The 56,775-nt window shown below is 52.0% G+C and carries 49 protein-coding genes, 1 tRNA gene, 5 pseudogenes and 2 other annotated features (1 of these 57 only partly in view); of the genes and pseudogenes, 14 read left to right on the top strand and 41 right to left on the bottom strand.

All coding sequences use genetic code 11. The annotated features are described in order from the left end of the window. Both FYJ62_RS03360 and FYJ62_RS03355 read right to left on the bottom strand, forming a co-directional pair. On the bottom strand, positions 1-1,206 hold the 5' portion of the coding sequence (locus tag FYJ62_RS03360) for a hypothetical protein (protein WP_154547726.1). The gene continues 609 nt to the left of window position 1, outside the view; the window shows 1,206 of its 1,815 coding nt (coding positions 1-1,206); the start codon lies at positions 1,204-1,206; its stop codon lies beyond the left edge, outside the window. Positions 1,207-1,368: 162 nt separating this feature from the next. Continuing rightward, a complete protein-coding gene (locus tag FYJ62_RS03355) occupies positions 1,369-3,507 on the bottom strand; it encodes a type IA DNA topoisomerase (protein ID WP_154547724.1) in 2,139 nt (712 codons plus the stop codon). Positions 3,508-3,690: 183 nt separating this feature from the next. Between FYJ62_RS03355 and FYJ62_RS03350 the strand changes: the two genes are divergently transcribed. From FYJ62_RS03350 to cysK, 5 genes are all read left to right on the top strand, one after another. Then, positions 3,691-3,764: transfer RNA gene (locus FYJ62_RS03350), tRNA-Arg, on the top strand. Between the two features lie 143 nt (positions 3,765-3,907). Further along, positions 3,908-6,283, top strand: coding sequence for a Xaa-Pro dipeptidyl-peptidase (locus FYJ62_RS03345; RefSeq protein ID WP_154547722.1), 2,376 nt, complete (start codon positions 3,908-3,910; stop codon positions 6,281-6,283). Between the two features lie 182 nt (positions 6,284-6,465). Beyond that, the gene (locus FYJ62_RS03340; RefSeq protein ID WP_154547720.1) at positions 6,466-7,851 is read left to right on the top strand and encodes an MFS transporter; all 1,386 of its coding nucleotides are present in this window, start codon (positions 6,466-6,468) and stop codon (positions 7,849-7,851) included. Positions 7,852-8,193: 342 nt separating this feature from the next. Further along, on the top strand, positions 8,194-9,051 hold the full coding sequence (locus tag FYJ62_RS03335; protein ID WP_154547718.1) for a homoserine O-acetyltransferase/O-succinyltransferase family protein: 858 nt from the start codon (positions 8,194-8,196) through the stop codon (positions 9,049-9,051). 28 nt (positions 9,052-9,079) lie between these two features. Next, positions 9,080-10,009, top strand: coding sequence for a cysteine synthase A (cysK, locus tag FYJ62_RS03330; RefSeq protein WP_154547716.1), 930 nt, complete (start codon positions 9,080-9,082; stop codon positions 10,007-10,009). A gap of 375 nt (positions 10,010-10,384) precedes the next feature. Here the strand turns inward: cysK and FYJ62_RS03325 are convergent, their stop codons facing one another. The 3 genes from FYJ62_RS03325 to FYJ62_RS03315 all read right to left on the bottom strand — a co-directional run bounded on the left by FYJ62_RS03325 (position 10,385) and on the right by FYJ62_RS03315 (position 12,008). Then, on the bottom strand, positions 10,385-10,711 hold the full coding sequence (locus FYJ62_RS03325; protein WP_154547714.1) for an HIRAN domain-containing protein: 327 nt from the start codon (positions 10,709-10,711) through the stop codon (positions 10,385-10,387). A 185-nt stretch (positions 10,712-10,896) separates the two neighbouring features. Beyond that, the gene (locus FYJ62_RS03320; RefSeq protein WP_154547712.1) at positions 10,897-11,178 is read right to left on the bottom strand and encodes a hypothetical protein; all 282 of its coding nucleotides are present in this window, start codon (positions 11,176-11,178) and stop codon (positions 10,897-10,899) included. Between the two features lie 113 nt (positions 11,179-11,291). Then, complete coding sequence (locus FYJ62_RS03315) at positions 11,292-12,008, bottom strand: DUF975 family protein (protein ID WP_154547710.1); 717 nt, start codon at positions 12,006-12,008, stop codon at positions 11,292-11,294. A gap of 145 nt (positions 12,009-12,153) precedes the next feature. On the opposite strand from FYJ62_RS03315, the pseudogene FYJ62_RS03310 reads away from it, so the two are divergent. Further along, positions 12,154-13,083, top strand: a pseudogene (locus FYJ62_RS03310) (DegV family protein). 85 nt (positions 13,084-13,168) lie between these two features. On the opposite strand, the gene FYJ62_RS03305 reads toward FYJ62_RS03310, so the two are convergent. Further along, entirely contained in the window at positions 13,169-14,281 is a 1,113-nt protein-coding gene (locus tag FYJ62_RS03305; RefSeq protein WP_154547708.1) for a vitamin B12 independent methionine synthase, read from the bottom strand. Positions 14,282-14,952: 671 nt separating this feature from the next. Here FYJ62_RS03305 and FYJ62_RS03300 point away from each other — a divergent pair. Continuing rightward, positions 14,953-16,725, top strand: a complete 1,773-nt coding sequence (locus FYJ62_RS03300) for an oleate hydratase (RefSeq protein ID WP_154547706.1) — start codon at positions 14,953-14,955, stop codon at positions 16,723-16,725. Positions 16,726-16,803: 78 nt separating this feature from the next. Here the strand turns inward: FYJ62_RS03300 and FYJ62_RS03295 are convergent, their stop codons facing one another. The 16 genes from FYJ62_RS03295 to FYJ62_RS03220 form a co-directional block, all read right to left on the bottom strand. Further along, positions 16,804-18,258, bottom strand: a complete 1,455-nt coding sequence (locus FYJ62_RS03295; RefSeq protein ID WP_154547704.1) for an APC family permease — start codon at positions 18,256-18,258, stop codon at positions 16,804-16,806. Positions 18,259-18,406: 148 nt separating this feature from the next. Continuing rightward, entirely contained in the window at positions 18,407-19,357 is a 951-nt protein-coding gene (locus FYJ62_RS03290; protein ID WP_154547702.1) for a M48 family metallopeptidase, read from the bottom strand. 39 nt (positions 19,358-19,396) lie between these two features. Then, a complete protein-coding gene (locus FYJ62_RS03285; protein ID WP_154547700.1) occupies positions 19,397-20,590 on the bottom strand; it encodes an MFS transporter in 1,194 nt (397 codons plus the stop codon). Between the two features lie 143 nt (positions 20,591-20,733). After that, positions 20,734-21,105 (bottom strand): hypothetical protein, encoded by a 372-nt coding sequence (locus FYJ62_RS03280; protein WP_154547698.1) that lies wholly within the window; start codon positions 21,103-21,105, stop codon positions 20,734-20,736. After that, the gene (locus FYJ62_RS03275) at positions 21,105-21,509 is read right to left on the bottom strand and encodes an arsenate reductase ArsC (RefSeq protein ID WP_154547696.1); all 405 of its coding nucleotides are present in this window, start codon (positions 21,507-21,509) and stop codon (positions 21,105-21,107) included. Before FYJ62_RS03275 ends, FYJ62_RS03280 begins: the two co-directional genes overlap by 1 nt. A 154-nt stretch (positions 21,510-21,663) precedes the next feature. Continuing rightward, complete coding sequence (locus tag FYJ62_RS03270; RefSeq protein ID WP_154547793.1) at positions 21,664-22,842, bottom strand: MFS transporter; 1,179 nt, start codon at positions 22,840-22,842, stop codon at positions 21,664-21,666. Between the two features lie 277 nt (positions 22,843-23,119). After that, positions 23,120-24,538, bottom strand: coding sequence for a DHA2 family efflux MFS transporter permease subunit (locus FYJ62_RS03265; RefSeq protein ID WP_154547694.1), 1,419 nt, complete (start codon positions 24,536-24,538; stop codon positions 23,120-23,122). A 267-nt stretch (positions 24,539-24,805) separates the two neighbouring features. Then, complete coding sequence (glnA, locus tag FYJ62_RS03260) at positions 24,806-26,143, bottom strand: type I glutamate--ammonia ligase (RefSeq protein WP_154547692.1); 1,338 nt, start codon at positions 26,141-26,143, stop codon at positions 24,806-24,808. Between the two features lie 142 nt (positions 26,144-26,285). Beyond that, positions 26,286-27,530 (bottom strand): methionine gamma-lyase family protein, encoded by a 1,245-nt coding sequence (locus FYJ62_RS03255; RefSeq protein WP_154547690.1) that lies wholly within the window; start codon positions 27,528-27,530, stop codon positions 26,286-26,288. A gap of 2 nt (positions 27,531-27,532) precedes the next feature. Continuing rightward, positions 27,533-28,456, bottom strand: a complete 924-nt coding sequence (miaA, locus tag FYJ62_RS03250) for a tRNA (adenosine(37)-N6)-dimethylallyltransferase MiaA (protein WP_154547688.1) — start codon at positions 28,454-28,456, stop codon at positions 27,533-27,535. A 106-nt stretch (positions 28,457-28,562) separates the two neighbouring features. Next, positions 28,563-28,964: a rhodanese-like domain-containing protein gene (locus FYJ62_RS03245; RefSeq protein WP_154547686.1), complete on the bottom strand. Its 402-nt coding sequence runs from the start codon at positions 28,962-28,964 to the stop codon at positions 28,563-28,565. Between the two features lie 64 nt (positions 28,965-29,028). Continuing rightward, positions 29,029-29,253, bottom strand: coding sequence for a YqgQ family protein (locus tag FYJ62_RS03240; protein WP_154547791.1), 225 nt, complete (start codon positions 29,251-29,253; stop codon positions 29,029-29,031). 11 nt (positions 29,254-29,264) lie between these two features. Next, positions 29,265-29,936 (bottom strand): rhomboid family intramembrane serine protease, encoded by a 672-nt coding sequence (locus FYJ62_RS03235; RefSeq protein WP_154547684.1) that lies wholly within the window; start codon positions 29,934-29,936, stop codon positions 29,265-29,267. A 4-nt stretch (positions 29,937-29,940) separates the two neighbouring features. After that, on the bottom strand, positions 29,941-30,513 hold the full coding sequence (locus FYJ62_RS03230) for a 5-formyltetrahydrofolate cyclo-ligase (protein WP_154547682.1): 573 nt from the start codon (positions 30,511-30,513) through the stop codon (positions 29,941-29,943). Between the two features lie 59 nt (positions 30,514-30,572). Next, positions 30,573-30,722, bottom strand: a complete 150-nt coding sequence (gene rpmG / locus FYJ62_RS03225) for a 50S ribosomal protein L33 (RefSeq protein ID WP_008461198.1) — start codon at positions 30,720-30,722, stop codon at positions 30,573-30,575. A 78-nt stretch (positions 30,723-30,800) separates the two neighbouring features. Next, entirely contained in the window at positions 30,801-32,909 is a 2,109-nt protein-coding gene (locus tag FYJ62_RS03220; protein ID WP_326831983.1) for a penicillin-binding protein 2, read from the bottom strand. Positions 32,910-32,996: 87 nt separating this feature from the next. On the opposite strand from FYJ62_RS03220, the gene FYJ62_RS03215 reads away from it, so the two are divergent. Continuing rightward, positions 32,997-35,660 carry a YfhO family protein gene (locus tag FYJ62_RS03215; protein WP_154547680.1) on the top strand — a complete coding sequence of 888 codons (2,664 nt, stop codon included), beginning with the start codon at positions 32,997-32,999 and terminating at the stop codon, positions 35,658-35,660. A gap of 73 nt (positions 35,661-35,733) precedes the next feature. On the opposite strand, the pseudogene greA reads toward FYJ62_RS03215, so the two are convergent. The 5 genes and pseudogenes from greA to FYJ62_RS03190 form a co-directional block, all read right to left on the bottom strand. Further along, a pseudogene (greA, locus tag FYJ62_RS03210) lies at positions 35,734-36,239 on the bottom strand (transcription elongation factor GreA). A 72-nt stretch (positions 36,240-36,311) separates the two neighbouring features. Next, positions 36,312-38,723, bottom strand: a complete 2,412-nt coding sequence (gene pheT / locus FYJ62_RS03205) for a phenylalanine--tRNA ligase subunit beta (protein ID WP_154547678.1) — start codon at positions 38,721-38,723, stop codon at positions 36,312-36,314. Further along, entirely contained in the window at positions 38,723-39,772 is a 1,050-nt protein-coding gene (gene pheS / locus FYJ62_RS03200; protein WP_154547676.1) for a phenylalanine--tRNA ligase subunit alpha, read from the bottom strand. The genes pheT and pheS overlap by 1 nt, the downstream gene beginning before the upstream one ends. Before the next feature lie 39 nt (positions 39,773-39,811). Continuing rightward, positions 39,812-40,017: a binding site (T-box leader), on the bottom strand. 41 nt (positions 40,018-40,058) lie between these two features. Continuing rightward, positions 40,059-40,415 (bottom strand): winged helix-turn-helix transcriptional regulator, encoded by a 357-nt coding sequence (locus tag FYJ62_RS03195; RefSeq protein WP_154547674.1) that lies wholly within the window; start codon positions 40,413-40,415, stop codon positions 40,059-40,061. Between the two features lie 99 nt (positions 40,416-40,514). Further along, positions 40,515-41,270 carry a TrmH family RNA methyltransferase gene (locus FYJ62_RS03190; RefSeq protein ID WP_154547672.1) on the bottom strand — a complete coding sequence of 252 codons (756 nt, stop codon included), beginning with the start codon at positions 41,268-41,270 and terminating at the stop codon, positions 40,515-40,517. A 77-nt stretch (positions 41,271-41,347) separates the two neighbouring features. Between FYJ62_RS03190 and FYJ62_RS03185 the strand changes: the two genes are divergently transcribed. After that, the gene (locus tag FYJ62_RS03185) at positions 41,348-41,620 is read left to right on the top strand and encodes an acylphosphatase (RefSeq protein WP_154547670.1); all 273 of its coding nucleotides are present in this window, start codon (positions 41,348-41,350) and stop codon (positions 41,618-41,620) included. A gap of 32 nt (positions 41,621-41,652) precedes the next feature. Next, positions 41,653-42,633 carry a membrane protein insertase YidC gene (yidC, locus tag FYJ62_RS03180; protein WP_154547668.1) on the top strand — a complete coding sequence of 327 codons (981 nt, stop codon included), beginning with the start codon at positions 41,653-41,655 and terminating at the stop codon, positions 42,631-42,633. 84 nt (positions 42,634-42,717) lie between these two features. Here the strand turns inward: yidC and FYJ62_RS03175 are convergent, their stop codons facing one another. The 13 genes and pseudogenes from FYJ62_RS03175 to FYJ62_RS03115 form a co-directional block, all read right to left on the bottom strand. After that, the gene (locus FYJ62_RS03175) at positions 42,718-44,337 is read right to left on the bottom strand and encodes a HAMP domain-containing sensor histidine kinase (protein ID WP_206988462.1); all 1,620 of its coding nucleotides are present in this window, start codon (positions 44,335-44,337) and stop codon (positions 42,718-42,720) included. Further along, a complete protein-coding gene (locus FYJ62_RS03170) occupies positions 44,327-45,043 on the bottom strand; it encodes a response regulator transcription factor (RefSeq protein ID WP_154547664.1) in 717 nt (238 codons plus the stop codon). The genes FYJ62_RS03175 and FYJ62_RS03170 overlap by 11 nt, the downstream gene beginning before the upstream one ends. Positions 45,044-45,245: 202 nt before the next feature. After that, the gene (locus FYJ62_RS03165; RefSeq protein WP_154547662.1) at positions 45,246-45,845 is read right to left on the bottom strand and encodes a DUF177 domain-containing protein; all 600 of its coding nucleotides are present in this window, start codon (positions 45,843-45,845) and stop codon (positions 45,246-45,248) included. After that, on the bottom strand, positions 45,845-46,999 hold the full coding sequence (locus tag FYJ62_RS03160; RefSeq protein WP_154547660.1) for a nucleotidyltransferase: 1,155 nt from the start codon (positions 46,997-46,999) through the stop codon (positions 45,845-45,847). Before FYJ62_RS03160 ends, FYJ62_RS03165 begins: the two co-directional genes overlap by 1 nt. A gap of 3 nt (positions 47,000-47,002) precedes the next feature. After that, positions 47,003-47,350 carry a ribosome silencing factor gene (rsfS, locus tag FYJ62_RS03155; protein ID WP_154547658.1) on the bottom strand — a complete coding sequence of 116 codons (348 nt, stop codon included), beginning with the start codon at positions 47,348-47,350 and terminating at the stop codon, positions 47,003-47,005. Between the two features lie 90 nt (positions 47,351-47,440). Beyond that, positions 47,441-48,025 (bottom strand): annotated as a pseudogene (gene yqeK / locus FYJ62_RS03150) (bis(5'-nucleosyl)-tetraphosphatase (symmetrical) YqeK); the annotation flags it as partial. Beyond that, entirely contained in the window at positions 48,018-48,659 is a 642-nt protein-coding gene (locus FYJ62_RS03145; protein WP_154547654.1) for a nicotinate-nucleotide adenylyltransferase, read from the bottom strand. The gene FYJ62_RS03145 and the pseudogene yqeK, both read right to left, overlap by 8 nt. 22 nt (positions 48,660-48,681) lie before the next feature. Beyond that, positions 48,682-49,791, bottom strand: a complete 1,110-nt coding sequence (gene yqeH / locus FYJ62_RS03140; protein ID WP_154547652.1) for a ribosome biogenesis GTPase YqeH — start codon at positions 49,789-49,791, stop codon at positions 48,682-48,684. Between the two features lie 124 nt (positions 49,792-49,915). Then, positions 49,916-50,272: a 50S ribosomal protein L20 gene (rplT, locus tag FYJ62_RS03135; RefSeq protein ID WP_002879237.1), complete on the bottom strand. Its 357-nt coding sequence runs from the start codon at positions 50,270-50,272 to the stop codon at positions 49,916-49,918. Positions 50,273-50,318: 46 nt separating this feature from the next. After that, positions 50,319-50,519 (bottom strand): 50S ribosomal protein L35, encoded by a 201-nt coding sequence (gene rpmI, locus FYJ62_RS03130; RefSeq protein WP_154547650.1) that lies wholly within the window; start codon positions 50,517-50,519, stop codon positions 50,319-50,321. 20 nt (positions 50,520-50,539) lie between these two features. Beyond that, positions 50,540-51,061: a translation initiation factor IF-3 gene (gene infC, locus FYJ62_RS03125; protein ID WP_154547648.1), complete on the bottom strand. Its 522-nt coding sequence runs from the start codon at positions 51,059-51,061 to the stop codon at positions 50,540-50,542. A 47-nt stretch (positions 51,062-51,108) separates the two neighbouring features. Next, positions 51,109-51,220: a sequence feature (ribosomal protein L20 leader region), on the bottom strand. A gap of 173 nt (positions 51,221-51,393) precedes the next feature. After that, positions 51,394-52,155, bottom strand: coding sequence for an ABC-2 family transporter protein (locus FYJ62_RS03120; protein ID WP_154547646.1), 762 nt, complete (start codon positions 52,153-52,155; stop codon positions 51,394-51,396). Then, the gene (locus FYJ62_RS03115; RefSeq protein ID WP_154547644.1) at positions 52,152-52,898 is read right to left on the bottom strand and encodes an ABC-2 family transporter protein; all 747 of its coding nucleotides are present in this window, start codon (positions 52,896-52,898) and stop codon (positions 52,152-52,154) included. Before FYJ62_RS03115 ends, FYJ62_RS03120 begins: the two co-directional genes overlap by 4 nt. Before the next feature lie 148 nt (positions 52,899-53,046). Between FYJ62_RS03115 and FYJ62_RS03110 the strand changes: the two are divergent. From FYJ62_RS03110 to tnpC, 4 genes and pseudogenes are all read left to right on the top strand, one after another. Beyond that, positions 53,047-53,271 (top strand): annotated as a pseudogene (locus tag FYJ62_RS03110) (helix-turn-helix domain-containing protein); the annotation flags it as partial. Between the two features lie 162 nt (positions 53,272-53,433). Then, a complete protein-coding gene (gene tnpB, locus FYJ62_RS03105) occupies positions 53,434-53,661 on the top strand; it encodes an IS66 family insertion sequence element accessory protein TnpB (RefSeq protein ID WP_229771822.1) in 228 nt (75 codons plus the stop codon). A gap of 58 nt (positions 53,662-53,719) precedes the next feature. Beyond that, positions 53,720-53,956, top strand: a complete 237-nt coding sequence (locus FYJ62_RS03100; RefSeq protein WP_154547642.1) for an IS66 family transposase — start codon at positions 53,720-53,722, stop codon at positions 53,954-53,956. Continuing rightward, positions 53,913-55,241: pseudogene (tnpC, locus tag FYJ62_RS03095) on the top strand (IS66 family transposase). Before FYJ62_RS03100 ends, tnpC begins: the two are co-directional and overlap by 44 nt. 131 nt (positions 55,242-55,372) lie before the next feature. On the opposite strand, the gene FYJ62_RS03090 reads toward tnpC, so the two are convergent. Further along, positions 55,373-56,775: LPXTG cell wall anchor domain-containing protein (locus FYJ62_RS03090; protein WP_154547640.1), on the bottom strand; the 1,403-nt coding region annotated here is incomplete at its 5' end.

The following is a 56,775-nucleotide window of genomic DNA, read 5'->3' as shown; positions in this document are numbered from 1 at the left end:
GTAATCCAGCCAGACGTCAAAGTCCAGCGTCGTGCTTGGCAGCTGCTGGTAGTCGTATTTGCGGCGATTTTTGGCGCTGATATTGGTCAGATCATAGCTGACCATGTGTCCCCGGGCTTCCTGGCTGTCAGCCTGCCCCAAGTCCAGGTTGCTGGTCACCAGGGTCTGGCCATAGACGTCAATCCCCTGTACGGCACTGCTTACCTTGTCCCCCAAGTTGCTTGAGCCTGGAGCGCTAAGGACGGCAGGATGATAGAAGATGGTGTAAATGTTGGCCGCCCGGTTCGTGCCATTCATGCTGCTTGCCCAGTAGCTGTGGCTGCTGGTGGCAGTTCTGGAAGAAGATGCTGCTGACGAGGATGACGAAGCTGCCCCGTCGCTGGCTGACCAAGTCGTCAAGTTTGGCAAATCCGCGGCCGCTGGCTTGGCGTTGGCCGCGCTGACCCCTTCATTGGCATCCCTGCGCACCGTCAGCTTGCTGGTCCCCTTGGCCTTGCCATATTTGAAGGTCAAAGTGGCCGTTCCGGCCTTCTTGCTGGAAATGTAGCCCATATCAGAGATCTTCAGCTTGGCAGACTTGCAGCTGATCGCGACCCGATCATTGTCCACCAGGCTCCCGTGCTTGTCAGTCACGTAGTTGATCGCATCCGCCGCATTAAAGCCGACCGTGTCAACTGGATTGTTGACCAGGCTGATCTGGGGCACGATCTTGGCCTTAGAAAGCGCGAAAGCTTTCTCATTGACATAGCCCACTGGCCGGCCATCGACGTAAATGAAGTAGTAGCGCTTGCCGTTTTTGACCTTGTATGAATTCGACTGAACATGCGCGTATTTGAAGTCAGCCGACATGGTCAGCGGCTTACCAAACTTCCACTCTTTCTTCTTGACATTCTGATAAGCAGTCTTGGTCACCCACTTGTACTTGACTTGCTTGACCGTTTTATGCTTGGTCTTGCCCCGCTTCTTGTAAGCGACCCGCTTTTTGACCGTGTACTTTTGCTTCTTTCTGGTCTTTTTCTCAACTTTCTTGTTTACTTCTTTCAGCGTGAGCGACGAATAGACCCGATAATTCTTGTCGCCAATAATCTTGGTGGTCAGGTCCGTCTTCATGCTCTGGCTGAAATCCTTGCTGCTTGCTTGTGCCTGACTAGCCAGGCCGCCAACTAAGGCTGCGCTGGTCAGCAGTCCCAAGGCAAAACGTTTCATCAAATCCTCCCTTTCGTTTTAAATACAGTATGTAATTTAATTATCCCTAAACCATCCGGCTTCAGCCGCCAGTCTTGGCAAACAGGCGTCTTTTTTACTTTACCACAATTTAGATTTATTATTTGCATTGTAACAAAAATGTTAAGACTGCCTTAATGCTTTTCAGTCAAAGGCCAAAGCCAGCTTGTCCCCCTCCAGCTGCAATTTGGCCGAATAGCGCTGGCCGGTCTTCTTGGAGACAAAGCCATCCAGCTTGTCGGTCTTGCCCTTGCTGGCCAAAGTCCGCACGATCCGCTTGCCCAGGCTCTTGCCCGCGAACTTCTTGGGCAAAGTGAAGCGACAGCCGGACTTGTAGTTGGAGCAGCCATAGAACTTGCCCTTGTCCATGATTTGCCCGGCCTTGCAGACCGGACAGACCGCAATGCCTTCAGCGGCCTGTTTTTCTGCCTTAGCCCGGTCAGCCAGCTGGGGATCAATGGCCAGCTTGTCCGGGACCTGCTGGATCATCTGGCTGATAAAGCGCTTGATCTGCTCCAGGAAGTTGTCCTGGCTCCGCTGGCCCTGGCCGATCTGCTTTAAGGCCTTTTCCCACTGGGCGGTCATCTGGGCACTGACCAACAATGGCTCTGCCTCAGCCGCCTTTGCCAGGATCTGCCCGCTTGGCGTGACGGTCAGCTGGTTCTTCTTCGCTTCCAAATAGCCCCGCTTTTTCAGGATGTCAATCGTTGAGGCTCTAGTCGCTTCTGTCCCGATCCCCTCCACGTCCTTCAGAATGGCCTGGGCCTCTTCATCATCCAAGGTCTTCCCCGCCGTCTTCATGGCCGTGATCAAAGTCCCTTCGGTAAACTTGGCCGGCGGCTTGGTCTCCTTCTGCTCTTCGCTTAAGCGAGCCGAAAGGGCCTGCCCTTCAGCCAGCTGCGGCAAGCCGCCTGCCTTTTCCTTCCGCGTTTCCAAGACCTTCCAGCCCCGGTTGACGGTCACGTTGCCCGTAGCCTTAAAAAGGAGCTTGTCGACCCGGATCAGGGCCGTCGTCTTCTCGTATTCATAAGGCTTTAAAAACATTCCCAAAGTCCGGCGGACCACCAGGTCGTAGACCTGCTGGTCCAGGCGGGACATCTTGGCCAGGCGGGCCGGGGCCGGCGTGGTCCGGGTCGGAATGATGGCGTGGTGCTCTTGAACCTTGGCCGAGTTGACATAGCGCTTGTCCGGGCCAACTGGCTTCAGCTGGTCTTTAGCTTCGCCATTATCCAGCATGGCCAGGTACTTGTCCAGGTTCTGGGCCAAATAAGCGTACTCTTTGTCCGTAATATAGTTGCAGTCCGTGCGCGGATAGCTTAAAAACTTGTTTTCATACAGGTTCTGCACGGCCTTCAAGGTCTGGCTGGCACTGGCACGAAAGCGCCGGTTGGCCTCGCTTTGCAGGCTGGACAAAGAGAACAGGCTGGGACTGGCCACCTGCTTGACTTCCTTCTTCAGCTTCTCAACGACCCCTTCCTGCTTGCCCAGTCCCATCCCCTTTTGCTCTAAGAATTGGTAGAGGCTGGCCGGCGTTTCAAAGCGCTGGTAGGGCTCCAGCTTGCCGGAAAACTTGTGCCGGCTGGCCCAAAAGTCTGCCGTCAGTTCGGTATAAGGCACCGGCTTAAAGTGGTCAATCTCCTCGTCGCGCTGGTAGACCATGTAAAGGGTTGGCGTCTGCACCCGGCCAATGGAATAAACGCCCTTGATTCCTTGCTTGCGCAGCTGCAGGGTAAACAAGGGGCTGCCGTTCATCCCGACCAGCCAGTCGCTGATTTGGCGGGTTTGGGCTTCCTTGTAGCGGGTAAAGAAGTCCCAGCCGTTTCTAAGATTCTGGAAGCCTTCCCGAATAGCGCTCTTTTCCAAAGAGTTGATCCACAGGCGGTAAAGGCGTTTTTTCCGGGGATCGATCCCGCTTTGACGCATGATGGACCAGGCAATATTCTCCCCCTCCCGGTCGCTGTCAGTCGCCACGACGATCGTGTCAGCCTTTTTCAGCAGGGAAGAAACGATCTTGAACTGCTTCTGCTTGTCCCGGGGGACGAAATATTTGTAGCTGTCAGGAAAAATTGGCAGGTACTTCATGGCCCAGCGCTTGTATTTCGGGTCATAGACCTCGGGCATGGCCAATTCCACCAAGTGGCCAAAGCCATAAGTAATAACCGTGTCGCGCGGCAAGATCGGGTCTGCCACGTAGATCAGCCCTTCACCCTTTTTGGATTGGGCAAAGGCTTCGGCATACGCGCGGGCCTGGCTGGGCTTTTCCGCCAAAATCACTGTCGTCATCAACTTTCCTCCCTTGATCGAATCGCAAAACCACCTTAATATTCTAATCTTCGCCTGGTCATTTTCAAAGCCTTTAGTTCCGGATGCGGTCCGTTTTTTGAATTTTTTCGCAAAAAATTTCCAAAAAAGTTTGACAGTCCGCGCTAGTTCACATATACTTAATATGTTGCGTCAGAGCATGACGGTTCGGTAGCTCAGCTGGATAGAGCAACGGTCTTCTAAACCGTGGGTCGTGAGTTCGAATCTCACCCGAATCATACCAAGACGCTTTAGGCCAGCAGGCATTTGCCTGCTGGCCTTTTTTCTGTCTTTACCGCTCCATTTTCGCTGCTTGACAAAGGCGATCCTATTTGCTTGCATTTATAGGGTAAGTACATTAATTTTTGATGAGGTTAAGCTAATGAGATACAACCAATATGCTTATGTGGAAACCGCTCCGGCCAAGCAGGTCGAAGAGCTGCTTTCCATCAACTTTTTGCCTGCTAATTACCAAGACTTGTCTTTCAGCAGTCTGCTGGCCGTCTTGACCGGCAACGTCCTGGCTGAAGCCACGACCCGCCAAGCCAAGGAAGCCAAGTTCATCGAATATGCCGTCAGCCCAAGTGAGACTTTGGCCCAATTCCTGGCAAAGCAGCCAGCAGCCATGACGGCAGCCGAATTTTACGACGTGGCCCTCCAGCTGCTGGGCTACCACCCAGGCTACGACTACAGCCTGACCGACCCAATTGCCGTCGTCAAAAAGCAGGCCCTGCCAAGCAGCAAGGATTTGGAAAACAAGGACGACCTGATCAGCGCCTTCTACCGCCTGCTCAACACCAGAGCCAAGAACGGCCAGACCTTGCTTGACGTCATGGCCGGCAAGGGCTACTTCACCCAGTTCTGGGGAGAAGGCCAGTTCAAGTTCTTTAACGGCAAGTCCCTGCCCGTCTTTGACACCAGCAAGGTCATCCGGGAAGTCGTTTACGTGGAAAGTGACCTGGACACTGACGAAGACGGCCAAAACGACCTCTTGCCAGTCACGGTCTTCCGGCCAGCCGAAAGTCAGGACCAGCTCAAGGTTCCAGCCCTCTATACCGCTTCTCCATACTTTGGCGGAATCATCGACAACGCCGCCCAAAACCACAGCGTCGACGAAAATCTGACTGATGCCACCACCTGGACCAATCCAAAGTACGTGGCCAAGCCAATGAAGCCTGCCCCAAAGCCGACTGATGAGGACGTGCCGGCAACTGAAGTTGCCTTGGGCAAGTCCTCCTACGCCTTGAACGAATACCTCCTGGCCCGCGGTTTTGCCTCCGTCTTCTCCGGCGCGATCGGCAACCGCCACGGCGACGGCCTGCGGATTACTGGCGCTCCAGAAGAAACCATCTCCCAAAAGGAAGTCATCGAATGGCTGACTGGCGACCGAGTGGCCTACACCGACCGGACCCGCCGCTTTGAAACCAAGGCCAGCTGGTGCACCGGCAACATCGGCATGACTGGCCGCTCTTACCTGGGGACCTTGCAGATTGCCATCGCCACGACTGGCGTCAAAGGCCTGAAGACCGTCGTTTCCGAAGCCGCTATCTCCTCCTGGTATGACTACTACCGTGAGCACGGGCTGGTCGTTGCCCCAGGCGAGTGCCAGGGCGAAGACCTGGACAAGCTGGCCGAAGTCTGCCAGTCCAACCTGTGGGACGGAGGCAACTTTACCGCTAAAACGGCTTATGAAAAGGAGCAAAAGTACCTGGAAGAGGCCCAGGACCGGGCAACTGGCCAGTACTCCGACTTCTGGGAGGCCAGAAACTACCGCCACCACGCGGATGGCATCAAGTGCTCCTGGATCTCCGTGCACGGCTTGAACGACTGGAACGTCAAGCCAAAAAACGTCTACAAGATCTGGCAGAAGGTCAAGGAGCTGCCGGTTGAATCCCACCTCTTCCTTCATCAAGGTCCTCACTACAACATGAACAACCTAGTCTCAATTGACTTCACTGACTTGATGAACCTGTGGTTCGTGCATGAGCTGCTGGGCATTGAAAACAACGCCCGAAAGCAGTGGCCAAAGGTCTTGATCCAGGACAACCTGGAAGCCGACAAATGGCATGAAGAAAAGGACTGGGCCAACATGGGCCAAGAGACGGTCTACGGTCTGACCGATGATCACGAGCTTTCCACCTTAAGCCAGGGGAGCAAGCAGGAAACCTTTACCGACCTTGGCGGCAAAGAATTCAAGGAAGCCGGCATCAGCGAGACGGCCTGGGAATACCAGTTCATCTCAGGAGAAGAGAAGTGGGCCAAGGCCAGCCTGCGCTTCACCAGCGATGAATTTGCCCACCCGGTAACCATCGTTGGCCGGCCAAAGGTCCACATCAAAGTAGCCGCCAGCAAGCCGGTTGGCCAGCTGTCCGTGGCCTTGGTCGAACTGGGCGAGCGCAAGCGGCTGACCCCTACGCCAAAGGTGCTCGAGCGCTCCTGTCAGGAATTCGGCTTCCGCTTTGGCGCCGGTCCTTTGCAGGAATTCGTGCCAGACAAGGCAACTAAGGCCAAACTGATCACCAAGGCCCACATGAACCTGCAAAACTACCAGGACATGCACCGGCCAAGCAAGCTGGAAGCCGGCCAATTCGTTGACCTGGTCTTTGAGCTTCAGCCAACCTACTACACCATGCCTGCCGGCTCAAAGCTGGTCTTGATCATTTACTCAACTGACCAAGGCATGACTAAGCGGCCGCTTGTCGCAGAAGACTACACCATCGATCTGGCTGACTCAGAGCTGCTCTTCTACAAGAAGTAGCGGCTTGGGCAAAAATTGTGTTAAAATAAGGTATACGACAAAACAAAAAAGGCTGTTGCGGAGCTACCGCTGACAGCCTTTTTTGTTTTGTCTGATCATTATCTATTTGTTTTAGCTAGATGCTAGTTATTTTGCGGCAATAGCACTATTTGAGTATAAAGAAAGCGAGTTATTTAGAATCAATGTCAAAAGCAAGCAACAAACGCGTCTATTGGGCAATTGCCAGCGCGGCGCTGCTGACCTTCATTGGGATCTTAAATGAAACTTCCATGAACGTCGTTTACCCGCAGCTGGTCAAGCAATTCGGAGTTCCCTTGTCCACGGTCCAGTGGATCACGACCGGCTACCTCTTGACGGTCACCATCATCATGGGCACGACCGCCTACCTTTTGCGCCAGTTTCCGGCCCGCTGGCTGCACTTGGCCGCTGCCTTGGCCTTTATTGCCGGAAACCTTATGGGAACAACGGCAGAAAGCTTTGGCGTCCTGCTGGCTGGCCGGGTGATCCAAGGGATCGCGACCGGCTTGTCCACGCCGATCATGTTCCAGCTGATCTTCACGGATATTCCCCGGGAAAAATTGGGCTTCATGACTGGAATTGCCGCCATGGTCATCTCCTTTGCCCCGGCCCTGGGACCAACTTATGGCGGGTTGGTCGCGGCCAGCGCAAGTTGGCGGGAGATCTACTGGTTCCTCTTGCCACTGGCCTGCTTGGCCTTAATTGGCGGCCAGCTCTTTATCCGCAACCAGCCATTCGGCAACTCTGCCCCGTTCAGCAGCGGAGCTTTGGTCTTGCTGGCTTTGGCCCTGTCGGCCTTGATCTATGCCATCTCCCTGATCGGCAAAGGCGGTTTTTCAGTTTCATTCTTTTTGATGGCGGCCCTGGGCATCCTCTTGTTCTTGGCCTTCATCTACGTCAACAACCACGGCAAGACCCAACTGGTCAACCTGGGAATTTTTCAGAGCAAGTCCATCTGGCTGGCCGCCTTGACCTATTTCGGCCTGCAGTTCGTCAATATCGGCCTGTCCGTAGCCGTGCCGGTCTATGCCCAATACGTCTTGGGCTCCTCCAGCCTGATCGCCGGCTTGATCTTGCTGCCTGGCTCCATTGTCGGTGCCATCTTAGCCCCGATTTCAGGGACTCTGGCCGACCATTTTGGCTATAAAAAGCCCCTGATTTTCGGAGCCAGCCTTTTTGTGGCCGGCTTGATCTTGCTCACCTTGATCCAGCCCCTGCTGACCCCCCTGCTCTTTGTCTTAGTTCACATCCTTATCCGGGCCGGCTTCAACTTGACCTTCTCCAACACGATTTCCAACGCCACCACCCTGGTGACCCGCAAGCAGTCGGCGGATGTCAACTCCGTCTTCAACATGGTCCAGCAGTTTGCCGGCTCTTTAGGCGTTGGCCTGGCCACCGCCTTGATCGCGATTTTCCAAAAGACCGGCAGCGGCAGTCTGGCCGTTAGAACCTGCCAGGGCGGACGCCTGGATTTCATTGTTTTCCTTTTGACCGGAATTTTGGTTTTGCTGATGATCATTGGCAACTTCAAATTGCAGGAAGAAAAATAATTTTTGGGGGGCATATATAGAAGCAAATTAGAAAAGTGAGTTTTTCCTGAAATTTTCTCTTGGCAAAAGCCGGCGCATGTGTTTTACTGTAATTAACTTATCAAGGAGGTACGCGAAAATGTTCAACAATGCTTTACAAAACATGAACTTTGTAAACACTTGTTGTTGTGGATTGTGTCTTAAACAATCCACTGTTTGGCGTACAATTAATTCCAATTAGCTACTGATTAATTGCAGCTCAAAGAGTAACACGCAGATTGTTTAAGACGCGAAAGCCATTTTGGTTTCGCGTCTTTTTTGTTGCAAAAAGTCATCAACTTCAAGAAAGCGAGCAGAACGATTATGCAGGTCAAGATTGGCATCTTAAACATCATGCATGACAAAGTGGATACCCAGAAGCGCTTCCGTCATGTCCTGGCGGACGCGGACCTCACCTTCTTTTATCCCAAGCCCCATTACCAAAAGCGCCAGCTTCCAGCCGCTTTTGCCAAAATCGCGGAGCCCCTGGACTTGGTCAAAGTGGGAACAATGGACGCCTTCATCATCACCGGCGCCCCGATTGAAAAGATTCCCTTTGACCAAGTAGACTACTGGGATGAATTGCGGCAGCTCTTTGCTTTTCTGGATGAAAAGCAGATTCCCCAGCTTTATGTCTGTTGGGGAGCCATGGCCGCTCTAAACCATTTCTACGGCATCGGCAAGGACGCCTTGGCTGGCAAGCTCTTCGGCATCTACCGCCAGCAGATTCTGCAGCCCACTCCCCTGCTAGCGGGTTTAGCTTCAGGCTTTAAAGCGCCACACGCCCGCTACGCGGAGATGAGCCACCAGGACCTGGCCAAGCAGCCAGAGCTGACTGTCAACGCCATTTCCGAAACTGGCCATCTTTGCCTGGTTACGGCCAAGACACGCCCGCAGGTCTTTCTCTTCTCCCACCTTGAATACGGCCCCAGCGCCTTCATCAAGGAATACGACCGCGAGCTTGCCGCCAGAGGAGGTGATGACCGCGGCTTGTCCAAACCGCAGCAATACTTCGCCGATGAAGAGCACATGGCAGATCCCCAGTTCACCTGGGAAGAGACCCAGAAGCATTTCTTCGCCAACTGGCTGGCCAGCATTCAGCCGGCGAGCAGTTGCAAGACATGCAGCTGGATCGCCAAGATCCAAGAATTCAAACAAGTAGGAAATTTGCAGAATAACTAAGCAATAATTTTTTCAGGAGGAAACAACTATGTCAGACAAGATTTACAACTCAATTTTGGACACTATCGGCCACACCCCAATTCTCAAGCTCAACCGCGTCGTCCCAGAAGATTCCGCCGACGTCTACGTCAAGCTGGAATTCTTCAACCCAGGCGGCTCCATTAAGGACCGGATCGCCCTGGCCATGGTTGAAAAGGCGGAAAAAGAAGGCAAGCTCAAGGCCGGCGACACCATCATCGAACCAACTTCCGGCAACACCGGGATTGGCTTGGCGGCCGTAGCCAGCGCCAAGGGCTACCACTTGATCATCACCATGCCGGAAACGATGAGCGATGAACGCAAGAAGCTGATGCGCGCCTACGGGGCGGAATTGATCCTGACCCCGGGCAGCAAGGGGATGCCCGGGTCAATTGCCAAGGCGGAGGAACTGGTCAAGGAACACGGCTACTTCATGCCAATGCAGTTCGAAAACCCAGCCAACCCGGAAATCCACGAATTGACCACTGGCCAGGAAATCGTCAATGCCTTTGGGGCTGACGACTTGCCAGATGCCTTCGTTGCCGGCGTTGGGACTGGCGGCACCTTGACTGGGATTGGCCGCGCCTTGAAGAAGGCTGACAGTGCGGTCAAGGTCTACGCCTTGGAGCCAGCTGAATCACCGCTTCTTAAGGAGGGCAAGAAGGGCCAGCACAAGATCCAAGGGATCTCAGCCGGCTTCATTCCAAAGACCCTGGACCGCGAAATCTATGATGGCATCGTTGAAGTCTCAAGCGCTGAAGCCTTCGAGACTGCCCGCGAAGTCGCCCGCAGTGAAGGCTTCCTGCCAGGCATCTCCGGCGGGGCCAACATCCACGGCGCGATCGAGCTGGCCAAGAAGCTGGGTAAGGGCCACAAGGTCATTACGGTTGCGCCTGACAACGGCGAACGCTACCTGTCTACTCCGCTCTACCAGCTCTAAGGCTGCCAAGAGCAGCAAAGCGGACGCTTCGCTGATTTTTACCCAATTTACTAAGATAATTTGACTTTCAATTACTAGCTGACAAGCAATCAGCAATAACCTACACAAATCGACACATAGCAAACCTAGACACATTAACGCTTAAAACCTGAAAAAACGGGCTCGATCGCTTTGATCGAACCCGTTTTCTTTAGTTTATGGCAGTTCCGCTCCTTTGAGATAATCGCTTTAAATAAATTGTTCTAATTCTAACACGAATCGGCAAAAAAGAAAGGGCGATTTTGCCCGAGACATCCCAAAAGCAAAAAAAGCCAGGAAACCAATGTTGGTCTTCCTGGATCCAAAAAATATTTAAATTTTTATGGAAATTTTCTCCTAGTCTTCATTTTCCGTATCATTCAACAAAGACTTGCTCTTGAGAGAGCACACGACTCCCCCTTGCAAAACATAGCGGACGATCCCGACCGTGCCATCGCTGATCTTGTCAAAGAGCCGGCCAGCGCTCCAACTCTCGCCAATTCTCGTATTGACGCTGTTGGCCACGTAGCCGACCTTGCCCAGACCGGGCAACTCAACCCGGATGGCTTCTGAATCAAAGGGGTTCTCAGGCTCTTTGTACAGATAGACTTTCTGGCCCCGGGCAAAAGGCTCGTTGCCATAGTAGTGGCCGGTACCAGGGATCGTAAAGTAAATTCTCTCCATTTGACTTTACCTCCCGTCCTGCTAAGTTCTCTTTTACCATCATCACGCTTCGTATTATACATTATTTAAGCGCTTACTTCCAGCTCTTTTCGTTAGATTTAAGCAAAAGAATTGACACTTTTTCAGAAACTTTTGCCCAAAAAAGAAAAAACTGATCACTTGCCCAGCAAATGATCAGTAACTGCTTATTCTTGCTTCTTTTGCTTGATTTTCAGACTCTCCCTCCTGCTGCAGGCCAACAGAGCCATGGCCAGCAAGGCGCTGGGAATGGCCAGCAGGGAAAAGACTGCTGGCGAAAACAGGAAGAGGATGGCCAACAGGACCGTCAAGATCCCAATCACGTTCGCGTAGTTCAAGCCGCCCTGGCGGCTCTGCTTTTCCTGCCACTGCTTGTAAGCCGGGGATGCGATCCAGGCCAGCAGGACCAGTAAAATCAAGACACCGTAATACATTTTGCTATCCATCATGATTTCCTCCGTTTGCAATTATTGAATGTTCAGTTATATATCTATCCATTCACAATTATAGTCTATCTTGAGACTGGCAAACAGGAAAATCTGCCTGAAAAGCTTAAGATTTGCTAACGGTCAAAAATGTGCTCGTCTTCCAGAATTTGGCTGTAAAATTCCGCGCAGGCCAAGGCCAGGTATGGCTGCACGAAGAAGCTGGCCAGCCCGCCCGTCACGTTCTGCAGGATAATCCAGCCCAAAAAGGACAGGTTCAAGAAGAAAAACGACCAGCAGCGGCCCTTCATTAGCCGCCAGCTTTCGTTGACCTCGTCAAAAAAGCCGTTACGGTTGCCTTCCAGCAAGTCGTCATCAATCAGGTATGGCACTTGCGACAGCCGCATTAAGAACCAAATCAAAATTATGGCCAGCAAAGTCGTGATTGAAAAGCGCAGGCCGGAGGTCATTTTGTCATCAGTCATCACCCGCATGGACACCACGTCGACGCTCTGAGTCAACACGCTCTGCAACACGGCATATTCCAAAAGGCGCGGAATCCGCTTGCTGGAGAGGACTTCCCAAAAGGTTGGCTTGACCGCGCCAATTTTGACATGGGCGCGCCAACGCTTCAAATAGAGCATGAAGGCCGCTTGGTAGAGATAAGCCAGCAAGGCCAAGGCAAAAGCCAGGATGGTCAGTCCCCAATTGACATCCCCGGCAGAGGCGTAAATGCCAATCACATTGGGAATGGCCGTCAAATAGCAGGCCAACAGGCCCAGCGGGGCGTAAACCTTTGCCGGTATTTTCTTCAAGTCTTCCCGGGCCGCTGCCCGGCAATCAGCTGCTTTCATTATTATTCCTTCATCGCTTTCTATTGTTGGATCTTCCTTTTAATTATAGCATTTGCCCACCCGCTCCTTTTCTGCCTTTTTTCACTGATTGGCAAGCTTTCCTTTTTCAACTACAATATAGTTAGCATGATTGGAGGGAAAAAATATGAAAATTGCCGTTCTTACCGACAGTTCTGCCTACCTGAGCAAGGAGCAGCAGGACAAGTACCAGATCGATGTCGTGCCGATTCCCTTGATTTGGGGCGACAAGACCTACTATGACCTGGTCGACATCACTTCTGACGAGTTTTATGAAAAAATCGAACATACCGAAACCCTGCCGACGACCTCACAGCCTTCTTTTGGCCAGATTGAGGAATTCATCGACCGCTACGTGGCTGAAGGCTACACGGACGTCATCATCCTGACCTTGTCCAGCGGGATTTCCAGCTTCTACAGCAACTTGGTCGGCTACGCGGCTGAGGAAAAACGCCTCAAGATCCACCCATTCGACAGCCATATCACCTGCGCGGGCTTGGCCGACTGCGCCATCTTGGCTGCCCGCCTAGTCAAGGCCGGGGCTGACGCGGACTTGATCATGAAAGACCTGGAAGACTTGCGCCAAACCATTGGCGTCCGCTTCCTGGTCGACAATTTGGCCCACTTGAAGCGGACCGGGCGCCTTTCTAACGCCGCCACCTTCATTGGGTCCCTGCTGCACATCACCCCGATTCTGTCTCTGGACGTTCAGGAGACCGGCCATATCTCGGCCATTGCCAAAGAACGCCAATACAAGCGGGCCTACAAGCATGTCCAAAAGGACTTCGCGGACCTGACTGCGGGCAAGTCCTACCCGATCCAGGCCACGATCTTTGACGCTGCCGACCCTGACCGAGGGGCGGCCTGGCTCAAGGACTACCAGGAACAGTTTCCAAAGGACGCTTTCGACCGGTCGATCATTGGCCCCGTCGTTGGCGTCCACTGCGGCAAGCATACTGTAGCCATCATCTGATGCCGAAAGCTGGATTCCTACTTTGATGAGCAGGGGCGGCCGCTGGCTGACGTGCATTCTGAAGCCGTTGGCGAAAAATTTTAAGCAATGCGGAATCAAGCGCAAAAGCCGCGTGGAATTGCTCCACGCGGCTTTTTTGTACCTATATCTATGCCTTTATTTCTGCAAATCAACCCCAGACTTCGTCCGCGATCTCCTTGATCAGGTCCAGCTTGCGCCACTCTTCTGCTTCAGTCAGGACGTTCCCTTCTTCAGTTGAAGCGAAGCCGCATTGCGGGCTCAGGCACAGGTTGGCCAGCGGCACGTGCGTTGCCGCCTCCTTGATCCGCTTGATGACGGCATCCTTGGCTTCCAGCTCCCCGAACTTGGAAGTCACCAGACCAAGAATGATCTTCACGTCCTCGCGGCCATTCCAGATGGTGGCCAGAGGACTGAAATCCCCGTCCCTGTCTGAGTCGTATTCCAGGAAGAAGCCATCGTAGTTCAGCTGGGCCAGGTACTTGGCTACTGGCTCATAGCCGCCTGAGAACAAGAAGGTTGACTTGAAGTTTCCGCGGCAGATGTGGGTCGTGACCGTCAAGTCGCTCGGCAGGCCTTCCAAAGTCCAGTTGATGACCTTAACGGCACTTTCAGCCAAGTGCACGTACTTAGCATGTTCTTCTGGCTTGTCCTGGCTTTCGTTGAGCTTGGAGATCAAAAATGCCCAAGTCGTGTCGTCTATCTGCAAGTAGCGGCAGCCAAGCTCATAGAAGTGCTTGATGGTCTCGTTGTAGGCCTTGGCCAAGTCTTGCAGGTATTCATCCCAAGTATCGTAGAATTTTGGCCAGTTGTCGGAGCGGTTGTCGCGAAAGAGCATGGTTGGAGAAGGAATGGTTTGCTTGGCTTCAGCGCCTTCGCCCGCGTGTTCCTTGACAAAAAGGAAGTGCTTAAAGAAGGGGTGGTCCGGGTTGTAAGCTACCTTGCCGCCCAATTCCGCGTTGTCAGTTCTGGTCTTGGCCCCGTGGAACTTGTAGCTTTGCTGGTAGTCGTACTTGATGACGCCTTTAAGGCCCCACAAGAAGTCTAGGTGCCACCAGCTGCGGCGGAATTCCCCGTCAGTCACTGCTTTAAGACCCGCCTGCTTTTCCTTGGCAATCAAGTCGATAATCCACTTGTCTTCAACCTTGGTCAATTCTTCCTGGCTCAATTCCCCGGCCTTAAACTTGGCGCGGGCCTCCTTCAGTTCTGCTGGCCGCAGAAAGCTGCCGACGATGTCATTGCGATATGGTGCTTGTTTGGTCATGATGTTCAAAGTCCTTTCTCAAAATACGAAAATAATCAATAGTCACGATAATCAACTAAAAATAAGATAATCAACGGCCAGAGCAAAAAAGCGCGCCGCCTGGCCATGCTGGCCAAGGGACGCGCTTGCGTGTTACCACCCTAAATTTCAATCCACCCTCACGGTTGGATCCTCTACAGGTTCCTGTTGAAACCCAGGCACAATAACGGGCGCCACTCGTCGAAGGCTTGCCGTGCTCACCTCCGGATCTTGCTCCAAGACCATCTTCGCTACCTGCGGCTATGCCGGCTCTCACCTGCCCCGGTTCTCTTTAATAGCCTTCAATAACTACTCATCTTTTCTCAGCAATCATTAATCTAATTGCCATAATCCTACAATTATTTGGACAAAAAGTCAAGACAAGACCGGCAATTGCCAAAAAACTAAAAAAGTTAAGCGATTAGTCAAAAATCTGCGGCTGTTTTTCCAGAATTCCTTGCTAAAAGCCTTATGGCTTAATCCATGGCAGCTGGTTTGAAAACGAGAAGACCAATTTGCTTTTGGAAAGTTATTAAGAATCTCAAAAGAAATATTTTTTCTCCCCCCATGATTGAAAGCGCTTCATTTAGGTGTTACAATGCACTTGAAATCGAAAGTTAATCTGTTAACAAGTAATTTATGAGGTAAAAACCATGCATTACACTAACGGTAACTATGAAGCTTTTACTGACGCACGCGCGCCAAAGGAAAATGCCGAAAAGAATGCTTATATTATCGGTGGCGGCTTGGCCGGCCTGGCTGCGGCCGTCTTTATGGTTCGCGATGCCCACATGACAGGCAGCAAGATCCACATCTTGGAAGAAGAAGCCCTGGCTGGGGGGTCTCTGGACGGGATCAAGCGGCCGGAATACGGCTATATCATCCGGGGCGGCCGGGAGATGGAAAACCACTTTGAATGTCTGTGGGACATGTACCGGTCCATTCCTTCCCTGGAAATTCCAGGTGCTTCCTATTTGGACGAGTATGCCTGGCTTGACCGCGACGACCCGAACTCATCAAACTGCCGCCTGATCCACCACCGCGGCGACCGGGTTCCAACCGACGGGCAATATGGCCTGGGCAAGTGTGCGAGCGAAATCGTCAAGCTGATCATGACCCCGGAAGACAAGCTGGAAGGCATCACGATCGAAGACTGGTTCTCTGACGAATTCTTTGAAACCAACTTCTGGGCTTACTGGGCAACCATGTTTGCCTTTGAAAAGTGGCACTCAGTGATTGAAATGCGCCGTTACGCGATGCGCTTCATCCACCACATTGACGGCTTGCCAGACCTGTCAGCCTTGAAGTTCAACAAGTACAACCAATATGAGTCCATGACCAAGCCGCTTTTGGCCTACCTCAAGGACCACGGAGTTGAAATCTGGTACGACACCCAGGTTGAAAACGTCATCGTTGACTGTGCCAATGGTGAAAAGCTGGCCAAGAAGCTGCTTTACACCCGTGAAGGTGAGAAGCACGAGCTTGACCTGACGGAAAACGACATCGTCCTGGTTACCAACGGGTCCATCGTTGAAAGCTCAACCTACGGCACCCATCACGCGCCAGCCCCAATCACCCACAGGCTGGGCGGCTCCTGGACCTTGTGGAAGAACCTGGCCAAGCAGTCGCCTGACTTTGGCCACCCAGAAGTCTTCTGCGAAAACATTCCAGAACGGGCCTGGTACATTTCCGCGACCATGACCATGAAGGACGCCACCCTTGAGCCATACTTTGAGCGCCTGACCAAGCGCGACATCCACCAGCACCGCGTCAACACGGGTGGGATCATTACGGTAACTGACTCCAACTGGATGCTCTCCTTCACCATCCACCGGCAACCGCACTTCAAGGACCAGAAGGAAAACGAGACCGTTGTCTGGATCTATGCCCTCTACTCTGACACCCCAGGCAACTACATCAAGAAGCGGGTCGTTGACTGCACGGGTGAAGAAATTACTGAAGAGCTCCTTTACCACCTGGGCGTTCCAGACGACTTGATCAAGAAGTATGCCGGCGAAGACTACGTCAACACGATCCCAGTCTACATGCCTTACGTAACGGCCTACTTCCAGTTGCGCAAGAAAGGCGACCGGCCAGACGTCGTTCCAGCTGGTTCACGGAACCTGGGCTTCATCGGCAACTTTGCCGAATCCCCGACCCGCGACACGGTCTTCACGACTGAATACTCAGTCCGGACCGCCATGGAAGCCGTCTACAGCCTGCTCAACGTTGATCGCGGGGTTCCGGAAGTCTTTGACTCCGTCTACGACATCCGGGAACTTTTGAAGGCTACCTACTACTTAAACGACAAGAAGCCAATCGACCAGATGGACTTGCCGCTGCCGAAGATTGCCGTTAAGGGCGCTTTGAAGAAAGTTCAAGGCACTTGGCTGGAAGAACTGCTGAAAGAAGCCAAGCTGATGTAAACCATAGCTAGCTGATTCAATAACACGCAAAAAGTCCTGCACGAATTTCGTGCAGGGCTTTTTGAATTGGCTTATTAACTAATCGCTGCCCTCTCCGTCGCGTTTTCTCTGCCACTTGGCAATGATTGGCAAGATCACGCCCAAGCCGATCATAAACAATGGCTCAACGATGTTCAAGACCAGCATGTGGACCCACTTGGCCGTGCCGTATTTGGCGTCAATTGGCACGATCCCGAAGGTAGCCCCGGTCAAGGTGATGATCAGGCACCACCAGCCGACAAAGATGGCAAACTTGCGGTTCTTGATGTAGACGTAGGCTGACGGGTAGTCCTCTTCATGAACCCGCACCTTGATGAAGGCCCAGAAAAGCAGGCCGGTCACATATGGCGAAACGATCCCGTTCAAGTTCAAGAGCTGGTTGAAGATGTCGTTGACCGTTGGCAGGGTCGCGCTCAAGAAGAGCAGGACTGAGCAGATGAAGGTCGTCAGCCAGTAGCCATTGATTGGCAGGCCGTTTTTGTCAACCTTGGTCAACTGCTTGGGCAAATACTGCTTGGCAGTGTCTGACAGGAAGATCCGGGCCCCACCATCGACCAGGACTGCCAGCTGGGCCAGCATGTACAGGGCTTGGGTGATGATAAAGGCATACAGGAAAAAGTTGCCCATCCCGAACTTGTCCCCCATTGCCTTAAAGGCATAGTAGGATCCGTTCATCTTCAAGTCATCCGGCAGTTTGTGGGCATTAAAGAAGACGCCCAGGGCAAAGGAGCCGAAGATGGTCAAAAAGCCCGTCATTGCCGCCAGCATGTACATGGCCTTTGGGAAGTCATGCGGGCCGTCTTTCATTTCGTTGACGTATGGCGCGACGAATTCACTGCCGTTCATGGCAAAAATCAGCAAGCCCAGGCTCATCAGGAATTTCATGTTAAAGGTCGGCAGGAAGTTCTTGAAGTGGAAGGGCTGGGTAGCGATTGGCCGCCCCTGGCCCAAGTAGGCAAAAGTCATGATGACGAAGAGGATGGTCATGATGAACATGGCTCCCCCGCCAATGACTGACAGCCACTGCAAGGAGTTGGCAAACTTATGCTGGAAGAAAATAAAGAGCACGAAGATTACCGCCGTAAACAGGGCAAAGGCCCAGTTGGACATTTCCCGGTCATTGAGGGCCCGGCCTTTAAAGAGCCAGGCAAAAGAAATTACCGTCGAGTTGGCAACGTCAACCAGGTATGGGAGGGAAACGACCCAGTAGCACCAAGCCGCGATGTAGCCCATCCGATCGCCGGACGTGTGCCGGATCCATGATGACAATCCGCCGCCCTCTTTCGCAAAGACGCTCCCCAAGTGGCCAACCATCATTTCATACGGAATAACGAACAGAACCAGCAGCATGACCCAGTCGGAGACCACGGCCAAGCCTTGGTTCTGGAAGTTGTAAATAATATCGTCAAAGCCGATGACGGTGACAAAGTCCATCAGGGCAATGACAGGCCAGGAAATATATTTTCTTTTTCCTGTCTCATCTAAAGAATCCATCTTTTTCCTCCTTCATATTTTAACACCTGCCCTAATTATAGTCGCATGGGCAGCGGAGGAAACCTGCTAAAGCAATGTAAGCCCTTCCTAGTTGAATTTTTGCAAAAAAATCAGCAGCAGTCTGAAAACTGTTGCTGATTTTTAATAACTATTTCATGCTTTCTTGCAAGCGGGCAATCCGCCGGTCCAAGGTCGGGTGGTCGGAAAAGAGGTTGGCCCAAAAATGCTTGCCCTTGAAGACGTTGAAGGCCAAGGCCCTGACCATTGGGTCGGCATCCCGGCGGGCGGCAGCGAAATCAGCGGCCTGGTCTTCTTTGGCCGTTTTTTCCTCTTCCACTGCAAACTCTTCCAGCTTTTCCAAGGCTGAGATGATGCACGAGGGATCGCGGGTCAAGTCAACTGAGCCCACGTCTGCCAAGTACTCTCTTTGCCGGGAGGTCGCCAAGTTCAGCAAGTAGGCCAGCGGCAAAGCCACCAGCAAGAGGGCCAGACCCACGGCCAAGAAGAAGGCGCCAAAGCACCAGAGGATGATGGCGGAAATGCATCCCCGCACCTTAGTCGTAAAGCAGCCCAAGCCCAAAGTGGTTAAGCCCAAGGCCGCCAGCAGGATAAAAGTATACAGACCAGAAGAAATCGTGGTCACCCGCATGTCATAATTGCGGATGTGCGACATCTCGTGACCAATGACGCCCAGGAGCTCTTTCTTGTTCATTAGCCGCAAGAGCCCCGAGGTCACGGCCAAGCTGGCATGTTCCGGATCCCGGCCCGTGGCGAAAGCATTCGGCTCAGTCAGCGGAACGACATAAACCTTGGGCATCGGCAGGCCAGCTGCCAGGCTCATCTCCTCTACCAGTTCATAGAGCTCTGGCGCCTCTTCCCGGCTGACCTCAACGCCGCCGGTAATCTTCATCAAATGCCGGGTTGCGTCAAAATAGATGTAGGCCAGATAGATCAAGCCGGCACCCAGGAAGAAGCAGCTAAGGGCGATAGTATCGGTCAGGTAGTCAATAAACCATGCCGCTGCACCCAAAATGAGCACATAGCCGCCTATTGCCAGCCAAGTATTGCGCTTGTTCTGCTCAATTTGCTTATACAGCATCTGCATTTCCTTCTTTCATTTTTCTTAAACTGCTTTTGGCTAGATTTTCGGCATTTTAATGACAATCAAGCTGGAAAGCAGACACAAGGCAATCATCAGCACGTAGGCGATGGTCTGTCCTATTCCCAGCGGATTGGCCTTGTAAGCTGCCCCATAGAGCATTGGACCAAAAGCCGCGATGAAGTAGCCGCCGCTTTGGGTCAGCCCGGACAATTGGGCCGTCTTTTGGGGCGTAGTGGTCTTCAGCGGGAACAAGGTCAGGGCCATGATGAAGAAGACGGCGGTCAAGGCGCCGGCCGTGATTGACAGGTAGTACCAAAAGGCCAGCGGCATCTGGCTCTGCCAGAACATCAAGATCGCGCCGGCCAGGGCAATCAGGCTGATGGTCCAGGAAATCGCGGCTTGGGTCCGCTCTTTGGCTCCATCCAGAAACCTAGGCAAAAAGAGCGATACCGGCAAGCCAGCAAAGGAATAGCAGGACAAGACGACGCTGATCTGCCCTTGGGCAAAGCCATGGTACTTCATCAGGACTGGCAGCCAGGCAATCAAAGTATAGTTGATGATGGACTGACTGCCGAACATGATCAAAAAGGCCCAAGTATAGCGGCTCTTCAGCAGATCGGTCAGCTTGCCTTTCTTGACGCTTGGCGACTTTTCCGCCCGCTTTGACAGCCGGAGCTCATAGTCAGACTTTGGAGCAAACAGCCACAAGACAAAGGGAATGGCGCAGACGATCATCAGTGACCATAATACCGACTGCCAGCCAAAATGCTCATTGAGGGGCCCGGCCAGCAGACTCATAATGGCCGTGCCCAGGCAAATGGCAGTCGAATATGAAGTCGTATATGAGGCCACCCGCTGTGGCTCATAGCTTGAAACGACTGATGGCGTCAGCACGTTCACGTGGGTGATCCCCAAGCCAACCAGCACCGTGCCAAGCAAGATCGTCGGCCAGGAAATCCATAAGCGCAGGCAAGCCCCGGCTAGCAAGGCGGCCAGGCCGAAATTCAAGGCCTTGCGCAAGCCAAATCTGGTCATTTCCTTTGCGGCCACGACCGAAAAGCTCAAGAACATGACTAACGGGATCGTGGTCAATATCCCCAAATTGCTGACCGAAGCGTGCAAGCCCCGGGCCAGCTGGTCAATGATCAAGGGGACGACGGTGATTGGCGCCCGCATGGCAAAGCCAAAGGCAACCACAATTATCAAAATTAAGCGATCTCTTGCCTTCATTAGTTGTTTATGCTTCTTTCTTTATTATTGTTTTATTGCCCAGGCCGTTTGCTGGCATCTGCTCTCCCGATTTTTTAGACAAGAAACGGGCTCTTGCCTCCCCTCTCAGGGATAAGAGCCCGCCTATTTCCCAGGAAATCGTCCTAGGCAATGTATGACATCATAATTTCCAGCTGCATCAAGCCGTTGATGGCCGCCGGCAAGGCCGCCTGGCTTACCTCGCGGGAAATCACCCCGTGTTCCTGGTCAAAGTCAAAGCCGGCATCAATGACCATTCCTGCCGCGTATTCATTCAAGTCGTCATTGTCTTCCAAAGGGTTGTACTTGAACAGCAAGTAGCCGTCATCAGTCACCGTGTAGCGGCCGCCCCCTTCTTCCACCAGAACGAAGGGCTTGCGGCCATAGGCATCAACCAGGTCATTTTCGACTTCAAAAACCGTCTCGCTCCATGGGTAAAAAACCGTGTGCTTAGCTTCCCAGTCGAGATAGTCCTGCTTTAGCTGCTTCAAATCCATTATTTTCGCTCCTTTAGCACCTGCTGTCGCAGGTCCAATACCTTCTGCCTGATTTCTTCCATTGTCTTGAGATAAGTGGCATCCGCCTGTCCCGTCGGGTCGTCCAGGCCCCAGTCGACCCGCCATTTGCAGGGCAAAAATGGGCACTCAACCCCGCAGCCCATGGTCACGACTCCGTCTACCGACGGCAATTCAGCCAAGGTTTTATTGTGCTGGCCGTTTTTGATCATATCAATGCCATAGCGCTCTTTCATGATTCTAACCGCGTCGGGATTGATCTGGTCCTTGATTTCCGTACCCGCCGACCAGCTTTCAAAAGCATCGCTGGCCAAAGCCTTGCCGAAGGCTTCCGCGATCTGGCTGCGGCAGGAGTTGTGAGTACAAATAAAAGCAATCTTTTCCATTTTTGCTCCTTAAAATGCAACTGCAGTCTGCCTGCTTCTTCCAACAAGTTAATTATAGGGGTTCTTGGCCAAATAGCAAAGCTTGCCAGAAAAAAGACGGCCTGATCTGCCCGATCAAGCCGCCTTCGTGCTTTTCATCTGTTAGTCATCTTGACTAGTGGTGGTCAATTGCCCCATTCAATCGCTTGCGCCAGATCAAGTAGACCACGAGCGCGATTGGCATCAACGCCAGCTGCACCAGGTAGAACTCCCGGCCAGGCAGGTTCTTGGCGATCACCCCGGCTAGCATTGGGCCAAAGGCCATAGCTACGTCCAGGCCCAGGTAGAAGGTGCTTGAGCCCAACCCCTGCTCATCAGCCGGCGACAAAAGCAAGGCCGTTGACTGCAGGACTGAGTAGATGACCCCATAGCCAAAGGCCATGCCAGCGGCAGCCAGGGCCATCATGAAGTTGTTGCTCATGTAAGTCAAAAGCAACAGGTAAATGATGGTCGAAACAAAGCTGATCCAGAACCAGGTGCCAAAGCGCACCGTATCAAAGTAGTTCTTCAGGAAGGTCCGGATCAACAGCAAGACGACGGCATAAATCAGGAAGTAGCTCCCAACCGCCACGTTCATGTGCATTCTGTTGACATAGGTGACGATATCCGCCTGGGTGATAAAGTAAGAAATGCCAAAGCAAGTCGTCAAGATCGCCACCGGCAGGGCATTGACAGAAATGATCTTGAACTTCTTCTTGCTGCTTGCCGGCTTTGGCTTTGGCACGGCGTGGTTGGACACGAACTGGATGGAAACCAGCATGATCAAAGTGGCAATTGCCGGAATGATCATCGTCTGCCGGTAGCCGATCTTGTCGTACAAGTTGATTGAGATAGCCGGCGCCACGGACATAGCCAAGGCATTCATCAAGCCGTAGAGGCCCATCGCTGCCCCAACGTGCTGGCGCGGCACCAGAAAGGCAATCCAAGTGGTCATGCAGACGGTGCAAAGGACGTAGCCAGTACCGTTGATGATTCTGAAGAGCAGGAGCAGCTCCCCATTAGGAGCGAAAATATAGCCCACGATCCCCAGGAAGATCAGAATGCCCCCAATAAAGGACAGCTGAAATTTGGAGAACTTATCCGTCAAGTTGCCGGCAATTGGCCGCAAGAACATGGCGGCAAAGCTCATGATCCCGACGATAACCCCGGCCAGAACCGAATTGGCTCCCAGGCTTTCAGCGTAGCCGTTGATCAAAGGATTGTTGAACATGGTCCCGAACATAAAGCAGAATGAAGCGGCCATGACCAAGATCACGTCCTTGGAATAGATGGACTTGCTCTTTTCCTGGTGCATTCTCCCCGTGGCATTGGGCTTATGAGTTGATAAAGTTTGGGCTTTGGTACTCACGATTTGATTCCTCTTATCCTAATTAAGCTAAATAAAGAAGCTAACTAAATTTTGTTTGGAATTTGATCCTTAAAATCATATTAAAGGTTACCATCTTTTGGCCTAAAAGAGGGCAAAAAAAGCGTTCATTTTGCTTTTTCTCGTGGAAAAGCAAGCTGAACGCTTACAAGGAAAGACAGTGCTTAATTAATTAAACTAAAATTGCTAATCAGACTAGTAATATCTAGTCAGGCCAGCCATCATCCGTCACCTTGAATGAGACCAGCAGGCCCAAAAGGATCAAGACGATGGTGAAATAAAGGCTAAAGTGTACGCCGCCAGTAAACTTGGCGGTCATTGAGCCAGCGGTCAGTCCCTTGCCCAAAGTCAGGAAACTGGTGGACAAGGCCGTGGCCAAGGCCCCGATGATCTGCTGCATGGTGTTCAAGATGGTTGAGCCATCAGCTGATTCAGCTCCTTCCAAAGAGTTCAGGGCTGAGGTTTGGGCTGGCGACATGGCCAAAGGCGTCCCGATCATCAAGACGATGTGCGCCGTGATCACGTACCAGACCGCACTGCGGCTGCTCCCCAGGGCCAGCATTGCGGCGCCAAGCAAGGCGATCATGAAGCCGATTCGGCTTGGCCACTTGGCCCCCAGGGCGTCATACATTCTGCCGGCCAAGGCGCTGGTCAAGGCATTGACCAAGCCGCCTGGCAGCATGATCAGCCCCGTCAAGGCTACCTTGACGCCCAAACTGTTTTGCAGGTATTGGGGCAAAATGTACATCGCTGACAGGATTACGGCGAAGTCAAGCATCATCAAGATCCCGCCCAAGGCAAAGTTCTTGTGGCGGAAAACGCGCAGGTTAAGAATTGGCGTCTTCATGGCCAGCTGCCGGCGGCTGTAGAAGAAGAGGCAAACGATGCCGACCAGCAAAGTGACCAGGACCTGCACTGACAGCCAGCCGAATTCAGAAGCAAAGCTGGCCCCGGCAATCAGGCCGGAAAAAGCCAAAGCTGACAGCAGCACTGATGGCAGGTCCATTTTTGGCTTGGTCAAGCGGCCAACGTTCTTTAATGAAGTAAAGGCAAACAGCAAGCCAACAGCCAAAATAATGGCAAAAGAAAAGAACACGAAGCGCCAGGATGAAACGGCTAGAATCAGGCCAGTCAAGGTTGGCCCAATGGCTGGAGCAAACATGATGACCAAAGCCAGGACCCCGTTGACGGAGCCCAGCTTTTGCATTGGGAAGATCATCATCGCCACCGTGAACATCAAAGGCAGGATGATCCCGGTCCCAATCCCCTGCACCATCCGGCCCAGCAGGACGATCCCAAAATTGCTTCCAAGTCCAGAAACGATTGACCCACAAATAAAGGCCAGCAAGGCAAAAATCGTCAATTGCCGGGTGCTGAACCATTTGGTCAAGAAGCTGGAAAGCGGCAGGACGATCCCGATCACCAGCATATAGCCGGTAACGAGCCATTGGATTTGCCCCTGCCCGACCTTTAAGGCCGCCATTAATTGCGGCAAAGCGATGTTCAATGAAGTTTCACTGAACATGCCGACGAAGGCGCCGATCATCAAGGGCAGCATGGCCAGCCATGGATGAGCCGTCGGCACGACCGCCTTCATTGCAACATTATTTTCAGTATTTTTCAAAGATTACCTCCTGTTTTCAATCATGACAATTGATTACTTTATCAGTTTGTAGAATCTTTCGTAAGCAATTTTTGCTAAAAATACAGGGCTTTGCCCGTTTTTTTGCTTTTTTAGCTATTAAGCTTAAAATTATTAAGTCTAATTCAAAAATCAAGGATGTTTCCAGAAGATCTTATTAAATATTGAAAATCTTAAAGCAGCAAAAAAGAGGAAGTCACTGAGACTTCCTCTTTCCTGCTTAGTAAATTTCTTAGCTGAGAGCTGATTTTAGTAGTTGAAGTAACGCTTTACTTCCCATTGTGAAACAGATTGCGTGTAAAGTGACCATTCAGTTTCCTTCATTTCCAGGAAGCTGTCAACGATGTGTTCGCTAAAGGCTGACTTAACGACGTCGTCTTCCTTGAAGGCCTTGATCGCATTGTGCAGAGTTGATGGCAATGGCTTGATGCCAAGGTCAGCGCGTTCTTCATCGCTCATTTCGAACAAGTTTGAAGTTACTGGCGCCATTGGCAGCTTGCCTTCCTTGATCCCGGTCAAACCAGCCTTCAGGCAGGCTGACAGGAGCAGGTATGGGTTGGCAGTTGGGTCTGCTGAACGCATTTCCAAACGAGTGCCGATTTCGTTGGCGTTTGGAATCCGGACCATTGGTGAACGGTTGCGGCTAGCCCATGAAATGTAGACAGGAGCTTCAAAGCCTGGAATCAAACGCTTGTATGAGTTGACAGTTGGGTTGGCAACGCAGGTAATCGCGCGGGCGTGTTCCAAGATGCCGTTCAAGAAGGTCAAGGCAGTCGTTGACAGGTGGTATTGGCCATCCTTGTCGTAGAAGGCGTTCTTGCCATCCTTGAACAAGGACATGTTGGTGTGCATCCCGTTGCCGGCCAGGCCTTCAACTGGCTTAGCCATGAAGCAGGCGTACAGGTGGTACTTGCGGGCAATGGTCTTGACAACCATCTTGAAGGTTTGCAGCTTGTCGGCAGTTGCCAAGGCGTCGTCGAAGCGGAAGTCGATTTCTTGTTGGCCGTCACCAACTTCGTGGTGGGCAGCTTCAACGCGGAAGCCAAGCTTTTCCAAAGTTTCAACGATTTCACGGCGGCAACGGGCGCCTTCGTCTTCAGAAGCCATGTCGAAGTATGAGCTGCTGTCGCATGGCTTGATGGTTGCTTCCCCATCCTTGCCTTCCTTGAAGAGGAAGAATTCAGCTTCAAAGCCAATGTCGAATTCGCTGAAGCCCATGTCGTTCATTTCCTTTACGACCCGCTTCAGGTTGTTTCTTGGGTCCCCTTCAAATGGAGTGCCGTCAACGTTGTGAACTGAGCAGATCATCCGGCCAATGGTCCCTTCTTCTGGAGTAGTCCATGGCAAAACGGTCCAAGTTGACAAGTCTGGGTACAAGATCATGTCGGATTCTTCCAAGCGAACGAAACCGTCGATTGAAGAACCGTCAAAGCGGGTTTGGTTGCCCAGAACGTCATCCAGTTGGCTGACTGGAACTTCCAGGTTCTTCAAAGTCCCGTTGATGTCAGTGAACGCCAAGCGCAAAAAGCGAACGTTCTTTTCTTCTACTTCTTTACGGATTTCTTCTTCAGTAATAACTTTGCTCATTGTTTCACCTTTAAAAAAGAATAATTTACTATCAATTACTCAATTGGCTCTGTGTCAATCGATGTATTAACAGTAACACTCAGCCGGCCTCAGGTCAAATTGGTCTAATGAACTTTTTAATTAAAAAGGGATTTTCCCGATTTTACTTAAAAAAAGTATTTTTTACAGCATTTGTAACCGCAATCTTATCATGGGCGTAAGTCAGTCCGCCTTGCATGTACAGCGCGTATGGCGGGCGAATTGGTCCATCAGCTGAGAACTCCATCGTTGAGCCGGAGACAAAGTTGCCGGCGGCCATGATGACCTTGTCCTCATATCCAGCCATCGCTGATGGGATTGGATCAACGAATGAGTCAACAGGCGAATTTTTCTGGACTTGCTTGGTGAAATCGATCATCTTTTGCGGATCACCAAAGATAATGGTCTGAATCAAGTCAGTGCGGGGCTCATTCCATTTCGGGCTGACTTCATAGCCCAGCTTCTCCAGCAAGGCAGCAGAGTAGATCATGCCCTTGATGGCTTCGCCAGTGGTGTGCGGTGACAGGAAGAAGCCTTGGTAGAAGTCGTGCATATTGGTCAAAGTTGCCCCTTCTTCCCGGCCGATGCCTGGCGCACTCAAGCGGCAAGCGGCATTTTCGATCGTTTCGTGGGTGCCGACGATGTAGCCGCCAGTCTTCGCATAGCCACCACCAGCGTTCTTGATCAAGGAGCCCGCCATAAAGTCAGCACCGTATTCGGTTGGCTCATGCATTTCGGAAAATTCGCCATAGCAGTTGTCAATGAAGACCAGGCTGTCTGGGCTGACCTGCTTGACAAAGGCGATCATAGTCTTGATCTTGTCCACCGTGAAGCTCGGGCGGGTGTCATAGCCACGGGAGCGCTGAATGACCACGATGTGTGGCCGGTCGCGCTTGAGGACCTTTTCTGCTTCCTCGTAGTCGACCTCGCCGTCTTTAAGCGGCACATGCGAAAATTTGATCCCCTTCTGGATAAAAGTCCCGCGCTTGTCTGGAGTCAAGCCGATAACGTGCTGCATCGTGTCATACGGCATGCCAGTCAAGTAGGTCAAAGTATCGCCTGGCAGCAGGTTTCCTTCCAAAGCGACAGCCAAAGTGTGGGTCCCGGAAACGAATTGCGGGCGCACCAGGGCATCTTCTGTCTGAAAGACCTGGGCATAGATTCTTTCCAGCTTGTCGCGCCCCTCATCGTCATCGCCGTAACCGTTGGTCCCCTTCAAGTCTGATTCGGCAACCGCATTGTCCACGTAGGCCTTTAACACCTTGGCCTGGTTAAAGACGACTTGCTCGTCGATCTGGGCCAGGCGCGGCGCAATTTGGGCGTCGACTTCTTTAACGATTTTCGCTAATTCTTCAGGTAAATTATTCATTTCTAACCTTCATTCATCCAATCTTCTACTCGGGTAACGATTTTCTCAAAACAGTCCGGATCATCCAGGGGGTCAAACCACTCAACCGGCAACTTGTTCCTAAAGTAGGTCAGCTGCCGCTTGGCATAGCGGCGCGAGGCCTGCTTGAGGCTGCTTACGCAGTCAGCCAGGCTGGCTGCGCCGGCAAAATAAGGAAAAAACTCCTTATAGCCGATCGCCTGCAAAACCTGATGCTCCTTGGCCCGGTTCTGGTAGATGAACCTGGCCTCATCAAGCAGCCCTTGGTCCATCATCAGATCCACGCGCTGGTTGATCCGCTCATAGATCTTGCTGCGGTTGCCGTTTAGGCCAATGATCAGGTAGTCATACCTGGGCTTGATCTCTTTTTGCTGCTTTGAAAACAAACAACCAGTCCGGCTGATCACCGTCAGGGCTCGCAGAGTCCGCCGGGAATTGGCCGGGGGAATCTTGGCGGCGGCTGCCGGGTCCTTGTTGTTCAGCTCTCTCCACAAGGCTTCCGGGCCCTGTTTAGCCAAAAAATCCTGCCATTCCGGTGCAATTGCCCGCTCCTCATCAGCCCGGTCGCCCAATTTCAAGTCATTCAGCAAAGCATTGACGTAAAAGCCGGTTCCGCCCACCAAGAGCGGGAAGCGGCCCTTGGCCGTGATCTGCTTGACGGCGGCTTGAGCCTCATCGACAAAATTCTTGACTGAGTAGTCATCAAAAACCGAATGCTGGTCGACCAAGTAGTGGGGAACCTGCGCTTGCTCCTCTTTGGTAGCCTTGGCCGTCCCCACGGCAACCTCCTGGTAGATCTGCATGGAGTCGCCGGAGATGATTTCGGCCTGGATTTTCTGGGCCAGACGGATGGCCAGGCTGGTCTTGCCAATGGCCGTCGGTCCAACGATTGCCACAATCTTCTGCATTTTGTCCTCCATTTTTCTATCACTAACCATGATAAACCAAAAAAGCTTGCTTGAGAATTGATCTCAGCAAGCTTTTTAAAGAGTTGAATGATCTTTTGGGAACTTCTTAGTTCTTTGACGCCTTCTTGCGCCCGTTCCATTCTGCAAAGCCATCCTTCAAGTAGGAGACCTTGCTAAAGCCATGCTTGCGCAAAACGCCCACGCAGCGCAGGGTCATGGTCAATGAGTCTGAATACAGGTAGACTGGCAGGTCTGGCCGCAATTCAGAATACTGGTACTTGAACATGGTGTAGGGGATGTTGCGGGCCCCATCGATATGGGAGTGCTTGAACTCGTCAGCCTCGCGCACGTCAATGATCTGGGCCTTGTGCATCCCGCTCTTGAATTCATCATTGGTCAGTTCCCCGCCAAAGCGCTTGGCCTGGATGCGGTTGTAAGCCCAAAACCCAAGGAAGACCAGCAGAATCACGGCCAGGATGATATCTAAAACGATCAAAAAAGTACTCATAAACTTATGTGCTCCTTTTGCAAATCAACATAACTACAATGATACCGCTAAAAGCCTTCAACCGCTAGGACTTGTCTGCTTTCTTTTCCCGTTCCTGGCGCTCTTCGTATTCGTGCTCGCGGTTAAGAATCATCTTGGCATTCAAAAAGGTCCGCTGGTCCAAGACGCCGGCCCGGTAGATGTTGTCCAGCTCAATCGCCATCAGCTCAATATCCCACTTGCGCTTGCCCACGTGGACTAGGACGCCGTACTCTTCCAGGAGCTGCTGGACGTCATAGAGGGTCTTCATGACTTTTCTTCTCATAGATTGATCACCATCCCCAAGCGAACCGTCACGACTACGTAGACGGCCAAAAGAACCGTGGCCAGCATCCGGCTCCAAAAGCCGAACTGCTTGTAAGTCTCGTCTCCCAGCAAAGCGGCCAGGAGCAGCCCGCTGATCAGTCCGCCCAAGTGGCCCAAGATGTCGACGTCAGGCATGAAAATGTCCAAAAACAGGTTGATGACGGCCAAAGCCAGGGCCTGCCGGCCCAAGAAGCTCAGCAGGTCGCTTTCCTTGTTCTTGAAGCCGACCACGGCCATGGCTCCCATGATGCCGAACAAAGCCGTGGAAGCCCCGGCCCCAAGGGAATTGTCATTGCCAAAGGCCAGGCTGAGCAGGTTGCCGCCAACGCCTGAGGCCAGGTACAAAAGCAAAAAGCGCAGGTGGCCGAAAATCGGCTCAGCATACTGGCCAATGTACCAGATCATGATCGCATTGGAGGCAATATGCATGATCCCGATGTGGAGAAACTGGGCCGTAAACAGCCGCCACCATTGATTTTTCATCACGATGGCCGGATTGTACGTGGCCCCCAGCTTCAGCAAGACGGACGTATTCTCCGACCCGCCCAGCAATTCTTCAGCAATAAACACGATAAACAGGACAACCACGATCAAAGTCGTCATATAGTTCTGCTGGCTGCGTCTCATAAATTTACCTGTCCCTTTCCTGGTCTGCTGCTTTCACGGTTAGCAGACAATCGACTGGGTAATCAAAGGCTTCCGCCCCCCAGACGGCTTCCGGGTAGAGCATGACAGAATTGACCAGGGAAATGGTTTGCGGCCGGTATTTGGCCAAAAAGCGGTCATAATACCCGCCCCCAAAACCCAGGCGCTTGTGGTCACTAGCACTGAAAGCCAGCCCGGGCACGATCAAAAGGTCCAGGTCATTCTTGACGGCGGCAGACCGGTCCGCCACCTCCATGACCCCAAACTTGGATTTTTGCAAGACCGTGCTTGGCTCATAGCGGACAAAGTCCATGCTCTTGTCCGGATTGCTCTTGGCCAGCCAGACCCCCTTGCCTGCTTCCCAAAGCTGGGCAATCAGGTTGGAGGTGTCAACCTCACTGGCCATGGAATAGGTCACCCCTATATCATTTGCCTCCCTTAATTGCGGCAGGCGCAAGGCCTTCCGGGTCAAAACCGCGTCTTCTTTCTTTTTCTCCCCGCTCTTGGCAAAAGCCGCCAATTTGGCGATCTGCTGCTTGCGGAAAGTTCCCTTGTCCATATTCTGCCTCCCAAAATCAGCCAAATAAAAAAGCAGGTCGGAAGGACCTGCCATCTTTATTACTTAGTTTCACGGTGAAGAGTAACTTGTCTTTCGACTGGGCAATACTTCTTCAAGGTCAAACGTTCTGGATGCTTACGCTTGTTCTTCTTGGATAAGTAACTTCTGTCGCCACATTCAGTGCATTCCAAAATGATGTTTTCTGCCATTGTTTTCACCACCTACAAATTAATATCTGACTGTCCAATGATAACATTTTATGAAAAAGAGAGCAAGTTTTTTTGCCACTAATTCGTGAACTGGCCCTTGTGCAGCTTGTAGTAGGACGTAACCATCGCCTTGGCCAGGTCCTTGTTGTAAGATCCTTCCAAGTTTGGATTAAAGCCGGCAAAGACGATCGCGAAGGCAATCTGCGGGTTGTTTGATGAAGCCCAGCCAACCATGGTTTCATTGATCAGCTCCGTGTCGGTCGACTTGCCAGTCTTGGCATTGTAGTAGAAAGTCTGGGCCGTCCCAGTCTTGGCTGAGATGGAAGGCTTGACGCTCTTCAAGCTGTGGGCCGTCCCCCAGGCATTGCTCCCGTGGGTGACCCGGTAGAAGCCGTCTTTGATGACGTTAAGCTCAGACTGGGTCCATGGAATCTTGAACTGGACGGTTGGCTTCTTGTTATAGTAAGCCGAGAAACGCTTCCCGTCACTGGAGGTATGGCCGATCGACTTGACTACGTATGGCTGCATCCGGTAGCCGCCGTTGGCAATGGTTGACACGTATTGGGCCAGCTGAATTGGCGTATAGGCATCATAGTTCCCATAGGATTCGTCCAGGACGGAACCGGATCTGATCAAGCCAGTCTTAGAGTCAAAGGAGGAGCCTTGAATCCCGGAGCTTTCCCCAGGCAGGTCGATCCCGGTCTTTTGCCCCAGGCCAAACATGCCAAAGTTGTTGCGCAGGGTCTGGAAGGCCGTCTGCGGCATGTGGATGTAGGACTTGGCTACATAGCCGGCTTTGATCCAGCGCAGGGTCAGCTGCATCATGTAGATGTTTGAAGAAACTTCCAGGGCACTTGGCGCGTCCAGGGAGCTGAAGGTCCCAACTGGGTAGACTGACTTCTTGACTGGTGAGCCGGGCAGGTAGATCGGCGTATCAGGCAAGGTGGAGTTGCTTGGAGTAATGACCTTGTTGATCAGGCCGCCTGCCACCTGTGCCCCCTTGACGACAGAACCCATGACGAAGGACTGGTTGATGTTGCCCAAGGCATTGTCGGTGATCTTCTGCTTTGATGGATCATAGCTGATTCCGGACAAGGCCAAAACTGCCCCCGTATTAGGGTTGATAGCCACGGCGTAGGCCCCGCTGGACAATTTGGCTGCTCCGGCACCGATGGCCTTCTTGAACTGGGTCTTCAAAGCTTTCGTGACCTCAGCCTGGTACTTGGCGTCAATCGTCAGTTTCAGGCTGGCCCCAGACTGGCCGGCATAAACCTGCTCAGTCTTGGAGACCTTGCCGGACTTGGAGGTCACCTTGTAGCTGGCCTTGGTCCCCTTCAGCAGGGCCTCATATTCCTTTTCAAGATATGAAGTGCCGACCCGGTCGTTTCTGGAGTAGCCATTGACCAGGTAGTACTGCAGGTTGTCGCTTGGCAAGCCGGTCTTGGTCGTGGAAACGGACCCGATGATGCTCTTGATGGATGAGCCATTTGGGTAGTAGCGGTTCCAGTCGGTCCCGATCCCTACGCCCGGCAGATTTGACAAGTGCTCGCCAACCTGGGCGATTTCCTTGTTGGTCAGGCCGTTGGACTTCAGGTTGATCGTGGACAGGGTCGTAGCCCCGGACATCTTGTTGTAGATCAAGGCTGCCGTCTTCTCCTTGCTGGTCAAAGAAGGCTTGAGCTGCTTTTCAACGTAGGCCACTTCATAGTCGTTGATCTGGCTGGTTGACAGGCTGGTCTTCTTCTGGCTCTTAGGCAAGGCCTTCTTGACCTTGGCCTCGCGCTTGCTGTCAGCCAGGTAGTAGTCGGCTACCATTCTTTCAGACGGCTTTTCATCCGTAATTTCGATATAATTGCTAAGGGCATTGGCAACCTTGTACATGGTCGTCGAGCTAGTCGACAGGCCACGCGTATAGGTTACCGCGTTGATCGCCTTGTTGCCGACCAGAATCCGCCCTTGGGAGTCATACATGATCCCCCGCGGCACGGACTTGGAAACCGTGTTTTGGTCGGTTGAATCGACTTCCGCGGCAAATCTTGACCCGTAAGCCAGCTGCAAATAGGCCAATTGGCCGATCAAAGCGGCAAAAAGGATTAAAATAATACCTACCAGGATTTTCATTCTGAGAGGCGTATTCGCGGTTTGACTTCCGTTGCCAGTCCCGCTATTCTTTCTGAAATAACTCACGATAAATCTTCCTCACTAAACTAAAGACATTTTAACAAAAAGCCGTTCGCAATTCTATCACATCGGAGAGGAGTTAGATAATTCTTAATGTGTCCGCAAAAACTCAAAAACCGCTGCTCTAAAATCTTCAGTCTCAGCGCGCTGCCCTACTGGTTCAGCTTCCTCCTGCCGGCCCTGGTCTTTTTTGCCTATTTTGCCAGCAAGGGCTATAACGTCCTGACGGTGGACCTTGGCCAGCAGTACGTTGATCTGCTGGCCTTCTACCAAAAGAACCTCCTGACCCATCCCTTGCGCTTGATCTATACCTTCGCAAGCGGCTTAGGCAATTCAATGCTGGGAACGGATGCCTATTACCTGCTCAGCCCCTTCAACCTGCTGCTCCTGCTCTTTCCGCAAAAGCAGCTGCCCCTGGCCATCCTGGTCCTGATCTCCGTAAAGATCGGGGCCATTGGCCTGGCCAGCTATGAAGTCTGGCAGACCAAATACCCGCTTAGAAGCGCCACCGCCCTGGCGGCCAGCCTGGCTTATGCCTTGTGCGGCTTCGTGGTGGCCAACAATTTGAACTTGATGTGGCTGGACACCCTGTACCTGTTGCCATTTTTGATCCAGGAGATCGACCGGCTCTTCGTCAAGCATCCCCTGGCAGGCAAAAGCCACTTGGTCCTAGTCACCTTCCTCATCTGGTTTACCAACTTCTATACCGGCTACATGGCCCTGCTGTTTGGCGCGCTCTATCTGTTTTCCCGGATGGTCATCAACTGGTCAAAAACCGACGCCAAGTTCATCTGGCGGGCCTTTGGCCGCTACCTGTCAGCCAGCATCATTGCCAGCTTCCTCTGCCTGTTCGTGCTCTTGCCGACTCTAGCCGAGCTGCTTCAGGGCAAGGCCGATTCTGACGCCGTCTGGTCCTTCAGCTGGCAGTTTGCCCCCCTCAAGATCTTGGGCAAGCTGGCTGTAGGCTCCTACAGCTTTGGGGAAATGGAGGACGGGATGCCCAACCTCTTCATCGGCAGCGGCTTTCTGCTGGTCGCTTTGATCTACTTTTTTGACCAGCGAATCAAGCTTAAAGAGCGCCTGGCCAATTTCGCCCTCTTCTTCTTCCTAGTCCTATCCCTGGACTTTACTCCCCTGGTCTTGATCTGGCACATGGGCCAGTTTCCAGTCTGGTACCCGGGCCGCTTCAGCTTTATTCTGGCCTTTTTCGCCCTTGACCTGGCCTTGGCGACCATCAGCCAGCCGGTCACCTTCTCCTTGCTCCAGAAAATTCTGGCCTCGCTTTTCGCGGCTGGCTTGGCGATCTATTTGATTCTGAATCCCAACCACCTGAATTTCTTGAGCCAGGATGACGTCCTGGCCAGCTGCCTCTTCCTCCTGACCGCGCTTTTGTATATCTTTTTCATCCATGGCTTTCACAAGTACGGGGCCTACTACCTCTGCCTATTGGCCATGGCCGAAATGTCCCTCAACTTAGTCTGGTCCCTGAACGCCTTGTCCTACCAGAACAATCAAGACTACTCCAAGTTCGCCGTCAACGTGAGTGAAGCCGCCAGCTGGCAGCAAAAGCACGATCCTACCCTTTACCGGCTGGAGAAGAGCTTCAGCCGGTCAGATGATGACCCCTTCACGGGCGGCTACTACGGAATCACGACCTTCAATTCCATCAGCAACCGGGCGGTCTCAAGCTTCATGGCCAGCCTGGGCTACGTCCACAACAGCAACTCCTACACCAACCAGGGCGGCACCTTGATCACGGACAGCCTCCTGGGCATCAAGTACTACCTGCAGCCCAACTATTCAGCTGACGGAGTCTCCGCCAAGGCCCGGATGGCTTATGACAACCTGATCCACCGGGCTGACCTCTTCAACTACTATCCAAGCAAGCAGTTCAAGCAGGTCAGCATCCTCAAGAACCAAGCGGCCCTGCCCCTGATCTTTGCTACTGACGCCAAGACGACTGCGGTCAAGTTCGTCAACGACGATCCGGCGGCCAACCAGGAAATCCTCCTGGCCAAGCTGACTGGACAAAAGCGGCTCAAGCTGTTTGACGACCTGAATCTGCCGGCCTACAAGCTGTCCAACCTGAAAGCCAAGTCCGACAACGCCCTGGCCTTCAGCAAGGTTAATCCGGCCAAGCCAGCCAGCATCACCTTCTACTTCACCCCCGACAGCAACGATTCCTACTACTTTGAGCTGCCAAGCGGCTTTGACTTTAAAAAGGGCTCCCTCACGGTCAACGACATCTTCTATGACTTTGAAAGCCGCGACGACCAGACCCGTTTGGTCAATATTGCCTCGGGGCAAAAGGGCAATGAAATCAAGATCGTCTTCACCCTGCAAAAGAACTCGCTTGACCTCTTTGGCGCCCGGATCCTGCACCTGCAAAACCAACAGGCCAGCCAGGCCTTGGCCAAGTTGCGCCAGCCCAAGCTCAAGCTTTTCCAGGCAGGCAGCCTGTGCATCAAGTCCAGTGCCTTCACGCTGGCCAAGAGCAAACGGCTGGCCTCGACCATCCCTTATTCCGCGAACTGGCTTGTCTATGACCAGGGCCAGCGGGTAAAAACCGGCAAATACGCCAATGCCTTCTTGACCTGGAAGCTGGCCAAGGGCAAGCACCAGCTGACCTTAATCTACGTGCCCTGGCTCTTTCTTTTCAGCAGCCTGCTTTCCTTGATCACCCTGCTCCTTTACAAGATTTGGAGCCGGCTTAGCGCGATCAGGCACCCTGACCAGAATGGCAATTATCCAATTTAAAAATGACAGCAAAAAGCGCTGAACAAAGCTAATTTGTTCAGCGCTTTTCTTGCTGTGCTTAAAATAACCGCGACTAGTGAGTAGTCTTCACGTCGTTGATTACGACGTCGTAGCTGACGTTGGCAGCGTCAACGTTGATCTTGACGGTTTCACCCTTCTTGTGGCCCAAGAGTGCCTTGCCGATTGGGGATTCGTTGGAAACCTTGCCGTTGAATGGGTCTGATTGGCTTGAACCCACGATTTCGTAAGTTTCAGGCTCGTCTTCGCCCACTTCGGTAATCGTTACCGTCTGGTAATCGTTACCGTCTTGCCAATGCTTACTTCGTCTGGGTCGACTTCGTCGGCGTTGATGATGACCGCGTACTTCAATTGTTCAGATACTTGGTCGATTCTTTCTTCCAGACGCATTTGTTCGTCTTTAGCTGCGTCGTATTCAGAGTTTTCTGATAAGTCACCGTATGAACGGGCAATCTTCAAACGTTCTACGATTTGTGGCCGCTTAACAAACTTCAGGTTGTGCAATTCTTCTTCCAATTGCTTCTTGCCTTCGGCAGTCATTTCATATCTTTTTTCAGGCATATTAAAAATTCTCCTTTATTTCAACGCTTTGCATTGTTAAATATTAGAGTTTTATCATTTGAAAGTCAACAATTAACGAATAGTTGCGTCCACTTTTTCTTCCAAGGCATTTTGGACTTCAGTCATGGCCTTGCTTACGACTTCATCAGTCAAAGTGTCCTTTTCGTTCAAGAAAGTCAACCGGTAGGCCAGTGACTTCTTGCCATTAGGCAGGTGGGCACCAGCGTAGACGTCGATGACGTCAACCTTGACCAGGTACTTGCCGGCGTTGTCCTCGATCGCGGAGACGACCGCCGCGTTAGTCACGTCTTTATCAACCAGGATTGACAGGTCGCGTTCAACTGCTGGGTACTTCGGCGCTGGAACTGACTTGACGCCCTTGGTCATCAAAGGCAGGATCTTTTCCAGGTTCAGTTCGTAAACGTAAATCTCCTTGCCGGCGAAGTTCTTGTCACTGACGGTCAAAACTGGGGCGATCTGCCCGATCAGCCCAACGTATTCATCGTTGATGTAGATGCCGGCAGTTCTGGTTGGGTGCATCCCGTTGATGACTTCTGGCCGGTATTCAATGCCCTTGCTGATGCCAACCATTTCCAAGAGGTCTTCCAGCTGCCCCTTGACGTAGTAGAAGTCGATCTTTTCATCCTGGTGTTGCCAGTTGCTTTGGCCGGCATTGCCAACGTAAGCGGCAGCCAGATGTTCGTGTTCATTGTACTCATCGTCGGCCTTGTCATAGACGCGGGCGTTTTCAAACAGCTGCAGCTCAGTCTGCTTGCGGGCAAAGTTGTAGGCAATCGTGTCCAACAGACCGCAGATCAGGTTCTGGCGCATGGTCGTTCTGGATGAGTTCAGCGGCCAGTTGACCTTGACTGCTGGCAGCGGCTGCTTGACGAAGGTCGTGGCCATTTCATCGCTGGTCAAGGAGTAGTTGATGGTTTCAGTCAAGCCTTGGCCTTCAGCCAGGTTGCGCAGGTGGCGGATCTTAGTTTCTTCTTCAGTGTAGCCACCGGAGATTTCGCCGGTTTCCGGGTGGGTTGACTTGATGTTGTCGTAGCCATAGATGCGGCCGACTTCTTCAAAGAGGTCAGCATCAATGAAGATGTCCCAGCGGCGGTTTGGCACCGTGACCGTGTAGCTGTCGCCGTCAGTCGTGATGGCGAAGTTGAGCTTGTGGAAGATCTTGACGATCTCGTCCATTGACAGGTTGGTCCCCAAGAGCTTGTTGGTCCGGCTGGCAGTCGTGGTGATTACGACCGGATCGCGCTTTTCGTCAGTTGCCTTGACTTCACCGGCGCAGACCGTGCCGTTGGCGTCGTTTCTCAGGATCAAGGCGCAGGCGTCCAGGGCCTTTTGGGTGTTGTCCCAGTTGATGCCCTTTTCAAACAAGGCGGAAGCATAGGTCCGGTTGTCGTGGCGCAGGGCAGCCTTTCTGATCAAGGCTGGGTCAAAGACCGCGGCTTCCAGAATCACGTCAGTGGTGCTTTCAGTAACTTCTGAGTTGTAGCCGCCCATGACGCCGGCCAGGCCAACGGCCTTTTCGCCATCGGTAATCACCACGTCTTCTGAGTCCAGGTCCAATTCCTTCTCATTGAGCAGCTGCAGCTTTTCGCCCTCCTTGGCCAGACGGACGTCGATGCGGCCATTCTTGAACATAGCGGCATCATAGGCGTGCATTGGCTGGCCAGTCAGCAGCATGACGTAGTTGGTGGCGTCAACGACGTTGTTGATTGGACGAATGCCGGCGTTCCAAAGGCGAGTCTGCATCCAGAGCGGACTTTCGCCAATCTTGACCCCGGTTACCTTTCTCAGGTAGTACTTTGGCGCGACCTTGACGTCGGCAGTGGCCGTGAAGCCGTCAGTCCAGTCTGGACCGTCTTCCTTAAGAACGACGTCCTCAATCTTTGGCTTTTGGTCAATCAAAGCCCCGACTTCGTAGGCTGCCCCTTCCATTGATGAGGTGTCGGCCCGGTTTGGCGTAATGTCAAAGTCCAAAATGTAGTCATCCATCCCCAGGGCCTTGAAGACTTCTTCGCCAGGCTTGAGGCCTTCTTCATGGAAGACGAAGATGCCGTCAGCATACTTTGGCGGAACGAGGGCATCAGCAAAGCCGATTTCCTGCAAGCCGCAGATCATCCCATCGGAAACTTCCCCGCGCAGCTTGCCCTTCTTGATCTTGTGGCCGCCGGCAATGTGGGCGCCTGGCAGCGCCACGATCACGTCCTGGCCAGCAGCAACGTTTGGCGCCCCGCAGATGATCTGCTTAGGCTCCTCTTCTCCCACGTCAACCGTGGTCTTGTGCAGGTGGGTTCCTTCCATCAGCTCGCAAGTCAAGACATGGCCAACGACCAGCTTGCTCAAGCCGGCTTGCGGGTGAACCGTGGAGGCAATCTCAACCCCGGACCGGGTCAGTTTTTCAGCTAAAGCGTAGGGATCTACGCCTTCCATGTTCAAGAAATCTTTCAACCAATTGTATGAAACTAACATTAATCTTCCTCCTGACGGAATTGTTGTAAGAAGCGGACGTCATCACTGTAGAAGTCGCGGATGTCGTCAACGCCGTAACGCAAGATGGCAAAGCGGTCCAGCCCCAGGCCAAAGGCAAAGCCGGAGTAGACGGTTGGGTCAATGCCGGCAGCGCGCAGAACGTTCGGGTGCACCATGCCGGCCCCCAAAACTTCAATCCAGCCGGTGTTCTTGCAGATTGCGCAGCCCTTGCCGCCGCATTCAAAGCAGGAAACGTCCATTTCCACGGATGGCTCCGTGAATGGGAAGTAGCTTGGACGCAGGCGCGTGTCTCTGTCTTGGCCGAATTCGTGCTTGGCCACGCGTTCCAAAGTCCCCTTCAGGTCGCTCAAGGCGATGTTCTTGCCGACTACCAGCCCTTCCATCTGCATGAACTGGTGGGAGTGGGTGGCATCGTCATCGTCACGGCGGTAGACCTTGCCTGGAGAGATCATCTTCAGGTCGCTCTTATTAAAGTCATGCTTTTCCATGGTCCGGGCCTGCACTGGTGAAGTCTGGCTTCTCAAGAGGCGGTCAACGTCAACATAGAAAGTAGCTTGCATGTCGCGGGCCGGGTGGTCCTTTGGCAGGTTCAGCATTTCGAAGTTGTAGTGTTCGGTTTCGATTTCAGGACCTTGCACGACTTGGTAGCCCATCCCGATGAAGAAGCGTTCCAAATCGTCCTGGATGATGCGGATCGGGTGCTTGGAGCCCATGTGCTGACGGCGGCCTGGCAGAGTGACGTCGATCTTTTCAGCTTCAAGGCGCTGCTCGATCATCTTTTGTACCAGCTCATCCTTGGCTTGGGCCAAGCTCTCATTGAAGGCGTCGCGCAGCTCGTTGACCTTTTGGCCCACTTCCTTGCGCCGTTCTGGGGCAACGTCCTTCATTTGGTGCAAGATCTGGGTCAGTTCGCCCTTCTTGCCGACCAGCTTGACGCGGACGTCGTTCAAGCTCTTCTCGTCAGCAGCTTCCTTGATTTCTTCCAGCCCCTGCTCACGCAGGTCTTTCAATCGATCAAATAAATCCATGTAACTAATTTCCTTTCAACAAAAAAAGCTCCGCCCCCAAAAAGGGACGAAGCTTCGCGGTACCACCCTAGTTTAGGCACCAACAGGTGCCTACGCTCTTTGCCGAATAACGGTGGCCGCCGGAATTGATTAGATTCTACTCGCAAGATGAAATTCACAAGCCTTGCCTTAGCTTCCTCTCAGTTCACCAAGAAGCCTCCCTGTCAAAGCTGGGCCCTGCTACTAGTCTTGTTCTTAGTAATTAATTAGAATAATAAGTCAAAATCAAGCCGAATGCAAGCAGCTTTTAAGCCCATTTGTCCGCCCAAAGGTGAACTTGCTCAAAAACCGGCTTCAATTCCGCGCCTTTTGGGGTCAACGTATAGAGTACGATCTTGCGCTCTTCATCCTTGGACCGGTTGACGATCCCTTCAGCCTCCAGTTCCCGCAGCCGTTCCACCAGCACCCGGTCAGAGCAGGCGCCAACGGCATGGGCCAGGTCTCTGAAGCGCATGGCCTTGGTATCGCACAGGGAGCTGATAATCAAGCCGTTCCACTTCTTGCCTATAATCTCGAACGCCTTGACAAAGCGCTGGCACATTTCATAGTTTTCCGCTGGGACGCAGTCACAGGGACTGTCCTTTAATTCAGCAGCTTCCGCCATATAGATTCCTCCTAAGATTTATCATTCTGATTTATGATCCTATTTAAGCATAATTCACTTACCAAATACAAGTGAAAAGCCTGAACAGACCCGTCCAGCCTAGGAGAAGTAATAAATCATGATCCCAGCCGCTACGGCCGCGTTAAGCGATTCAGCCTGGCCCTTGATCGGAATGTAGAGCTTCTCGTCGGAAAGCTCAGCCACGTCCTGGCTGACCCCATGGGCTTCATTGCCGATGACCAAGGCCAGCTGCGGCACTTGGTCAAAGTCCTGCAGCTGCTTGGCTTCCCGGTCCAGCATTGAGGCATAGACCGGAATGTCCGCCGCGCGGAAGGATTCAATGGCGCTGGCCAAAGGGTACTTCAGCAAAGAAAGGTGGAACTGGCTCCCCTGCATGGCTCTTTGAACTTTGGGATTGTAAAGGTCGACCGTCCTTGGCGACAAGACCACCCCATCAAAGCCAGCGGCGTCAGCCGTTCTGATGATGGTCCCCACGTTGCCCGGATCAGCCAGGTCATCGAGCAGGACCCACTTGCCCCAAGTGAAGTCGAAGTGGTCCGGCTGGTTGATTTTGACCGTCATGAAGATTTCCTGTGAGTTCTTGGTTGAGCTCAAATGGTGGGCCACGGCGCTGTTGATCTTGACCAGCTTGTCTTCGTCATATTCCTGGTCCAAGCGGCTGACCGCGTCCGGCGTAGCCAGCAGGTACTGGTACTTCTCCTTGGCCTTCAGGGCTTCTTCCACCAGGTGAAAGCCTTCAATCAGGTAGTAGCCGCTTTCCTCGCGGTACTTCTTCTGGTCCAGCTTGGCAATGGACTTAATTAAGCGGTTGTTGACAGATGTTATTTCTTGCATGATAAAATACTCCTTAGAAATACTATTCTAATCGAACTTGCAAAAAAATTAAATCATAAAACTGAGGGGGATCAAATATGGAAACTAGAAAAATGCAGGTTTACGGCGTCGTTCAAGGGGTAGGCTTCCGCTGGGCAGTTCAGATGCAGGCTCAGGAGATGGGCTTGCCGGGCACGGTGCGCAACAATCCTGACGGCTCGGTCACCATCGTGGTGCAAGGCGAGCCAAGCGAGCTTGACGCCTTCACCAAGGACTTGGGCAAGGCAGCGCGTTTTGCCCATATTTCCCGAATTGATACAGAAATCGTGCCGGAAATGGAACAACTGCACTCTTTTCATGTATTATATTAGGGTAGCCTAAATATCTGGAGAGTTAATACGAAATGAACAAAATCAAAAAATACCTTTTGCCAACTGCTGGCTTAGCCGCCATGACGCTGCTTTTGTCAGCGTGTCAAAGAAGCACGTCCAAGAGCAATGTCATGAAGGCGCCAACAGCTGGTCCTTACTACTGGGTCTACAAGTGGATCGGCCTGCCCCTGCAGCACATTGCCGTCAACCTGAGCCACGCCATTGGCGGGGCCAGCGGGGCCGGCTGGGCGATCGTCATCATCACCCTGGTCGTGCGCTTGATCTTGATGCCATTGATGCTGAACCAGCAGCACAAGGCCATTACCCAGCAGGAAAAGATGCACCGCATCCAGCCGCAGATGGCCCTGCTGCAGAAGGCCTTGAAGACCGAAGGCTTGACGCCCCAGCAGCAGATGGAGCTCAGCGGCCTGCAAAGAGAGATCTACTCCAAGAACAACATCTCTTTGACTGGCGGCATGGGCTGCCTGCCCCTCTTGATCCAAATGCCGATCATGATCGGGATCTACCAGGCCGTAGCCTATTCCTCAGCCTTGGCCCACTCCACCTTCTTTGGGATTTCCCTGTATGACAAGTCCATGCTCTTGACGATCGTCGCCACCCTCCTGGCTTTGGCTCAAAGCGGGATTTCAACCATCGGCATCCCTGAAGAGCAGAAGAAGACCATGCAGGCCACCCTACTCATGAACCCAATCATGACCTTCTTCTTCTCCATGTCCTTCTCCGGAGCCCTGGCCCTTTACTGGGCAGTCGGCAACCTGGTGATGGTCATCCAGCAGCTGATCACGACCTTCATCGTTCAGCCGCATGCCAAGAAGCGGATTGAGAAAGAGCTGCAAGACAAGCCTATCGTGGAAGTCGTTACCCAGGCCAAGCTGGACAGCATCATCAACAAGCCAGCTGCCAAGAGCCAACAGTCAGCCGCTGAATCCAAGCAGCACCAAGACCTGCGCAAGCGCAACCAAGGCAAGCAGCAGCGCAATAAACATAAATAAAGCTGACACGCAAATTTACTAGTCAGCAGACAATAAAACAGCTCATGCATTGCATGAGCTGTTTTATTTGGCCTTAAAGGGCGCTTATTCTTGTTTTCCAGCATCTTGGCTCTGTAGACCTGGCAAGGCATTTCCTTGGCCGCCAGTTGCCTCTTGGGCGGCTTGGCGGGCTTTCAAACGCTTGACGTCGGACTCGCTCAAGACTGGGAAGGTGATTCGGAACTGGCTTCCCTGGCCCAGGACTGATTCCACGCTGATCTTGCCATGGTAGGACTCAACCAGCTTCTGGGCGATGGACAGGCCTAAGCCGTTGCCGCCCTTTTCCCGAGTTCTGGCCTTGTCGACCCGGTAGAAGCGGTTGAAGATCTTCTTCTTGTCTTCATCCGAAATCCCTTCGCCGTAGTCTTGAACCACGATCTGGCACTCGCTGCCTGCCTGGCCGGCAGAAACGGTGATTTCCTTGCGGTCGGTTGAGTACTTGATCCCGTTGTCAATCAAAATGATCAAGAGCTGCTCCAAGTGCCCCTGGTAGATCTGAATCTTGGTTTCCGGATCCAGGTCCGAGACTTCCAAGTGGATCTCAAAATCAGGGTGGACCATGGCCATGTCGCCTACAACCCTGGTCAAGACCTCCATTGGCTCGGTAATCGCGTTTGGATAGTGGACGCTGATCTGCTCTGCCCGCGTCAGGTCCAGCATTTCCTGAATCAAGTGCTTCATTCGCTCCGCTTCTGAAATCGAAGCATCAATAGATTCTTCCAGAATCTGGGGATCATCCTTGCCCCACCGCTTCAACATGCTCAAGTGGCCTTCAATGACGGCTACGGGCGTCCGCAGCTCGTGGGAGACGTCGCTGACGAACTGCTTCTGCTGCTCAATGTACTTTTGCATCCGGTCCAGCATCCTGTTGAAGGACAATCCCAGTTCTTCCAGCTCGTCATTGCGGTGCAGCTCCGGAATTCTGACCGAGCTGTTAGGGTCTTCGTTGACCTCTCTGGCCACCTTGGACATGATCTTGATCGGCTTGACGACGTTGCGCACGACCACATAAGAAACGATGATTGCCGCCAGAATCCCCAGGCAGGAGAGCCAGGCCATGACCCGCACGGTCCGGTGGATCAAGCGGTTGTAGCTGGTCATCACGTTCTTGACCACGATGTAGCCCGTCAGCTTGCCGCTGGTCCGGTTGCGCACTTCCTGGTAAACGTAAAGGACGCTTTGCCCCTTCTTGTCGTCTTTGACGACCGTCTTCTTGCTCCCCGAGAACTTCACCAGTTTAGGCGCGGTATCCCCGTTATGGAAGACGATCTCATCGCGCAGATTATAGATGGCCACGGTAACGTCAGGATTGGTAATCGTCGTCAGCACGCTGTCGCTGAAGACCGAGCTCTTGTTTGAGCTCTGGTCGTTGGGAATGGTTGGCCCCCCGTTCAGCAGGCGCTGGGTATCCGGCGACAGCTGCTGGATGACGCTGGTAATTTCCAATTCGCGGTCAATCCCCACCAAACGCTTGCGCAAAGTCGTTACCACTTCGTTTGAGACGTCCTTTTGCTGGGTGAGAGATTCCTGCTTGACCGTGTTGAAGACAACCCCGCAGAAAACAAGAAAAGAGACCGCGATCGTCAGCGCGACGATGCTGACCCATCTCACGATCAGTGAGACGCGTCTGGTCCCTCTCTTCTTGCCATTGCCCTTATTCGGCATTGTCGTCCTCATCTCTTACCATGTAGCCAGTCCCACGCACCGTCTTGATGTATGAAGGCTTGCCAGGAATGTCGATCTTGTTGCGCAGGTAACGCACGTAAACTTCGACAACGTTGGTTTCAATGTTGGATTCTGGGCCCCAGATCTGGTTGAGCAGCTGGTCCCGGCCAACGACGTTATTCTTGTTTTCAATCAAGGTCATCAGCAGGTTGTATTCCCGCTTGGTCAAGTCAACCGTCTTGCCATCGCCCCGGTGGACGATCCGGTTGGCGGTCTCAATGGTCAGGTCCTTGAACTTGACCACCTTTTGCCGCGGCACTTGTTCCTTTGAAGCATCCTTTTCAATCTTGACCCGGCGCAAGACGGCACGCAGGCGGGCCAGCAATTCTTCAATCGCGAATGGCTTGACGATGTAGTCGTCAGCGCCGTGGTCCAAGCCGGAAACCCGGTCGATCACGGAGTCGCGGGCCGTCATCATAATAATTGGCGTAGTCTTGACTTGTCTTACCCGGCGGGCAATTTCCAGCCCGTTCAATTCTGGCAGCATCAAGTCCAGCAAGATCGCGTCAAAGTCCTCATTCAAAGCGGCGTCAAGCCCCTTGCGGCCGTTATTTTGCACTTCAGTTTCATAGCCTTCGTGCTGAAGTTCCAATTCAACGAACCGAGCCAGGTTCTTTTCATCTTCAATAATCAATATTTTCGCCATAGTTTTCAAATTCCCCTAACAGAAAGTTTATTTTCTCTTCAATTGTCGCTTTAATTAATACGAGTCTCATCTTAAAGCTAATTTTAATAATTCTAGCATAGCCCAAAAATCGAATTTTAACAAGAGACCAATAAAAAATAAGTTCCGGCTGGATTAATTCCAGCTGGAACTTATTTTGCCTCAGCCTTCATTCAAGAATGCTTTAGTCTTTTTTATTATTATTCTTATCTTTGTCTGGCTCTTCTTTGCCTGAGTCTTCTTCAGCCTTCATCTGGTCCAGCAGGCCCTGCAGCTGAGCAAAGGCCGGGTTGACCTTGTCCTTCTTCTCTTCGGCAAATTCAGCTTCAGACACGACTTCCCAGCCCTGGCCTTCCGGGTAGACGTCCTCCTCTTCTTCCTCCTTGGTCAAGACCGTGGTCGGAATGTTCAAGAGAATGTTATCTTCAACCGCCTTCTGCACGTCGATGTCGTCATCCGCGAGTGGAATGATGAACAAACCCATTTCCTTCTCTTCTTGAGTCGGCTCATGGTCGGAATAGTTCTCGACAAAGGAGAACTGCTGCTGCAGCGGCACTGGCGCCAGGCTCCGCGATGACGGCACCACCAGGTCGGCTTTGACCTGGTAGTTGGCCGTTACGAAGGGCTCATCGTAAAACAGCTGACCGCTGACGTGGGCCTGCTTGACGTCGATGACCAGGTTCTTGGCCCGCTCGTAGAAGTCACTTCCAAAGTCCAAGTCGGCATCCACGACGGTCATTGGCTCACGGCTGTTTTTGATCTGAAAATAAGACAGTTTAAGCATTAGTTTACCTCCAGGGGGCGGTGGCCAAAGTTTTGGTCGACCCCAATCATTTGTTCAAACAAGCGGTCGGTTCTGACCTGCAGGCCCAAAGTTCCGTTTTGGGAATTCTTGCGGTCAACCTTGGAAATGATGCTGACCGCGAAATCCTTGCGCTCCTTCTTCAGGTACTTGCGGCCCGCCTTGCTGTAGCCCAAGAGCATGGTCGAAACGTCGTCGTAGCTGTGCAGGACGTCGCTCGTCGTCACGTTCAACAGAACGTACAGGCTCAAGCGGCGCAGGCGGGAGTAAGTGTAGCGCTTGGACTTGACGTGGCGCAGGAATTCGGAGAAGTCCTTGGCCAGGTGAATTTCCGCCTTCATCTTGTACTCTAGCCCCTCGCTCATCTGGTAGATCTGCTGCAGCTCAGGGATGGACGCTGATTCCAAGCGGTATTTCAAAAGCGGGAACAGCAGATCCCAGTTGGGCAGGGTCCTCTGCTTCTTGATGTCGGCAATTTCCCCCGCCGGCAGCCACTGGGACAGGTCTTCGCCCTTTTCCCCGTTCAACAGCAGGTTGCGGATGGCACTGGCACTCTGGACGACCTTTTCCCGCTGGAGAATGTCGTCATGCCCGGCCCCGACTCTGGTGACGGGGTGCAGATGCAGCGGCATCCCCAGATTGGCATTGGCCACGGCATAGGCCAGACCCAGGATGGAGTTTGGCTCGCTGATCTCATGGCCAACTTCCCGGGCAACCATCTGGTTGTACTGGGTCGAATAAGTCTGGCTGTAATCGGCAAAGTCCTGGCGCTGGCGCGGGATCTTGGCAATCTTCTGGCCAAAGTATTCAAAGTTGATGTTGGCATCTTCAACCCCAAAGACCAGGTCGTTGCAGCCCAGCTTGGTCAATAGCTCCACACCGCCAGTCGCGAACATGTCCGCGGGCTGCACCGCATAGGAAAAAGGCAGCTCAAAGACCAGGTCCGCCCCGGCCGCCAAGGCGGCCTTGGCCCGGGACCACTTGTCCAGGATGGCCATTTCCCCTCTTTGGACGTAGTTGCCTGACATCACGACGATGACTGGATCATCCCCAGCCAAAAGCCGGGCCTGGTTCATCAGAAATTCATGTCCGCTGTGAAATGGATTATATTCCGCAATAATCCCAACAACGCTCATTGGCTAGTCTTCCTCGATTTCCACGCGCTTGCCGTCAGCCCACAGCTTCTCCAGGTTGTAGAAGGCCCGAGCATCTTCGGTAAAGATGTTGACGACTACGTCGCCCAAGTCGACCAGGAGCCATTCTGAGTCGTGGTTCCCTTCAACGTGGTAGTCGTAGTAGTCATGCTTGTGGCATTCCTCGATCACGCTGTTGGCAATGGCGTGCAGCTGGCGGCTTGATGAAGCGCTGGTAGCTACAAAAAAGTCGCTCAGGATGCTGATCCCGCGCATGTCATATGCCTCGGTGTCCTCACCGTGGCGTTCGCTGATGGCTTTCAATACGATGTCTAATAACTCTTCGCTCTTCAAATGTAATTTCTCCTATTGTTATTTTTGGTGTTTTTGCTTGTCTTTGGCTCTTTCCTTGGCCTGCAGCTGCTTCTGGCTGTCCGCGGAAACTGCCCAGACATTGTAGGCTTCCAGGGTTCTTGGGTAGATCTTGGCCCGCTTTTCAGCCAAGTATTCCAAGGTATGGGCCAGTTCATAGCCGACCCCGGCATTCAGATCGGCAAAAGCAGTCTCGCGGGCTTCCTCAACCCCTGGAAAGTCCCGGCCGGGCTCAATGAAGTCTGCCACGAAGACGATCTTGTCCAAGGTGGTCATCTCCTTGTCCCCTGTCGTGTGCCGGTTGACGGCCGTCAGGATTTCCGGATCCGCGATCTGCAGGTCCCGCTTGATGAAGTAGGCCCCAACGATCCCGTGCCAGATGGCCCGGCTCCAGTTGAGCAGGTCAGGATCAAAGCCTTCTTCCTTGATGGCCTGCACGTAGTCAGCCACGGGAATCTGCTTGGCATAGTCGTGCACGAAGCCCGCCAAGGCAGCCTTGTCTTCATCATAACCGTTGAGCTTTGCCAGCTTGCGGGCCGTCTTGGAAACGCCGATGCAGTGCTTGAAGCGCTTCTCGTCCATCATGCTCTTTTCCTTGGCGATGATCTCATCGCTGGTCAAAGGCGAATAGGTTTCCTTAAATGCCAGCTTAGTCACGGTAAAGCCCCTTTTCTTCAATATACTTGCGCACCGGGTCTGGCACCAGGTAGCGGATTGAGGTCCCCGTAGCCACGGCCCGGCGGATATAGGTTGAGCTCAGGCGGATGTCGGGAGCGTCGACCCAGATCATTGAGTAGTGCGGATCCTGGGGATAGCCAGGACGGCGGATGCCAACCAGGGTGCACAGCTTGGCCAGTTCGTCAGCATCTTTCCACTTGTGGAAGCTGTTGACCTGGTCGCTGCCCATGATCAGGTAGTAGGTGTTCTCCGGGGCCTTCTTGGTCAGATAGCGCATGGTGTCGATCGTGTAGGACACGCCGCCTCGGAACAGTTCCAGCAGCTTGACCCGGAAGCGCGGATTTTCCCGCGTTGCCAAGTCCAGCATGGTTGCCCGGTCCCGGGCAGAAATCTTGATTGGCGCGTCCTTGTGCGGGGGGATGTTGTCCGGGATGAACCAGACCTCATCCAAGTGCAGCTTGGTCATTGCCTGCTCGGCAGCAACCAAGTGGGCGATGTGGACGGGGTTGAAAGTCCCGCCCATGATCCCGATCTGCTTGCCGCGGCCGCGATGGTCTTCTTCTGTTTGAACCTTCACGCCAGGTTCTTTGCTGAAATCTACTAATGAATCCATGATCAACCTCTAATTAAGAATGCTAAATTAAAGCTCTTCTGGTTCCTAAGCCAATTCCGCCCGGAGTGTAAGCCTTGATCAGGCAGCCGGCGGGCACGGTGATAAAGCCGACCCCGGCAAACAAGACGTCGCTCCGGTATTTAATATTGTATTCCTGCCCCTTAAGCGCTGGCAATTCATCCTTGGCACCCGGCGGGGTCAGCAGCTCGCCGACATGCTTTTCGTAAAACTCGTCAGCCTTCTCCGTCTTGGTCCGGTGGACATACATGCTTCTTGAGGCATAGACCGTAAAGGAAGTCGATGGCCCTTGCAGGTAGTCGATCCGCCCTAAGCCAGCCAGGAAGATCGTATTCCCAGGCAGCAATTGGTAGGTGGCCGGCTTAAGCGGCTTCTTTGGCGCGACAATGTCCAGCTCCTTTGGATCCAGCTTGCTTGCCAATTGCTTCTTGGTCATGATCCCTGGGGTGTCGACCAGGAAGTGGCCGTTGTCCAGCGGAATCTCGATCCGGTCCAAAGTGGTTCCCGGGAAGCGGGAAGTCGTGATCAGGTTCTGCACGTCGCCCATTTCGTCGATAATGGCGTTGATCAGAGTCGACTTGCCGACGTTGGTCGTGCCGACGAAGTAGACGTCCTGGTCCTGGCTGTGCAGGTTCAAGTACTTGATCAGCTCATCCAGGTTCTTCTTCTTGGCCGCGGAGATCAGAAAGATTTCCTTTGGGTACAAGCCCATCCGGTTGGCCTCTTGCCGCATCCAGTCCTTGATCTTAGACTCCTTGGAGTTGAGCGGGAACAAGTCGAACTTGTTGCCGACCAGGATAAAGTCGTTGCTGCCGACAAATCTCTTCAGGGAAGAAATCAATGAATTGGAGAAGTCGAACAGGTCGACTACGTTCACGATCAAGGCCTTCTTAGCAGCCAAAGAGTTGAGCAGGGCCAGGAAGTCGTCATTGTCCAGCTCCACTGGCATAATTTCATTGTAATGCCGCAGGCGGAAGCAGCGCTGGCAGTACACTTCCTCGCGCTCACCGTTTTCAACCTTGGCCAAGGCTGACTGTGGCAGATAGCCGGCTTGCTGGCTGTCTTGGCTTTGCAAGACTGACCCGCAGCCAATGCAGCGAATTTCTTCACTCATGTAATTGTTTCCTCCTTGAACTTTCTTTATTGTGCCTCCCCTAATTATATAGAAAAATTGGGGTTTAACAAAGAAAAAGCGCATCTAGCTCAGGGCTAGATGCGCTTTCCTTAGCGTTCGTTGATTAAGCTAAAGCCTTCTTAGCAGTTTCTGCTAAAGCGGCGAAAGTCTTTTCGTCGTTGTAGGCGATGTCAGCGAGCATCTTACGGTTCATGTCAACGCCGGCAAGCTTCAAGCCGTGCATCATCTTTGAGTATGACAAGCCGTTTTGACGAGCCGCTGCGTTGATCCGGGCGATCCACAATCTTCTGAATTCGCTCTTGCGCTTCTTACGGTCGCGGAATGCGTACTTGTATGAAACGAATAATTGCGTAGAAGCAGCCTTAAATTGAACGTGCTTTGAGCCACGGTAACCCTTGGCAAGCTTCAAAACCTTCTTACGACGTGCGCGTGTAACAGTACCACCTTTAACTCTTGGCATCTGAAAATCCTCCTAATATCGTTAGTGTATTAATAAAAATAGTAAATTAACGCATTTGGGAAAGCATTTGCTTGATGCGCTTCAAGTCGCTAGCTGATACCATAGCGGCCTTTCTCAAATGACGACGTTGCTTCTTGGTCTTGCCGTGGAAACGGTGACCAGTGAAGGCGTGGTGACGCTTCAAACCGCCGTTACCAGTTCTCTTAAAACGCTTTGCAGAAGCGCGGTGGGTTTTCATCTTTGGCATGGTAAAATTCCTCCAATTAACTATTTTTTATTTTTGTCTTTATCGCTCTTAGGACTGAGCACCAAAAACATTTGACGGCCTTCCATTTTTGGACGGCTGGTTACAACAGCAATATCCGAAGTTTCTTCGGCCATCTTTTCCAGCACTTGTTGTCCTAACTCCTTGTGCGTGATCGCACGGCCTCTGAAACGAATCGAAACACGAACCTTGGCGCCTTCTTTTTCAATGAACTTGCGTGCATGCTTCAACTTAGTTTCGAAGTCATTGCCTTCAATCGTCGGACTCAAGCGAATTTCCTTGACGCTGACTTGCTTGGAATTCTTCCGGCTTTCCTTCAGCTTCTTTTGTTGTTCGAAACGGTACTTGCCGTAATCAAGAATCTTGGCAACTGGTGGCTTGGCATTTGGTGAAATCAAAACCAAATCAAGGCCAGCATCGCTCGCCTGGCGCAGAGCTTCGTTCTTTGACACAACCCCAACCTGCTTGCCGTCAGCATCGATCAGCCGAACTTCACGAGCACGAATGCTTTCGTTGAGGATCATGTTGTTTTGTTTCTGTGGTATAACTGTTCACCTCCATGTTAATTTCGAGGACAAGAAAAAAGCGGGTAATCAAAGCCCGCCTTTAAAATCAACAGAAAATATCGATTTGCCCAGAGGTTCATTAACTTAGGCGAGAAGCGGGGGCTTCTTCTTGTTCTCAACTTTTTCTATTGTACTAGGTCTCCGATTGTCCGTCAAGGGCTAATTTCACTTCGATCTCATGAGAGTCTTCGACGCTGATATCGTAATAGAGCAAAAACGTTGCTCGACTTTTAGGCATACCAAGCTTGTCAATGCAGTCTGCCAAGACTGATTTGATCAATGACTTCTCTTTAATTTGCTGAAGAATAGTGCCGCAGCCCCCGTTGCCAAAACTTGACCGAAAGCCAGTAGAGCAACGGCAAAAAGACCAGCAGGTACAAGAGCAGCCAGCCGCCGTGGCCTGACAGCCAGTCGACCGGCAGGTTGCTGACCAGCAAAAGCGGAATCAGCCAAGTAAAGAGCTGCTGGATGATCCGCGGAAAGATCTGCTTGGGCCGGGCGGCAAGACTGACCAGGTCCTCCACGATCCCGCCCAGGGCAGTCAGTCCTTCAAACCAAAATAGCAGGGTCAAGCAAAGCTGGTTCAATAGAAAGATTAAAAACGCCGTCAGGACAACCATGCCTGCCACCAATGCTGCTTCCCCCCCTGCTTTTTCCACGCAAAGATAGTGGACAAGCAGACCGCCTGACAAGAGCAGGTTGAAAAAGCTTGGCACGTCCAGGCTCCGTCCTACAGCCAGCCAATAGCTTGAGCTGGGACGGACCAGCAGATAGTCCAGGTTGCCCTCCAAAATGTCGTCCCCCAGGCTTTCATGACCCAGGATAAAGAACAAGTTGTACAGGTAGACCGCGCTATTCATGAAGCTGATCATGATGAAATAACGGTTTGCCGTCCAGCCCGCCAGATTTTCGCCCTGGCTGAAATAAACTTTCCCAGTAAACAGCTCGATCAGCAGAAAGACCGCGGCCAAAATAAAAGTGATAATGCTGGTGCCACGGTAGATTAGAAATTCTTCCAGACTTTGCTGCCAAATAGCTTTAATCGTGCTCATGCTCCTGCCCCCTCAAAAGTCTTGATTCCTTTTTTAAAAAGCACCTGTTCCAGCAATAGACTCAGCAAGAGCCAGGCCACGACGGCCAGGCAGTTTTGCCCAAACTCGCGCCTATTGACTGAAGCCGTCAGCAGCCGGACTGGAAAGTCGGTCACTAATGAAAAAGGATTGTACTGCAGATACTTGTAAGCTGGGCCCAACAGGCGCAGAGGAAAGTACAGGCCGCCCAGCAGGAGATAGATCGCGTTAATGCCGCTTTGCAGGGGCCACATATTAAGCAGCCAAAAGCTGAGCATGGCCAAGGCCATCATCAGGCTAAAGAACATCAAGCTGCTCATTAGCAGGTAGACCGCCAATAAGAGCAGGCTGCCGGCACTTTTCAGCAAAAAGAGCAGCAAAAGCAGGTAAAGCACGAGCAGCGGGGTCTGCAGGCCCACGTTATAGCTGAACAGATACCAATATAAGGACAGTGGCCGGGTCAAATAGACTGACAGGCTCCCAGTATTGACCATGTCCGCGAATTGAAAGACCGGACCAGTGGTAAAAATCAGGCTGACCAGGTTCGTGACCAGCAGATAGCGGGCCATTTGCTGGAAGCTCTCTCCTTCCGCGAGAATAAACCTCCACATCAGGATCGTGACCAGCAGGCTGGCCAGCTGCAAGGCCAGCTTCATCACCGTATTCGCCCGGTAGACCAAGCTGTTCTTTAAGCCTAAATAATAAACTGGCAAATATTTTTTCATTCTTTTTCTCTTCGCCGATTGTAAAATTAAACTGAACGCTGTTCCGATCCAGTAAGAAAAATCGTTTTCACTGGATTAGAGCACAAAAAATCCATTTCAACCATCTGGTAGAATATGAATTACCACAAACATTTCTAGAGAGGTTAAAATGGATCATTCATATTCTAACACTAAACCACACCAAAAGGGCAAGCGCCTTAAGCTGAACGACCGGACTACAATCCAGGAGCTACACTCTAAGGGCTACTCTAATCGTGCTATAGCTAGAGAACTTAACTGCTCACCAAGCACGGTCGTATATGAGCTCAAAAGAGGCACAGTATCCGTGTATACCGGCAATGTGAAGCGGTATAAAGCTGTCGAAGGACAGAATCAGGACCAGGAATAAGCTTCCAAAGAACAGGCTTGTCCTTAATCTGAAGTCCAATGGGGTTGAGCTGTCATTTTACAGTGATGCCACTAGAGAGCTTATGCTCGAAGTCGTAGACAGGTTCTTGAGCCATGATTAATCTGGCTGAATTAGGTCGAGTGTTCATTGTTTGCGGTAAGACCGACATGTGACGAGGAATTGATTCGCTTTAAAGCACTTTATTGGGACGGCCAGGGCTTCTGGCTGCTCTATAAGCGCTTCGAGAACGGGAAGCTGGCCTGGCCGAATAATGAAGACGAAGTTCGAGAGTTGTCCGAAAGGCAAGTCATGCGCTTGATGCAGGGCTTTACCATTGATCCTAAAATTAATACCGCAAGAGCTCGTGAATTATAGTGATTTCACGAGCTTTTCTGGTATTCTTATGATTATGAATCAAGGAGGGACAACAACCATGACTGACAAAGAAACTTCAACTTTAATCGAAACGCTCAAAGCAACTAACGAAGAGCTGCTCAAGCAGGTCGCCCTTCTTACTGAACAAGTTGAGTATTTGACCAGGAAGCTTTACGGAAAATCCTCCGAAAAGAACGTTGTCAATACTAACCAGCTGAGTCTCTTTGACGAAGACAAGGCTGGCGGTGAAGATGACGAGGACTTGCCCTCGCATTACCGAAACTATTACCTATAAGAGACGCAAGTAAGTCGGCAGAAAGCAAGATATTTTAGATTCTCTACCTGGCGAGGAAGTTCATTACCAGTTGGATGACCTTACCTGCCCGGACTGCCAGCACGAGCTGAAAGAGATCGGCAGCTTCTGCGCTAGACAAGAGCCGCTATACGTTCCAGCCAAGATTAAGAGAATCGATCACATTCAGCACTCTTACAAGTGCCAGTACTGCAGTGATGAAGCACCGGCTGACAAGATTATCAAGGCACCGTTAACCAACAGTCTTGGCTCAGCTTCTTTGATCTCAAATACGATCTATCAGAAGTACGTTCTCAAGGTTCCTGCCTACCGACAAGAAAAAGACTTGCGGCGCATTGGCATTCCGCTTGATCACAAGACGGTTTCCAATTGGCATATCAAAGTCTGTGAGTACTACCTTTCCAACCTTTACGAGCGCTTGAGACAAGAGCTGCTAAAGCTGGAGGTCATTCACGCAGATGAGACGCCGTACCGAGTTCTAGACAGCGAGAGAGCCAAAGACTATGTCTGGACCTTCTTGTCAGGCAAGCATGCCAAGACGCCGATTGTTCTATATCACCACGGGTCACGAAAAGGCATCGAAGCATGGAATTTCCTCACAGGCTTCAGCGGATACCTTCATTGTGATCAATATCCTGGCTATCTGCGATTAAGCCAACAAGATGTGACTCTTGTTGGCTGTATGGCTCATGCAAGGCGGAAGTTCCGTGACTCCTTGCCAAAAGACAAGGCCAGAGAGTTCGACGCGACTTCAGTTGCCAAACAGGGGATCCACTACTGTGATCAAATGTTTAGCCTTGAGCATTCCTGGAAGGACCTTTCAGCTGAAGAAAGATACAAGAAACGCCAGTCTGAATTAAAGCCTCTGCTTAAGAAGTTTTCCGACTGGTGCTACAAGAAATCAGTCTTCGTGCTGCCATCAGGCAAGCTGGGGGCAGCCTTCCAGTACTGCTTAAACCATATGGACAAGTTCATGAACGTTCTAAAAGATGGTCGCCTTGAACTGTCCAACAACAGAGCAGAGCGAGCAGTCAAAGAGATCGTCATGGGACGCAAGAACTGGCTCTTTTCACAGAGCAGCACTGGCGCCAAAGCCATGGCCATCATTATGAGCATACTCGAAACCGCCAAGCAAAATGGCTTGGATCAATTCAAATACATCAACTATCTTCTAGACAAGCTGCCCAATGAGCTGTCATTATTAGACAATCAGCGTCTGGAAGCCTATTTACCATGGGCTGAGAATGTTCAGCTCTACTGTAAGTAAAGTCCCATAAACTGATTAATCCCATCTTAGCATTGCTAGGATGGGATTTTAATATACTATGCTATTGGGCGCTTACGAAAAAAAGGCGGATGCCCTCAATTCTTGAGATCATCTGCCTTTTTCGGGTTTATTTAGTTTTCCTTCTTCTTGCGCTTGAAAGCACCCAGGATGCCGATCCCGCCAAGAATAGAAGCAAGTCCTAAGACAAAGGCGGCCTTGGAATTGTCTTCACCGGTTTGCGGCAGCTGGTCTTGAGCTTGCGCAGCCTTTTGGGTAGTCATTTCAGCAGGCGCAGCTTCCTTGACGCTGACCATCTTGGCCGGTTCAATCGTAGTATTGCCTTGATCGTCAACGTTAGTAACTTTGCCATTCGAATTACTCTTTTGGACATTGTCCTTAACCTGACTCTTTTCATCATCGGTTAAGTGACTGTTATCACTTACTGGGGTCTTGGTCGTTGGAATTACAGGTTCGTTCTTAGATGCATCAGTTTGACGGTTATTTACATTGTCAATTGCTTTATTGATATCATTAGCAGCTTCATCAATATCCTTCTGACTTGCATGCGGATCGTTCTTGACTTGGTTACCATGATCGATTGCTTTATTCAAATCATCACGATTCTGATCTGAAGTATTGGTGTAGTTACCGCTAGTCTTAGCAGAATTACCATTATTGATAGCCTTATTTAGATCATCTTTTGAAGTTCCTGTAGTGGTATCTTTACCAGATATTACATTCTTTGAACCATCCGGATAAGTAATTGTGGTATTGCCTTGATCGTCAACGTTAGTAACTTTGCCATTCGAATTACTCTTTTGGACATTGTCCTTAACCTGACCCTTTTCATCATCGGTTAAGTGACTGTTATCACCAACAGGAATCTTTGAAGCAGGAATTGCAGGTTTGTTATTAGCTGCATCGGTCCCTTGGTTCAAATTATTGATATCATCACTGATCTTCTTAGCAGCGGCATCAACATTACTTTGACTAGCCTTAGGATCTTGGTTAAGCGTTTCAGCATCAGTAATATCTTTGTCTAACTGTCTACGTTTAGCATCAGAAGTATCTTGGTAATCTGAACTATCAGTTTGAGTCTTATTCCCTTTATTAATGGCGTCAGTTAATGCTGTCTTATCAGTGTCTTTTCCGCTTAAACCATTGATGGCGTTTTCAATTGCTGAAGCATCCGCATCAGCTTCCGTTTGCGTTAAGCCACTCTGGGTCTGGGCTGTTTGACCTGCCTTAATAGCCTGGTCTAATGCGGCCTTGCTGTCGTCTGAACTGTTGGCGTATTCAGAACCAGCTTGGGCGGAAGTACCTTGGCTAATGGCTTGATTCAACCCATCTAAGCTGGTTGGTTGACCCTTCAAACCCTTGATCGCATCGTTAATAGCCTGGGCATCTTGAGCGGCCGTGGCTTGGGTCAAAGGATTATTCTTCAGATCCTTATCAGCTTGGCTGAGGGCATTATCCAAGGCGGTCTTATCGGCGTCATTGGCGTCGTTGTAGTAGCCGTCACTCTTTTTAGCTG

The organism is Lactobacillus porci (genome assembly GCF_009695985.1).
Taxonomy (GTDB): domain Bacteria; phylum Bacillota; class Bacilli; order Lactobacillales; family Lactobacillaceae; genus Lactobacillus; species Lactobacillus absianus.
The sequence above is the reverse complement of the archived record's forward strand: the minus strand, read 5'-3'. Positions and strand labels throughout refer to the sequence as shown.

What these genes read in the sequence shown, in the direction of transcription:
- FYJ62_RS03355 (WP_154547724.1), bottom strand. Translation starts at nt 3,507, where the DNA reads ATGACGACAGTGATTTTGGCGGAAAAGCCCAGCCAGGCCCGCGCGTAT.
- FYJ62_RS03345 (WP_154547722.1), top strand. Translation starts at nt 3,908, where the DNA reads ATGAGATACAACCAATATGCTTATGTGGAAACCGCTCCGGCCAAGCAG.
- FYJ62_RS03340 (WP_154547720.1), top strand. Translation starts at nt 6,466, where the DNA reads ATGTCAAAAGCAAGCAACAAACGCGTCTATTGGGCAATTGCCAGCGCG.
- FYJ62_RS03335 (WP_154547718.1), top strand. Translation starts at nt 8,194, where the DNA reads ATGCAGGTCAAGATTGGCATCTTAAACATCATGCATGACAAAGTGGAT.
- cysK (WP_154547716.1), top strand. Translation starts at nt 9,080, where the DNA reads ATGTCAGACAAGATTTACAACTCAATTTTGGACACTATCGGCCACACC.
- FYJ62_RS03325 (WP_154547714.1), bottom strand. Translation starts at nt 10,711, where the DNA reads ATGGAGAGAATTTACTTTACGATCCCTGGTACCGGCCACTACTATGGC.
- FYJ62_RS03320 (WP_154547712.1), bottom strand. Translation starts at nt 11,178, where the DNA reads ATGATGGATAGCAAAATGTATTACGGTGTCTTGATTTTACTGGTCCTG.
- FYJ62_RS03315 (WP_154547710.1), bottom strand. Translation starts at nt 12,008, where the DNA reads ATGAAAGCAGCTGATTGCCGGGCAGCGGCCCGGGAAGACTTGAAGAAA.
- FYJ62_RS03305 (WP_154547708.1), bottom strand. Translation starts at nt 14,281, where the DNA reads ATGACCAAACAAGCACCATATCGCAATGACATCGTCGGCAGCTTTCTG.
- FYJ62_RS03300 (WP_154547706.1), top strand. Translation starts at nt 14,953, where the DNA reads ATGCATTACACTAACGGTAACTATGAAGCTTTTACTGACGCACGCGCG.
- FYJ62_RS03295 (WP_154547704.1), bottom strand. Translation starts at nt 18,258, where the DNA reads ATGGATTCTTTAGATGAGACAGGAAAAAGAAAATATATTTCCTGGCCT.
- FYJ62_RS03290 (WP_154547702.1), bottom strand. Translation starts at nt 19,357, where the DNA reads ATGCTGTATAAGCAAATTGAGCAGAACAAGCGCAATACTTGGCTGGCA.
- FYJ62_RS03285 (WP_154547700.1), bottom strand. Translation starts at nt 20,590, where the DNA reads ATGAAGGCAAGAGATCGCTTAATTTTGATAATTGTGGTTGCCTTTGGC.
- FYJ62_RS03280 (WP_154547698.1), bottom strand. Translation starts at nt 21,105, where the DNA reads ATGGATTTGAAGCAGCTAAAGCAGGACTATCTCGACTGGGAAGCTAAG.
- FYJ62_RS03275 (WP_154547696.1), bottom strand. Translation starts at nt 21,509, where the DNA reads ATGGAAAAGATTGCTTTTATTTGTACTCACAACTCCTGCCGCAGCCAG.
- FYJ62_RS03270 (WP_154547793.1), bottom strand. Translation starts at nt 22,842, where the DNA reads ATGCACCAGGAAAAGAGCAAGTCCATCTATTCCAAGGACGTGATCTTG.
- glnA (WP_154547692.1), bottom strand. Translation starts at nt 26,143, where the DNA reads ATGAGCAAAGTTATTACTGAAGAAGAAATCCGTAAAGAAGTAGAAGAA.
- FYJ62_RS03255 (WP_154547690.1), bottom strand. Translation starts at nt 27,530, where the DNA reads ATGAATAATTTACCTGAAGAATTAGCGAAAATCGTTAAAGAAGTCGAC.
- miaA (WP_154547688.1), bottom strand. Translation starts at nt 28,456, where the DNA reads ATGCAGAAGATTGTGGCAATCGTTGGACCGACGGCCATTGGCAAGACC.
- FYJ62_RS03245 (WP_154547686.1), bottom strand. Translation starts at nt 28,964, where the DNA reads ATGAGTACTTTTTTGATCGTTTTAGATATCATCCTGGCCGTGATTCTG.
- FYJ62_RS03240 (WP_154547791.1), bottom strand. Translation starts at nt 29,253, where the DNA reads ATGAAGACCCTCTATGACGTCCAGCAGCTCCTGGAAGAGTACGGCGTC.
- FYJ62_RS03235 (WP_154547684.1), bottom strand. Translation starts at nt 29,936, where the DNA reads ATGAGACGCAGCCAGCAGAACTATATGACGACTTTGATCGTGGTTGTC.
- FYJ62_RS03230 (WP_154547682.1), bottom strand. Translation starts at nt 30,513, where the DNA reads ATGGACAAGGGAACTTTCCGCAAGCAGCAGATCGCCAAATTGGCGGCT.
- rpmG (WP_008461198.1), bottom strand. Translation starts at nt 30,722, where the DNA reads ATGGCAGAAAACATCATTTTGGAATGCACTGAATGTGGCGACAGAAGT.
- FYJ62_RS03215 (WP_154547680.1), top strand. Translation starts at nt 32,997, where the DNA reads ATGTGTCCGCAAAAACTCAAAAACCGCTGCTCTAAAATCTTCAGTCTC.
- pheT (WP_154547678.1), bottom strand. Translation starts at nt 38,723, where the DNA reads ATGTTAGTTTCATACAATTGGTTGAAAGATTTCTTGAACATGGAAGGC.
- pheS (WP_154547676.1), bottom strand. Translation starts at nt 39,772, where the DNA reads ATGGATTTATTTGATCGATTGAAAGACCTGCGTGAGCAGGGGCTGGAA.
- FYJ62_RS03195 (WP_154547674.1), bottom strand. Translation starts at nt 40,415, where the DNA reads ATGGCGGAAGCTGCTGAATTAAAGGACAGTCCCTGTGACTGCGTCCCA.
- FYJ62_RS03190 (WP_154547672.1), bottom strand. Translation starts at nt 41,270, where the DNA reads ATGCAAGAAATAACATCTGTCAACAACCGCTTAATTAAGTCCATTGCC.
- FYJ62_RS03185 (WP_154547670.1), top strand. Translation starts at nt 41,348, where the DNA reads ATGGAAACTAGAAAAATGCAGGTTTACGGCGTCGTTCAAGGGGTAGGC.
- yidC (WP_154547668.1), top strand. Translation starts at nt 41,653, where the DNA reads ATGAACAAAATCAAAAAATACCTTTTGCCAACTGCTGGCTTAGCCGCC.
- FYJ62_RS03175 (WP_206988462.1), bottom strand. Translation starts at nt 44,337, where the DNA reads ATGCCGAATAAGGGCAATGGCAAGAAGAGAGGGACCAGACGCGTCTCA.
- FYJ62_RS03170 (WP_154547664.1), bottom strand. Translation starts at nt 45,043, where the DNA reads ATGGCGAAAATATTGATTATTGAAGATGAAAAGAACCTGGCTCGGTTC.
- FYJ62_RS03165 (WP_154547662.1), bottom strand. Translation starts at nt 45,845, where the DNA reads ATGCTTAAACTGTCTTATTTTCAGATCAAAAACAGCCGTGAGCCAATG.
- FYJ62_RS03160 (WP_154547660.1), bottom strand. Translation starts at nt 46,999, where the DNA reads ATGAGCGTTGTTGGGATTATTGCGGAATATAATCCATTTCACAGCGGA.
- FYJ62_RS03145 (WP_154547654.1), bottom strand. Translation starts at nt 48,659, where the DNA reads ATGGATTCATTAGTAGATTTCAGCAAAGAACCTGGCGTGAAGGTTCAA.
- yqeH (WP_154547652.1), bottom strand. Translation starts at nt 49,791, where the DNA reads ATGAGTGAAGAAATTCGCTGCATTGGCTGCGGGTCAGTCTTGCAAAGC.
- rplT (WP_002879237.1), bottom strand. Translation starts at nt 50,272, where the DNA reads ATGCCAAGAGTTAAAGGTGGTACTGTTACACGCGCACGTCGTAAGAAG.
- rpmI (WP_154547650.1), bottom strand. Translation starts at nt 50,519, where the DNA reads ATGCCAAAGATGAAAACCCACCGCGCTTCTGCAAAGCGTTTTAAGAGA.
- infC (WP_154547648.1), bottom strand. Translation starts at nt 51,061, where the DNA reads ATGATCCTCAACGAAAGCATTCGTGCTCGTGAAGTTCGGCTGATCGAT.
- FYJ62_RS03120 (WP_154547646.1), bottom strand. Translation starts at nt 52,155, where the DNA reads ATGAGCACGATTAAAGCTATTTGGCAGCAAAGTCTGGAAGAATTTCTA.
- FYJ62_RS03115 (WP_154547644.1), bottom strand. Translation starts at nt 52,898, where the DNA reads ATGAAAAAATATTTGCCAGTTTATTATTTAGGCTTAAAGAACAGCTTG.
- FYJ62_RS03100 (WP_154547642.1), top strand. Translation starts at nt 53,720, where the DNA reads ATGACTGACAAAGAAACTTCAACTTTAATCGAAACGCTCAAAGCAACT.